The organism is Hymenobacter glaciei (assembly GCF_039539585.1).
GTDB lineage: Bacteria > Bacteroidota > Bacteroidia > Cytophagales > Hymenobacteraceae > Hymenobacter > Hymenobacter glaciei.
The window spans coordinates 172,333-229,035 of the sequence record NZ_BAABDK010000021.1 but is presented as its reverse complement, the minus strand read 5'-3'; the positions used below and the strand labels follow the sequence as shown (position 1 = coordinate 229,035).

The 56,703-nt window shown below is 56.7% G+C and carries 55 protein-coding genes (2 of these 55 cut by a window edge); 27 read left to right on the top strand and 28 right to left on the bottom strand.

The window, feature by feature from the left end; all coding sequences use genetic code 11:
• Window positions 1-540, bottom strand: partial view of an MFS transporter gene (locus ABD837_RS14025; RefSeq protein ID WP_345055624.1) — the 5' end (the start) only. It extends 750 nt beyond the left edge of the window; 540 of the gene's 1,290 nt are visible here — the first part of the coding sequence; it begins with the start codon at window positions 538-540; the stop codon falls past the left edge of the window.
• A 392-nt stretch (window positions 541-932) separates the two neighbouring features.
• Between ABD837_RS14025 and ABD837_RS14020 the strand changes: the two genes are divergently transcribed.
• The 3 genes from ABD837_RS14020 (at window position 933) to nth (ending at window position 2,638) form a co-directional block, all read left to right on the top strand.
• Entirely contained in the window at window positions 933-1,571 is a 639-nt protein-coding gene (locus tag ABD837_RS14020; RefSeq protein WP_345055622.1) for an RNA polymerase sigma factor, read from the top strand.
• A complete protein-coding gene (locus ABD837_RS14015; protein WP_345055620.1) occupies window positions 1,510-1,740 on the top strand; it encodes a hypothetical protein in 231 nt (76 codons plus the stop codon). Before ABD837_RS14020 ends, ABD837_RS14015 begins: the two co-directional genes overlap by 62 nt.
• A gap of 220 nt (window positions 1,741-1,960) precedes the next feature.
• Entirely contained in the window at window positions 1,961-2,638 is a 678-nt protein-coding gene (gene nth / locus ABD837_RS14010) for an endonuclease III (protein WP_345055618.1), read from the top strand.
• 87 nt (window positions 2,639-2,725) lie between these two features.
• On the opposite strand, the gene ABD837_RS14005 is transcribed toward nth, so the two are convergent.
• Entirely contained in the window at window positions 2,726-3,928 is a 1,203-nt protein-coding gene (locus ABD837_RS14005; protein WP_345055616.1) for a glycosyltransferase family 4 protein, read from the bottom strand.
• A gap of 63 nt (window positions 3,929-3,991) precedes the next feature.
• Entirely contained in the window at window positions 3,992-5,017 is a 1,026-nt protein-coding gene (locus ABD837_RS14000) for a gliding motility protein GldB-related protein (protein WP_345055614.1), read from the bottom strand.
• 81 nt (window positions 5,018-5,098) lie between these two features.
• On the opposite strand from ABD837_RS14000, the gene ABD837_RS13995 reads away from it, so the two are divergent.
• Entirely contained in the window at window positions 5,099-5,806 is a 708-nt protein-coding gene (locus ABD837_RS13995; RefSeq protein WP_345055612.1) for an outer membrane beta-barrel protein, read from the top strand.
• An 87-nt stretch (window positions 5,807-5,893) separates the two neighbouring features.
• Here the strand turns inward: ABD837_RS13995 and ABD837_RS13990 are convergent, their stop codons facing one another.
• The 3 genes from ABD837_RS13990 to ABD837_RS13980 form a co-directional block, all read right to left on the bottom strand.
• Complete coding sequence (locus ABD837_RS13990) at window positions 5,894-7,501, bottom strand: Rne/Rng family ribonuclease (RefSeq protein ID WP_345055610.1); 1,608 nt, start codon at window positions 7,499-7,501, stop codon at window positions 5,894-5,896.
• Between the two features lie 337 nt (window positions 7,502-7,838).
• On the bottom strand, window positions 7,839-8,762 hold the full coding sequence (locus tag ABD837_RS13985) for a tetratricopeptide repeat protein (RefSeq protein WP_345055608.1): 924 nt from the start codon (window positions 8,760-8,762) through the stop codon (window positions 7,839-7,841).
• Window positions 8,763-8,914: 152 nt separating this feature from the next.
• Window positions 8,915-9,259: an HU family DNA-binding protein gene (locus ABD837_RS13980; RefSeq protein WP_486326994.1), complete on the bottom strand. Its 345-nt coding sequence runs from the start codon at window positions 9,257-9,259 to the stop codon at window positions 8,915-8,917.
• 154 nt (window positions 9,260-9,413) lie between these two features.
• Here ABD837_RS13980 and mutY point away from each other — a divergent pair, with 154 nt between their 5' ends.
• From mutY to recG, 4 genes are all read left to right on the top strand, one after another.
• Window positions 9,414-10,496 (top strand): A/G-specific adenine glycosylase, encoded by a 1,083-nt coding sequence (mutY, locus tag ABD837_RS13975; protein ID WP_345055603.1) that lies wholly within the window; start codon window positions 9,414-9,416, stop codon window positions 10,494-10,496.
• Between the two features lie 141 nt (window positions 10,497-10,637).
• Window positions 10,638-11,066: a single-stranded DNA-binding protein gene (locus tag ABD837_RS13970; RefSeq protein WP_345055601.1), complete on the top strand. Its 429-nt coding sequence runs from the start codon at window positions 10,638-10,640 to the stop codon at window positions 11,064-11,066.
• A 244-nt stretch (window positions 11,067-11,310) separates the two neighbouring features.
• Window positions 11,311-11,904, top strand: coding sequence for a gliding motility lipoprotein GldD (gene gldD, locus ABD837_RS13965; RefSeq protein WP_486326993.1), 594 nt, complete (start codon window positions 11,311-11,313; stop codon window positions 11,902-11,904).
• Between the two features lie 94 nt (window positions 11,905-11,998).
• Window positions 11,999-14,098, top strand: a complete 2,100-nt coding sequence (gene recG, locus ABD837_RS13960) for an ATP-dependent DNA helicase RecG (protein ID WP_345055594.1) — start codon at window positions 11,999-12,001, stop codon at window positions 14,096-14,098.
• Between the two features lie 70 nt (window positions 14,099-14,168).
• On the opposite strand, the gene ABD837_RS13955 is transcribed toward recG, so the two are convergent.
• Complete coding sequence (locus ABD837_RS13955) at window positions 14,169-14,393, bottom strand: hypothetical protein (protein WP_345055590.1); 225 nt, start codon at window positions 14,391-14,393, stop codon at window positions 14,169-14,171.
• A 375-nt stretch (window positions 14,394-14,768) separates the two neighbouring features.
• Between ABD837_RS13955 and ABD837_RS13950 the strand changes: the two genes are divergently transcribed.
• A complete protein-coding gene (locus ABD837_RS13950) occupies window positions 14,769-16,199 on the top strand; it encodes a hypothetical protein (RefSeq protein WP_345055587.1) in 1,431 nt (476 codons plus the stop codon).
• Between the two features lie 178 nt (window positions 16,200-16,377).
• Here the strand turns inward: ABD837_RS13950 and ABD837_RS13945 are convergent, their stop codons facing one another.
• From ABD837_RS13945 to ABD837_RS13925, 5 genes are all read right to left on the bottom strand, one after another.
• Window positions 16,378-18,168 carry an acyl-CoA dehydrogenase family protein gene (locus tag ABD837_RS13945; RefSeq protein ID WP_345055583.1) on the bottom strand — a complete coding sequence of 597 codons (1,791 nt, stop codon included), beginning with the start codon at window positions 18,166-18,168 and terminating at the stop codon, window positions 16,378-16,380.
• 285 nt (window positions 18,169-18,453) lie between these two features.
• Window positions 18,454-19,638, bottom strand: a complete 1,185-nt coding sequence (locus ABD837_RS13940; RefSeq protein WP_345055580.1) for an acetyl-CoA C-acyltransferase — start codon at window positions 19,636-19,638, stop codon at window positions 18,454-18,456.
• Between the two features lie 122 nt (window positions 19,639-19,760).
• Complete coding sequence (locus ABD837_RS13935; protein ID WP_345055578.1) at window positions 19,761-22,169, bottom strand: 3-hydroxyacyl-CoA dehydrogenase/enoyl-CoA hydratase family protein; 2,409 nt, start codon at window positions 22,167-22,169, stop codon at window positions 19,761-19,763.
• Window positions 22,170-22,270: 101 nt separating this feature from the next.
• Complete coding sequence (locus tag ABD837_RS13930; protein WP_345055575.1) at window positions 22,271-22,753, bottom strand: MarR family winged helix-turn-helix transcriptional regulator; 483 nt, start codon at window positions 22,751-22,753, stop codon at window positions 22,271-22,273.
• A 135-nt stretch (window positions 22,754-22,888) separates the two neighbouring features.
• Complete coding sequence (locus ABD837_RS13925) at window positions 22,889-24,688, bottom strand: AMP-dependent synthetase/ligase (RefSeq protein ID WP_345055573.1); 1,800 nt, start codon at window positions 24,686-24,688, stop codon at window positions 22,889-22,891.
• A gap of 199 nt (window positions 24,689-24,887) precedes the next feature.
• On the opposite strand from ABD837_RS13925, the gene ABD837_RS13920 reads away from it, so the two are divergent.
• From ABD837_RS13920 to ABD837_RS13900, 5 genes are all read left to right on the top strand, one after another.
• On the top strand, window positions 24,888-26,045 hold the full coding sequence (locus ABD837_RS13920; RefSeq protein WP_345055571.1) for a formimidoylglutamase: 1,158 nt from the start codon (window positions 24,888-24,890) through the stop codon (window positions 26,043-26,045).
• An 8-nt stretch (window positions 26,046-26,053) separates the two neighbouring features.
• A complete protein-coding gene (locus ABD837_RS13915) occupies window positions 26,054-26,299 on the top strand; it encodes a cytochrome b5 domain-containing protein (protein ID WP_345055569.1) in 246 nt (81 codons plus the stop codon).
• A gap of 74 nt (window positions 26,300-26,373) precedes the next feature.
• Window positions 26,374-27,171, top strand: a complete 798-nt coding sequence (gene murQ / locus ABD837_RS13910; RefSeq protein ID WP_345055669.1) for an N-acetylmuramic acid 6-phosphate etherase — start codon at window positions 26,374-26,376, stop codon at window positions 27,169-27,171.
• A gap of 19 nt (window positions 27,172-27,190) precedes the next feature.
• On the top strand, window positions 27,191-27,475 hold the full coding sequence (locus ABD837_RS13905; protein ID WP_345055567.1) for a hypothetical protein: 285 nt from the start codon (window positions 27,191-27,193) through the stop codon (window positions 27,473-27,475).
• A gap of 80 nt (window positions 27,476-27,555) precedes the next feature.
• Window positions 27,556-28,155: a hypothetical protein gene (locus ABD837_RS13900; protein ID WP_345055565.1), complete on the top strand. Its 600-nt coding sequence runs from the start codon at window positions 27,556-27,558 to the stop codon at window positions 28,153-28,155.
• A gap of 55 nt (window positions 28,156-28,210) precedes the next feature.
• Here the strand turns inward: ABD837_RS13900 and ABD837_RS13895 are convergent, their stop codons facing one another.
• From ABD837_RS13895 to era, 3 genes are all read right to left on the bottom strand, one after another.
• Complete coding sequence (locus ABD837_RS13895) at window positions 28,211-28,462, bottom strand: hypothetical protein (RefSeq protein WP_345055563.1); 252 nt, start codon at window positions 28,460-28,462, stop codon at window positions 28,211-28,213.
• Between the two features lie 182 nt (window positions 28,463-28,644).
• Window positions 28,645-29,973 (bottom strand): ribosome biogenesis GTPase Der, encoded by a 1,329-nt coding sequence (gene der, locus ABD837_RS13890; RefSeq protein WP_345055560.1) that lies wholly within the window; start codon window positions 29,971-29,973, stop codon window positions 28,645-28,647.
• Window positions 29,974-30,134: 161 nt separating this feature from the next.
• A complete protein-coding gene (gene era / locus ABD837_RS13885) occupies window positions 30,135-31,031 on the bottom strand; it encodes a GTPase Era (protein ID WP_345055557.1) in 897 nt (298 codons plus the stop codon).
• A gap of 214 nt (window positions 31,032-31,245) precedes the next feature.
• On the opposite strand from era, the gene ABD837_RS13880 reads away from it, so the two are divergent.
• Window positions 31,246-31,950, top strand: a complete 705-nt coding sequence (locus ABD837_RS13880; protein ID WP_345055554.1) for a hypothetical protein — start codon at window positions 31,246-31,248, stop codon at window positions 31,948-31,950.
• Here the strand turns inward: ABD837_RS13880 and ABD837_RS13875 are convergent.
• A complete protein-coding gene (locus ABD837_RS13875) occupies window positions 31,907-32,926 on the bottom strand; it encodes an AraC family transcriptional regulator (RefSeq protein ID WP_345055550.1) in 1,020 nt (339 codons plus the stop codon). The genes ABD837_RS13880 and ABD837_RS13875 overlap by 44 nt on opposite strands.
• A gap of 93 nt (window positions 32,927-33,019) precedes the next feature.
• Between ABD837_RS13875 and ABD837_RS13870 the strand changes: the two genes are divergently transcribed.
• Both ABD837_RS13870 and hemH read left to right on the top strand, forming a co-directional pair.
• Entirely contained in the window at window positions 33,020-33,574 is a 555-nt protein-coding gene (locus ABD837_RS13870; RefSeq protein WP_345055547.1) for an NADPH-dependent FMN reductase, read from the top strand.
• 17 nt (window positions 33,575-33,591) lie between these two features.
• A complete protein-coding gene (hemH, locus tag ABD837_RS13865) occupies window positions 33,592-34,635 on the top strand; it encodes a ferrochelatase (protein WP_345055544.1) in 1,044 nt (347 codons plus the stop codon).
• Between the two features lie 87 nt (window positions 34,636-34,722).
• On the opposite strand, the gene ABD837_RS13860 is transcribed toward hemH, so the two are convergent.
• Window positions 34,723-35,169 (bottom strand): PRC-barrel domain-containing protein, encoded by a 447-nt coding sequence (locus ABD837_RS13860; RefSeq protein WP_345055541.1) that lies wholly within the window; start codon window positions 35,167-35,169, stop codon window positions 34,723-34,725.
• A 79-nt stretch (window positions 35,170-35,248) separates the two neighbouring features.
• Window positions 35,249-35,932 (bottom strand): hypothetical protein, encoded by a 684-nt coding sequence (locus ABD837_RS13855; protein WP_345055538.1) that lies wholly within the window; start codon window positions 35,930-35,932, stop codon window positions 35,249-35,251.
• 166 nt (window positions 35,933-36,098) lie between these two features.
• On the opposite strand from ABD837_RS13855, the gene ABD837_RS13850 reads away from it, so the two are divergent.
• Window positions 36,099-37,127 carry a DUF2157 domain-containing protein gene (locus tag ABD837_RS13850; protein WP_345055534.1) on the top strand — a complete coding sequence of 343 codons (1,029 nt, stop codon included), beginning with the start codon at window positions 36,099-36,101 and terminating at the stop codon, window positions 37,125-37,127.
• Entirely contained in the window at window positions 37,124-38,314 is a 1,191-nt protein-coding gene (locus tag ABD837_RS13845) for a hypothetical protein (protein ID WP_345055532.1), read from the top strand. The genes ABD837_RS13850 and ABD837_RS13845 overlap by 4 nt, the downstream gene beginning before the upstream one ends.
• A 77-nt stretch (window positions 38,315-38,391) precedes the next feature.
• On the opposite strand, the gene ABD837_RS13840 is transcribed toward ABD837_RS13845, so the two are convergent.
• Window positions 38,392-39,561 (bottom strand): cysteine desulfurase family protein, encoded by a 1,170-nt coding sequence (locus ABD837_RS13840; RefSeq protein ID WP_345055530.1) that lies wholly within the window; start codon window positions 39,559-39,561, stop codon window positions 38,392-38,394.
• Window positions 39,562-39,694: 133 nt separating this feature from the next.
• Window positions 39,695-41,092, bottom strand: coding sequence for a phosphoglucosamine mutase (glmM, locus tag ABD837_RS13835; protein ID WP_345055528.1), 1,398 nt, complete (start codon window positions 41,090-41,092; stop codon window positions 39,695-39,697).
• Between the two features lie 74 nt (window positions 41,093-41,166).
• Between glmM and mazG the strand changes: the two genes are divergently transcribed.
• From mazG to ABD837_RS13795, 8 genes are all read left to right on the top strand, one after another.
• A complete protein-coding gene (mazG, locus tag ABD837_RS13830) occupies window positions 41,167-42,024 on the top strand; it encodes a nucleoside triphosphate pyrophosphohydrolase (RefSeq protein ID WP_345055525.1) in 858 nt (285 codons plus the stop codon).
• 268 nt (window positions 42,025-42,292) lie between these two features.
• Window positions 42,293-43,180 (top strand): MotA/TolQ/ExbB proton channel family protein, encoded by an 888-nt coding sequence (locus tag ABD837_RS13825; RefSeq protein ID WP_425554346.1) that lies wholly within the window; start codon window positions 42,293-42,295, stop codon window positions 43,178-43,180.
• Window positions 43,181-43,265: 85 nt separating this feature from the next.
• Window positions 43,266-43,898: an ExbD/TolR family protein gene (locus ABD837_RS13820; protein WP_345055523.1), complete on the top strand. Its 633-nt coding sequence runs from the start codon at window positions 43,266-43,268 to the stop codon at window positions 43,896-43,898.
• A gap of 57 nt (window positions 43,899-43,955) precedes the next feature.
• The gene (locus ABD837_RS13815) at window positions 43,956-44,492 is read left to right on the top strand and encodes an ExbD/TolR family protein (protein ID WP_345055521.1); all 537 of its coding nucleotides are present in this window, start codon (window positions 43,956-43,958) and stop codon (window positions 44,490-44,492) included.
• Window positions 44,489-45,316 (top strand): energy transducer TonB, encoded by an 828-nt coding sequence (locus ABD837_RS13810; protein WP_345055519.1) that lies wholly within the window; start codon window positions 44,489-44,491, stop codon window positions 45,314-45,316. The genes ABD837_RS13815 and ABD837_RS13810 overlap by 4 nt, the downstream gene beginning before the upstream one ends.
• A 333-nt stretch (window positions 45,317-45,649) precedes the next feature.
• Complete coding sequence (locus tag ABD837_RS13805; protein ID WP_345055517.1) at window positions 45,650-45,922, top strand: hypothetical protein; 273 nt, start codon at window positions 45,650-45,652, stop codon at window positions 45,920-45,922.
• Entirely contained in the window at window positions 45,912-46,910 is a 999-nt protein-coding gene (locus ABD837_RS13800; protein ID WP_345055515.1) for a PstS family phosphate ABC transporter substrate-binding protein, read from the top strand. The genes ABD837_RS13805 and ABD837_RS13800 overlap by 11 nt, the downstream gene beginning before the upstream one ends.
• Before the next feature lie 55 nt (window positions 46,911-46,965).
• Window positions 46,966-48,600: a tetratricopeptide repeat protein gene (locus ABD837_RS13795; protein WP_345055513.1), complete on the top strand. Its 1,635-nt coding sequence runs from the start codon at window positions 46,966-46,968 to the stop codon at window positions 48,598-48,600.
• Between the two features lie 135 nt (window positions 48,601-48,735).
• Here ABD837_RS13795 and ABD837_RS13790 read toward each other — a convergent pair whose 3' ends face one another.
• The 8 genes from ABD837_RS13790 to ABD837_RS13755 all read right to left on the bottom strand — a co-directional run.
• A complete protein-coding gene (locus ABD837_RS13790; RefSeq protein WP_345055511.1) occupies window positions 48,736-49,791 on the bottom strand; it encodes an RluA family pseudouridine synthase in 1,056 nt (351 codons plus the stop codon).
• 75 nt (window positions 49,792-49,866) lie between these two features.
• Window positions 49,867-50,514 (bottom strand): OmpH/Skp family outer membrane protein, encoded by a 648-nt coding sequence (locus ABD837_RS13785; protein WP_425554345.1) that lies wholly within the window; start codon window positions 50,512-50,514, stop codon window positions 49,867-49,869.
• A gap of 41 nt (window positions 50,515-50,555) precedes the next feature.
• On the bottom strand, window positions 50,556-51,233 hold the full coding sequence (locus tag ABD837_RS13780; protein WP_345055506.1) for an OmpH/Skp family outer membrane protein: 678 nt from the start codon (window positions 51,231-51,233) through the stop codon (window positions 50,556-50,558).
• A 38-nt stretch (window positions 51,234-51,271) separates the two neighbouring features.
• Window positions 51,272-53,773, bottom strand: a complete 2,502-nt coding sequence (gene bamA / locus ABD837_RS13775; protein WP_345055504.1) for an outer membrane protein assembly factor BamA — start codon at window positions 53,771-53,773, stop codon at window positions 51,272-51,274.
• 18 nt (window positions 53,774-53,791) lie between these two features.
• Entirely contained in the window at window positions 53,792-54,538 is a 747-nt protein-coding gene (gene uppS / locus ABD837_RS13770; protein WP_345055502.1) for an undecaprenyl pyrophosphate synthase, read from the bottom strand.
• A 128-nt stretch (window positions 54,539-54,666) separates the two neighbouring features.
• A complete protein-coding gene (porG, locus tag ABD837_RS13765) occupies window positions 54,667-55,416 on the bottom strand; it encodes a type IX secretion system protein PorG (RefSeq protein WP_345055500.1) in 750 nt (249 codons plus the stop codon).
• A 52-nt stretch (window positions 55,417-55,468) separates the two neighbouring features.
• Entirely contained in the window at window positions 55,469-56,356 is an 888-nt protein-coding gene (locus tag ABD837_RS13760) for a DUF6089 family protein (RefSeq protein ID WP_345055497.1), read from the bottom strand.
• Window positions 56,357-56,495: 139 nt separating this feature from the next.
• A protein-coding gene (locus ABD837_RS13755) for an NAD kinase (RefSeq protein ID WP_345055494.1) crosses the window boundary here: on the bottom strand, window positions 56,496-56,703 show its end. 686 nt of this gene lie beyond the right edge of the window; the window shows 208 of its 894 coding nt (coding positions 687-894); its start codon lies beyond the right edge, outside the window; the stop codon is at window positions 56,496-56,498.

Sequence of the window (56,703 nt, the reverse complement as noted above, 5' to 3'; positions counted from 1 at the left end):
CGGCCCCAGCACCGCGGCCGCCTGCCAGCTGCTCGAATTCCACGTCACCGCGTTTGAAAGCAGGTTGCGGTCGGGCAACAATTGCGGCATAAACGAGAATACAGCCGGCCCCAGAAACCCGCGCGCAATTCCGCTCACAAACAGCACCACGTACAGCATGAACACATAGAGTGGGAACGAAGCAATCTGCTGGTTCGCGAACAATGCCATACCCGCCGGTCTGGTCAGCAAAAACAGGCTCAGCGAGCACCCAAACAGCAACACCATCATGGGCACGATAATGCGCTTGCGCGGCACCGAATCGGCTACGTGCCCGGCATAGAGCGACACCGTGATGCTGGGAATGGCTTCGGCCAGGCCAATCAGACCCAGCGCCAGTGGGTTGTTGGTCAGCTCGTAAATCTGCCAACCCACCACTACGCCCTGAATCTGGCTGGCCACAATGTAGAGCACCCGGGCTGATAACAGCCGGCGGAAATCGGGCACGCGCAGCGCCGCGTAAGGGTCGTGGGCCGGAGCGGAATCAGTAGAAGGCAGCATAGGGAGCAAAGCCCCCTGATACGGCGGCCAGCGGCAAAGGTAGGGGCGGCGTTAGTGCGTCGGGTTTGTTTTTTGACGAGGCTTCAGCACCCACCTGTTTGCAGTCAACCCGAATATTTATTGCCAACCGGAAACTTATTTTTATCATTTCACTTACGCCCAATCCCGCAAAAACGGCCTAGATGAAGTTTTGCGGGAGGTTGCTTGAAATAAGCAAAAAGATTTTGTCATTTTTAGACAAATGCTATTGCGAAAGTGCACGGCATTTATCTACATTTGAACAGATTCCAGCGGCCTTACAGTCAGGTCCCCCGCGGAGCCCTCCAAACAATTTACCGGTAACTGCATACTATGGCCTAAAGCTCTACGTTCCCCTCTCACCGTAGCCCTTTATGGACCTCTTGCAACCGAGCGACTCCGCGCTCATTTCGCTTTACCTGGCCGGCCAGGAATCTGCTTTCGGCCTCCTCTTGGAGCGTCATCGCAGCCGTGTGTTCACGACCATCCTGCTCATCGTGCGCGACGAGGAAGTGGCCGAGGACCTGTTGCAGGACACCTTCATCAAGGCCATTCACACCATGAAAAGTGGGCGCTACAACGAAGAGGGCAGGTTTGCCCCCTGGATTTGCCGCATCGCCCACAACTTGGCCATCGACTCCTTCCGACGTAACAAGCGCACGCCCCACATCAGCCTCACCGACAACAACCGGCTGGCCAACACCCTCACCATTGCCGACGACGGCCCGGACGATGTGCTGGCCCGCGAAGAAACCCACATCCGCCTGCGCGCGTTAATTCAGGAACTGCCTGCTGCCCAGAAGGAGGTATTGCTTATGCGCCATTACGGCGACATGAGCTTCCAGGAAATTGCCGACGCGACCGGCGTAAGCATTAACACGGCCTTGGGCCGGATGCGCTACGCGCTGATTAACCTGCGGAAGAAGATGACCGCAAATCCCCTGCACCACTATGATTCAAACTTTACCGTATTCGACCCTGCTCCAGTATGTATACAACGAATTGCCGGTTGAAAGGCAGCGCGAGGTAGAGGAGGCATTGCAGCACGACCCGGACTTGGCCGCCAGCTGCGCCGACCTCCTTTTGGCCCAGCGGGCGCTCGACAGAGTACGTCGAGAGCCCCGGCCCGAAACCTCCGAGGCCATTTTGCGCTACTCGCGCACTTTTTTGAGCAAGTCCTGAGCCCCTTCGATTTTTTGTGGCGGCCGCTGCACACCCCGCGTTGGCGGGCATAAGCCAGTAGCCGCCTGCCAGCTAACAAGAACGGTCATGCTGAGCGCAGCCGAAGCATCTCTCCCGCTGTAGTAATCCTGTCGATTGGGTTACTATTGCGGTAGAGATGCTTCGGCTGCGCTCAGCATGACCGTTTTATTTTTTGCTTGCCTTTTCGCTTCCCCATCGCATGACGCGCGCCGCCCGGTTCCAATACTTCCTCGACTACTTCACCACCAACTTCCCGGAGCCCAAAACCGAGCTGGCCTACGGCAACCCCTACGAGTTGATTGTGGCCGTCGTGCTCAGCGCGCAATGCACCGACAAGCGCGTGAACTTGGTGATGCCCGCGCTGCTGGCCGAATTCCCTACTGCTGCCCACCTTGGCGCAGCCACGGCCGATGACATTTTTCCCTTCATCCGTAGCGTCTCTTACCCCAACAACAAGGCCAAGCACCTGGCCGGCTTGGGCCGAATGCTTACCGACGATTTTGGCGGCGAAGTACCGAGTCAGATTGATGAATTGCAGCGACTGCCCGGCGTGGGACGCAAAACAGCCAACGTAGTGGCGTCCGTCATCTACAACCTACCCGCCATGGCCGTCGACACTCACGTGTTTCGGGTGTCGCACCGCATTGGTTTGGTCCCCAAGACAGCGACTACGCCGCTAGCCGTGGAGAAGGGGTTGGTGCGCTATATTCCCGAGGAGCTCATCAACAAAGCGCACCACTGGCTGATTCTGCATGGCCGCTACATTTGCGTAGCCCGCACACCCAAGTGTAATATCTGCCCGCTGGCTCCCAGCTGCGCTTATTTCGAAAAGCATTTTGGCAAGGCGGCCGCTTACATACCAATACCAGAAGTGTAACTGGCAGCCGCTACGGCCAGTTTTTTAGCACACAAAGTTCCATTTGAAGTCCTAGCGAGTACAAAGCAACTCGTACTTAGCACAAAATCACTTCAGCGTGAGTTTCAGAATGCGCTGTACCTGAGCAGCCAATTGCTGGCGGTCGAACTGCTCTACGGCCAAGGCCTTTCCATTAGCTCCAGCAAGATTTAGCACCGCTGGATTTATCAGCAACTCCCGAAGATGCGCTGCTAGCGCCAGCGCATCGCCAGCCGGTACATGCCAGCCGCAGGTGTGCTCTTCAACCAAAGCCTTTGTCCAGCCCGCGTTGGTGACGACTACCGGCGTACCCACGGCCAGCGAGTCGTAGAGCTTAGCCGGCGAGTTAGCATCAAGTACTGGAAGCCCCAGAAACGACACCACCGACACGGCCGCCAACGCAAACCACGCAAACACCTCGTGCCGCGCCTGCCCACCTACCAGTCGTATCCGCCCCGGCCAGCGCGCCGCTGCTGTCGCCACCAACGGCTCATAAAACCCGTGGCCCAGAAACAACCACACCGTGTCCGAATCATCAGCGGCCATTGCTTCGGCGGCCGCTACCAGTGTCGGGATGTCGTTGGCTCGCCCGAAAGTGCCGGCGTACAAAATCACCCGCTTGCCGACTAGTCCCTGAGTTTGACGGAGCATTCCCACGGCTTCGGGCGTGGCTCGGGCCGCTAATTCCAGGTCGGTACCGTTGAGTACGGTGGTGACTTTCCCGGCCGGAATGCCCAACTCCGTTACATAGCGCGCCATATCGGGCGAGAGCGGTAGGATATGGCTGGCGCTCTGGTACAGCCGCTTTTCCATGCGGTAGAGCTGCTGCCGGGCCAGCGCCGTGGGCACCGCCCCCATCGCAATCGGGAAAGCCGGCCATAAATCCTGTACCTCAAACACCCACGGCACCCGTCGCCAGCGTGCCACCTGCGCCGCCGCCCAAGCCGCAGTAAGCGGCGTGCTAATTCCCCAGATAACGTCGGGCTTCTCCATTCGCAGCCCCTCGCGCACGGCCCAACCGGCATACTGCGCAAAAGCCAGCGCCCGACGCGCCGGCCCCATCTTGTTTTCGTAAGGAATAGCCGCCTCCCGTATTTCCACTCCCTCCGGCACCCAGGCAAATTCTTGCGTTAGCCGCTGGCCTTTCCAGGCGGGCGTAGTCAGCAGTGTGACGCGGTGAGATTTCGCCAGATGCGCCAACAACGTATAATGCCGGCTGGTAGCCGGGCAGTCGGGGTTGGTGTGGTACTGGCTGAAAACGGCTACGTGCATGGCATCAAGGGCTGAATGGGCGAATAGATGAATGGTCGTGCATTCATCCATTCAACCATTGGCTCATGGCTTGTTTGGCCGGTAGTGCGAGTCGTTCAGCAGGCGTTGGGCGTTGGTTTCGGCCATCAGGCGGGCCAGCGGAACATTGGGGTGTTCGGCTACATACTTGCGAATGATTTGCAGGCCGACCCATTGGCCCACCCGACCGGGGCAGGTTTTGTCGATTTCGGGCACGTTAGGCCGCTCGCCCACGTACTTCTGCAGCAAAAACGGCGTGGTCGAATACAGCAAGTTTTTTTCGAGGAAGTGGCCCCACACGCGTGCTTCGTTGCCTTCCAGCCCCACCATTTCGTGGCCAGTGTAGCCCATCAGCACCGAATCGGGGGTGCAGGGCAGCATCTGGCTGGCGAAATAGAGCGTTTTGCCGGCGTGCACCATCGCATCGAGCATGGTATTAGCCGTGAGTTCGTGCTTGTTGTACTTGCTGGCTACGTCCTGCGCCAGCAGCGAAGGCAGGCCCGCCGGCGTGTACCGGCGCAGCATGTACTGCGGCAGGTCGGGCCGCTTGCTGGCCTTCGGGCCCACAAACCAGTCCAGGCTCAGCACCAGCAGGCTGTCGTTTACATAAATATCTTTGGCCAGAAAACCACTCACGTAGGTGTAGCTAGCCGGCACCCGGAAATCCGGAAAATAATGATGGACCCGGCGGAATACCTCGCTCACCTTGTGCTGGAGTGCTGCGCTGTCGGGGAAGGCAGCGGCTGCTTCGCGGCCCAACTGCTGGAGCGCCGGGTTGGTCGCCAACTGCACCAGGCCTTTCGCCAGCTCCTGCTCAGTAGCAGGCTGGCGCTGCAGGTAGTAGCGCGAAAAGGTGGAATGCGCATTCATAAACTGCTGCGCTTCAACGGGCGTTTTCAGCCGAAAAAACGTCGGTTCCAAATGCTGCAAACGCACAGGAACAGCCGCCGCATCAGCGGCCGCATCGGGGCGGCAGCCTTCAGCCGGGCCGCTTTTGCAGGCGTTCAGCCCCAAGCCGATGACCAGGAAAATGGGCAGCCAACGCCGCCAGGTAAAATTATTCGTATCCACGCGCGTTACTTTGGAGTAAAATTAGCCCAAAACCGACTGGTACTGCGCCGTTCTGTTCTGCAATCATCCTGTCCATCCCTCATGAAAAAAGTATTCCTAGCCTTACTGGCCCTCGTCGCCACCGCTGAAACCGCTTCGGCCCAGGTCGAAATCGGCCTGAAAATTTCGCCCGCCATCACCAGCCTGCGGGCTGACTCGCCTACTAGCACGGCCATCGGCGACAACTTCGCCAGTGATGGCAGCAAGCTAAGCTTTGGCGGAGGACTGGTTGTCGACTACTTCTTTGGTGAGAATTATGCATTTAGTACGGGCCTGCTGCTAACCGGCAAGGGGGGCACTATTGCATACAACGAAACCAAAAATACCACTGGGGGTGGTAACGGGCTAAACTTTACAAACTCGCTGAAAATTAGTACCCAATATTTGGAGCTCCCAGTTAGCGTGAAGTTGTTCACCAACGAAGTTGCCCCTGCTACCCGCATTTACTTCCAGGTCGGCGGTTCCCTCAATGTTCCCATCGGCACGCGCATCAACGGTGAAAAATTCTACACCGACCCCAGCAACAACACCAGTGTAAAGGCCGGCGACTACGTCAAGTTTATTGATGCCGATGCGTTGGCCGGTGCTGGCGCAGAATATGAACTGGGCTCAAGTACCAAGCTTTTCGCGGGAATCAGCTACCACCGCGGGTTGGTTGATATCGACAACTACTTCGAAAAGACCCGGGGCTTCAAAGATGTTACCATCAAGAACAGCGGTTTCGCGCTGGATTTAGGCATCAAGTTCTAGCCGTCACAAACCACCAACAAAAAGCCCCAGCTTCTCACGAGGCTGGGGCTTTTTCTTGATTCTGATAATCGTTGAACCAGCAATGCGCTAATCCACGATTTCTACCTCGCGGTCCTGCAAGCGGCTCATGGCGGCAGCCGACGAACGCATCTGGATTTCCTCACCCCGCTCGTCTTCGATGCGGTAGTCGGTCAGGCCCAGGCTGCTGTCGTTTACTACTTTCACCCACTTGTAGTACTTAAGGTACCACTTCATCTGGCGCGAAATCAGGCCTTTGGTGTAGTACGCGTACAGGAAGGGGTGCACCGACAGCGTGATGCCCGACTGGTTCTGGTTCACCAGCAGGTCATCAATGCTGTTGTCGATGTCGTCCGTCACCTGGATGGAGGCCGAAATCTTGCCCGTGCCGCCGCAGGTGGGGCACACCTCGCCGGTCACGATGTTCTCGGCCGGCCGTACCCGTTGCCGGGTAATCTGCAGCAAGCCAAACTTCGTGATGGGCAGCACAGTGTATTTCGCCTTGTCAACTTTCATGACATCGCGCACGGCATCTTCCACCTTCTTCCGGCTTTCGGCGGCACGCATGTCGATGAAGTCGACCACGATGATGCCGCCCATGTCGCGCAGGCGCAGCTGCCGGGCTACTTCTTTGGCCGCCAGCATGTTAATCATCAGCGCAGTAGCTTCCTGGTCGTTCTCCTGGTTGCTCTTGCTACCCGAGTTCACGTCGATAACGTGCAGGGCCTCGGTGTGCTCTATCACGAGGTAGCCGCCGCCGGGCACCGTCACCGTCTTGCCAAACAGCGTTTTCAGCTGCTTTTCAATGCCGGTGTGTTCGAAAATCTTGATTTTCGAGTTGTGGAGCTTGAGCAAGCCCAGCCGGTCGGGCGCGATTTTCTGCAGGTAGTCCCGCATCTCGTCGTACATCGCCGGAGCATCCACGGTAATGCTGTCGAACGACTCGTTCAGCATGTCGCGCACCATCGACGACGTGCGGCCCAGTTCGCCCAACACCTTGTCGTTGGGCTTGGCGGTGCGCAGCGTGCTGTACAGCTGCTCCCACTTCGCCACCATGTCCTGCATGTCCTTGTCGAGCTCGGCCACTTCGCGCCCTTCCGCCACGGTGCGGATGATGACTCCGAAATTTTCAGGCTTGATGCTGGCGATGAGCCGCTTGAGGCGGTCGCGCTCAGCCTTGCTCACAATTTTCTTGCTGACGCTGATGGTGTTCGAAAACGGCATCAGCACGAGGTAGCGCCCGGCCATCGAAATGTCGGTGCTTACGCGGGGGCCTTTAGTCGAAATCGGCTCCTTGATAATCTGGACAACGATTTGTTGTCCTTTCTTAAACACGCTTTCCGCCTTCCCCACTTTTTCGAGGACGGGCTCAAACGTGAATTTCTCCAGCCCGGCGCTGGGCGCCCGGCCGCTCTGTACCGTGCGGGCCCACTTCGTGAACGAAGGGAATTGCTCGCCAAGGTCGCCGTAGTGCAAAAACGCGTCTTTTTCGTAGCCAATGTCTACAAAAGCAGCGTTCAGGCCGGGCATCACCTTTTTCACGGTGCCCAGGAAGATGTCGCCAACCGAATAGTTGGTGTCGTTGCGGTCGAAATGGTATTCAATTAGCCGCTTGTCTTGCAGCAACGCAATCCGTTCGCCTTCCTGAGTAGAATTAATGACTAATTCATTACTCAAAGCCTTGATTTAGTTAAGGTAACCAACCACCAGAGCCGCTAACCGCCTACCCCGAAACCGGCAAAGGGAAGCCAGAACCGCATGGTTCTGGCTTCCCTCGCGAGCCACGGGAAAAGCACTTGCGCGGCCCCACTCGGGAGGCTACGTGAGAGATAGACGGCTGGCTCCCTTCCCGTTAGGAAAACTGCCGGCCGCCGCTACGCCCCGTGAGGCTTACTTCTTCTTGTGGCGGTTCTTGCGCAGGCGCTTCTTGCGCTTGTGAGTGGCAATCTTATGACGCTTTCTTTTTTTACCGCAGGGCATGATGCTTGGGGGTTAAGTTGTGTATGGATTGGTTCTATTTCAGCTTGGCAACTTCCTCGTCAACCGAAGCGGCCAGCGCGGGGTCGTTGCTGAGGCTTTTGGCGGTGAGAAAGGCTTTTTTGGCTTCTTCCTTGGCGCCAGTGCGGGCCAAAGTTACGCCGAGGTAAAACTGTCCGTTCACATTTTTCGGATTGACTTTCACCAAATCCTGGAAACGCGTCACGGCTTTGTCGTACTGGTTGCTTTGCACCGCGAGTATCCCCATGTTATACAGGGCTTTCTCGTTGCGGGGGTCGGCTTCCAACACTTCGCGCAGGTAGGTTACACCCTGCACGGGGTTATCGGAGGCCATGTAGGCCATGCCGAGGTTGGTTTTAGCGTCTAAGTTGCCGGGCTGCTCCTTCAACACCTTGGCATACAGCTCCCGCGCTTTGCCGCCGAGCAGTTTTACCCGCTCGTCGGTAGCCGCGAAGCTGAATGCCTGAAAATAGGCATCGGCTGCTTGCTGCCAGTTCTGGGCGCTGGGCTTGGCCTGGGCCACCTGCTCCAGGTAATAGCCGGCGCTGTCGAACCGCTCCACGCTGTTGTAGCGGCGGGCCAAGGTGGTAGCCACCGTGGCTTTGGCTGCTGCGTTAGGCGCCGCCTCAAACTCGGCCAGCAACCGCGTCAGCTCCTGCCGTTGGGCGGGCGAAGTCGTGGTATGCGGAGCCGCGGCGTTAGGGCCGTTGTTCTCGGTAGCAGTGGCCGGCACCGGCCCCGAGGAAGCCTCGGTTTTGGAGCCGTTGGTCGCCATGCCCCCGCCGTCGCGGTTAGCGGTTGCGGCTGCATCCTTGCTTAGCTCCGACTTGCTTTCCTTCGGCTTCATGATGCCCTTGGGCAACACAAACAAGCCGCCAGCCAGCACAAGGGCGGCGGCGACAAGGACCAATTGATGCGAAGCGGAGCTGGTAGTTGCCATAGGCTGAAAAAAACCGGCCGCCGGGCTTTTCCTAGCGGAAAAGACACCGGCGGCACGGCCGGCAATTTTTGAATGGCTAGTGGCTGGCGGTTCGTTATAAGGGGCTTGCTGCCCTAATCGCCAACCACTAATTCTTCATCACTGATAAAAAACTAGGCTTTGGCCGCAACGGCTTTCACCTTCTTGCTGTTCTTAATCTTGGCCACGAAGGTCTTCGACGGCTTGAAGCTCGGGATGTAGTGCTCCTCGATGATGAGCGACGTATTTTTCGAGATGTTGCGAGCGACTTTACGAGCGCGCTTCTTGTTTACGAACGAGCCGAAGCCGCGCACATAAATGTTGTTGCCCTCGGTCATCGAATCTTTCACGACTTTGAAGAAGGCTTCAACAGTCATCAATACATCAGCTTTCTCGATGCCGGTCTTCGTGGAGATTTCGGCGATTACCTCAGCTTTAGTCACGTTGGTATGGTACTTAGGTGGTTGAAAAAAATACAGTTGTAGGCAAAAAAAGTCCCTGATTCCAGCGTAAGCCTTTGCCTCGTAAGCGGTTCGCCCTTGAATTGGGGCCACAAAGGTAACCCCATTTTTTCGTTTTACCAATCAACCTTCCTAAACAAGGAGCTGACCCAAATTATTCGCTTTCAAAATTTTGGCAAAACAATCCCTGCAACCTTCCTTTCTGGCCGCCGCCCTGCTGGCCTGGTACCCCCGCCACCACCGAGACCTGCCCTGGCGCCACACCCGCGACCCGTACGCCATCTGGCTTTCTGAAGTCATCCTACAGCAAACCCGCGTGGCTCAGGGCCTCCCCTACTACTTAACCTTCCTGCGCGCCTACCCCACCGTTCAGCAACTCGCCGCCGCGCCCGAAGCTGAGGTGCTGCGCTACTGGCAGGGCTTGGGCTATTACTCCCGGGCCCGTAATATGCACCGCACCGCCCAACAGGTAGTGGCTGAATTCGGTGGCCTCTTCCCTGATAACTACGCTGGCCTCCTGAAGCTACGTGGCATTGGCCCTTACACAGCGGCGGCCATTGCCTCGTTTGCGTTCGATGAAGCTGTGGCCGTGCTCGACGGCAACGTGTACCGCGTACTGGCCCGTCTGTTTGGGCTGCACTCCGATATTGCTGCGCCCAGCTCGCGCAAGGAGTTTCAGGCCGTGGCCGACCAGCACATTCCAGCCAGCGCGCCGGCCGATTTCAACCAGGCCATTATGGAGTTTGGGGCCATTCAGTGCACACCGGCCAAGCCCGACTGTCTGTTCTGCCCCTTGCAGCCCAGCTGCTGGGCATTTCAGCACGGGCAGGTGGCGCTACTGCCAGTGAAGAGCAAGGCTAAGAAAGCGCGGACCCGCTATTTCCATTACTTCGTACTGCGCCAGGGCGACCGCATTTACCTGCGCGAACGGCGCGAAAAGGATATTTGGCAAGGTCTATATGACTTCACGCTTGTCGAAACGGATGTAGCCGAATTGCCAGCTGACGAATTAGTCCGCCACCTCGACGCGCTGGGTGCTGCTATCGACACTAGCGTTGCCGCGGAGCCTAGCGCTGCCTACCGCCACGTGCTGAGCCATCAGAAGCTGGAAGCCCGCTTTCATGAGTTGCCGCTCACTAAAGCACTACCAGATGCTACCCTGCGCGATTTGGGGCTGCGAGCGTACTCAGCGGCTGAGATTGAAGCCTTGCCAAAACCCAAGCTAATTGCTAATTACATTGAGCAAAATGGGTGATTTATTATTTCCCAATATTTTTAGATTTTTCAGCAAAAATTATTAGTAAAATTGTTTGCTTTCTCGATTTAAGTTATTACCTTTGAAGCAAGAACAAGCCGGGTGGTTTGTTCGATTCTGTATTTCCTAACGTGCAATAATATGGCCGGTGTGAACAAGGTGATTTTGGTAGGCAACCTGGGGAAAGACCCCGAAGTGCGCCATTTGGAAGGCGGTGTGAGCGTGGCTCATTTTACCCTCGCCACCAACGACTACTACAAGGACAAGCAAGGCAACCGCGTCGAGCGTACCGAGTGGCACAACATCTCGGCTTGGCGCGGCTTAGCCGACATGGCTGATAAATTCCTCAAAAAGGGCCAGCAGGTGTACATCGAAGGCAAACTGCGCACCCGCCAGTACCAAGACAAAGACCAGCAGACGCGCTATATCACCGAAATTATCGCCGATGAGATTTCGATGTTGGGTGGCCGTCCGCAGGGCCTGGGCAACGCTCCCGAGGCGGTTGGTGCTGTGGCCGAGCCGCAGCAAACCTTTCGCCAGGAGCCCGAACTCGACCAGCTCCCTTTCTGACTGCCGGCGGCCCAGCCCGTGGCCTTTTGGCTGCAGCTGGCCAAATCGGTTATCGCAACAAAGCCCTGGCACTGCGCCGGGGCTTTTTTCGTTGTGTCGCCAGTTACCTTTGAGTTAATATAACGGCTTGATAGAACAGTCATGCAGCGCGCAGCGCAGCATCTTGCTGGCCGCCATCAATCCTGCCGTATGAATTACCACTGCACGCGAGATGCAGCGCTACGCGCTGCATCTCGCGTGCCAGATGATTCCCATGAAATATTTTTTCCTGCTGCCGTCGCTCTCGGGTTTGGTGCTGCTGGCGAGCTGCTCGTCGGCCCCCGACTTCACGCCCAAACCCAAGGGCTACAACCGCATTAACTTACCGCCACACCTTTTCCAGGAGTTGCCAGCCGGGCGGCCGTACTCGTTTGAGTACTCCAAGGAAGCCGTGATTAAACGCGATTCCTCCTACCTGGCCCAGCCCAACTGGATTAACATCTATTACCCCAAGCTGCACGCCAACGTGCAGATTACCTACATGGACGCGCAGCGCGACCGTCGCCTCTACAACAAGATGATGGAGGATGCGCGCAAGCTCACTGGCAAGCACCAAATCAAGGCAACGGCCATTGATGAGCGCATCTTGAATACACCTAGTGGCATGCGCGCCTCGGTGTTCGAACTCTCGGGCGAGGTACCCAGCCAGTTCCAGTTTTATACCACGGACAGCACGCGGCACTTTTTCCGCGGGGCGCTCTACTTCCGCACAGCCACCGACAACGACTCGCTGGCCCCCGTGATTGAGTACGTGAAAACCGACATGGTTCACCTGCTGAACACGCTCAAGTATAAATGAACAATTATCAATGAGCAATGAGCAATGAATTGGTGGTATGGCCGGTGTGCCAAGCCTCTTTTCATTGCTTATTGCTCATTGCTCATTGACTTAAATGAGTAACTTCTTCAATACCCGGCTCGAACACCTACGCTCGGTAGGCAGCACCCAGCGGGCCCAACTGCTGGGCAAAGAACTGGGGCTGTTTACTTACGGCGACCTGATTCAGCGCTACCCGTTTCGCTACCTCGACCGGACGCAGATATACAGCGTGGCCGACCTCAACGACGACTTACCTTACGTGCAGGTGAAGGGCATGCTACGCGGTAAGGAATTGATAGGCGAAGGCCCGAAGCAGCGCCTCACGGCTAAGGTGGGCGACGGCACCGGCGAGCTGGAGCTGGTGTGGTTCAAGGGCGTGAAGTGGGTGCAGCAGTATACCCGCAACAACCAGGAATACATCGTTTTCGGCAAGCCCACGATGTTCAACGGGCGGCCGCAGATGGCGCACCCGGAGCTGGAGGAAGTGAACGAGAACAAGCTCGGCCAAAGCTTTTTGCAGCCGGTATACAACACCTCGGAGAAGCTTAAGAACTACCACCGCGTCGATAGCAAGGCCATCATGCGCATGGTGGGCGAGTTGCTGAAGCTGGCCATACCGCACATCACCGAGTCGCTGTCGCCGGCCCTGATTGAGCAGTACGCGCTGATGTCGAAGGCGCAGGCCATGCAGCAGATTCACTTTCCGCAGAGCAACGAACTACTGGCCGCCGCCAGGTTTCGGCTGAAGTTTGAAGAGCTGTTTTATGTGCAGCTGAAGCTGCTACGCCAGCGCGACCAGCGCAAGGTATCGCTGGCTGGGCAGATTTTCAACCAAGTACCAACACTGGTTGACTTCTACAAAAACCACCTTCCGTTCGACCTCACCGGGGCGCAAAAACGTGTGATTCATGATATTTACAAGGATTTTTGCGCCGGCAAGCAAATGAACCGGCTGTTGCAGGGCGATGTGGGGTCAGGTAAAACCATTGTAGCCTTCATCGCCATGCTGATGGCGGCCGACAATGGCGCGCAAAGCTGCATCATGGCCCCGACTGAGATTCTGGCCGACCAGCACTACGTGGGCCTGAAAACTTACGCCGATGCGCTGGGCATTCAGATTGGCAAGCTCACGGGCAGCACCCGTACCAAAGACCGCCGCGTGTTGCACGAGGCCCTGCGCGATGGCTCACTTCACATGCTGGTGGGCACTCATGCGCTGCTGGAAGACGTGGTGCAGTTCCGCAACCTAGGGCTGACGATTATGGACGAGCAGCACCGCTTCGGCGTGGCGCAACGCTCAAAACTGTGGCAGAAAAACCCGCACATCATCCCGCACGTGCTCGTAATGACGGCCACGCCTATTCCGCGCACGCTGGCTATGACGCTGTACGGCGACCTCGATGTGAGCGTGATTGACGAGCTCCCAGCCGGCCGCAAACCCATCGTGACGGTGCACCGATTTGATGCCAACCGCCTGAAAGTGTTTGAGTTTATTCGGGACCAGGTGAAAATTGGTCGGCAGGTATACATCGTTTATCCGCTAATTGAGGAGTCGGAAACCATGGACTACAAGGACCTGACCGACGGCTATGAGAGCGTGAGCCGGGCGTTTCCCGAGATGCAAATCAGCATCGTGCACGGGCGCATGAAGGCCGAGGAGAAGGACTACGAGATGCAGCGCTTCATTAAAAAAGAAACCCAGATAATGGTGGCCACCACGGTGATTGAGGTAGGCGTGAACGTGCCCAACGCTTCGGTGATGGTGATTGAGAGCGCCGAGCGGTTTGGCCTTTCGCAGTTGCACCAGCTGCGCGGCCGCGTGGGCCGCGGGGCCGACCAGAGCTACTGCATCCTGATGACGGGCTTTAAGCTGAGTAAAGATGCCCGCACCCGCCTCGAAACGATGGTGCGCACCAACAACGGCTTCGAAATTGCCGACATCGACCTGAAGCTGCGCGGCCCCGGCGACCTGATGGGTACCCAGCAAAGCGGCGTGCTCGATTTATTGATTGCCGATTTGGCCAAAGACGGCCGCATCCTGAGCGAAAGCCGGGCCGCAGCTCAAACTATTTTGGCCGAGGACCCCAACCTGGCCAACCCGACCAATGCGGCCATTCGCCATCATATTGAAAGCCTGCCAGCCACGGCCGTAAACTGGAGCCGGATTAGTTAAAAGAACCACCGCAAACGTTTTAGGCTGGGTAAAAAAAAACGACCTTTAAAAAAGTCGTTTTTCAAGCTGGCTAAAACAACTCGGCGATGAGGCCGTTACCGCTGTTCTGCGGCTGGTTCTGCTCTTTAGCCGGTGGCACGGGCTCCGAAGTGAGCACCTGATGCACTAGCACGACTGAACCATTGTCAGCTTGTGAAGGCATGGCTTGGGCCATGCTGGCAGGAGCAGGTTGCTTTGCCAAACGGCCACCAACAATGAGTGCGGATAAAAGAGCAAACTTAAACAGTGATTTCATAATAATAGAAGATATAGCGGCGACAAAGGTACGACGCAACCTAAGTAAGTTTAATAAAACAGTTCAAAAGCCTGATTGGCTCGGTCAACGTTACCTATTAAAAGGCTAGTGTCCTGAGCTTTTTGCTTGTGTACCGGGTGGCCCCGATTGGGCTCACTATTCGGCTACAAACTAAACGGGCTCCCTTTACGGATGCGGCCAACGAAGTGTTATGTTTAAAATAGGTTTTTGTTAGCTGCCCCGACCCGCCTAGCCATAATCCGGCCAAACTTCCATTACAGAAGGCTGCATTAGGTACTTTTGACTAGCTTATCGCTCCTTACTTTTCTTTTTATGTTGAATCAACGCCAAAATTTTATACCTCGTTTTACACTAGTGTTGAGCTTGTTGGGTAGCTTGGCTTGCCCGGAGTACTCCCAGGCACAGAAAGTAAAATCGGCTCCGTTCAGCTACCTGCCCGAGCAGGGTACGGACCGCTACGACATGCGCGTGCCGCGTAAGACCCTGCCACTCGCCGACGGCTCGGGCTTCGTGATTCTGGCCCACCAAAGCTCGGGCAGCTACTCGGTGGAGCGCTACGATGCTGACTTGAAAAAGCAGTGGAGCACTACTATACCTATTGCTCCCGGCGAAACGCTGGAAGCTTTCGGGGGCGGTGCGCAACAGGCGCTGGTAGTGCTGCACCACAAAGACGACAATGGCCAGAACCTCACGCTAGTGCCCGTGAACTTGCAGGGCGGCCAGAAAGCTGCTCCTAAGGTGCTGATGGCTGTGGCCCCGCGCGACCGCCGCCCAGGTGTGAGCATCTCGCCCGACGGCTCGCGGGTGCTGGCCTTCCGCTACTTCACCCGCGAGCAGCAGGTGAAGAGCATGGCCGCTACCCTTTTCGACCAGAATGGCGCCAAGTTGGAAGAGAAAAACTACGACTTTCGCGCACTAGGCGACTTTTTCTCGCCGGCTGTTCACGTAGCAAACGACGGTACGCAGTACGTCACGCTCATCAGCGAAGGCATGAAGAAACTTACCGTGCGCCGGTATCCGGCTGGGGCCTCTACCGAAATCAAGGTATTGGGCGTGCCGGTTGGCGGCGTGTTTGGCGGCAAGAGCGTGACGGTGCGCGACGCTAAATTCACAGTGCTGGGCGACGGCAGCCTTTATGCTGCCGCGCTATGCGCCGACTATGCCACTGGCGAATACTACAGCCTGAAAGTGGTGAAGTTTGATTTCGCTGGCAACGGCGACATGAAGTTCTCGCCGGAGTTTCGCTTCACGCCCGAGTACCTGGCCGAAGTAGCCAAAGCCGGCGGAACCGTCGCCAAACGCCTTGACGATGTATACCTTGCCGACCTGCTGCTGACTGCAGATAAGCAGTTGGTTGTTATCGGCGAGAAGCACTTTGAGGAAGGCGGCAGCGAAGCCCCGGTACACGCCCGCGAGTTGCACCTGTTCGGCTATAATGAGTTTGGCGCACCCACCTGGCACAGCATTTTGGCCAAAGACCAGATTGCGCCAGCCGTGGATTCCTACACCGGCATCGGTTTCCGGGCAACAGTGTTTGGGAGTACGGTACAGCTGCTCACACTTGAAAACATTAACAAGAAGTCGGACGTCTACCTACGCCACGTAAATGCCCAAACCGGCGTCATCGGTGCCCCCGAGCGACTGAAGCTGAACGTAGCCGACGACCAACAATTGGCTTATGTGAAAGACTTTACGGTTTGGCTGAATGAAAAAACCATCATCGGCATAAGTCGGCCCAGCAAGAAATCAGCGGCATTGCAGCTGAATAAGATAGTGGTGAAGTAGTGCCGAGAAGCCCCGACATTTCATTTTACCACGGGCACACGTTTTCAAAGCGCACTCAATGCCGTTACTCCATTGCTATGATGGTGGAATGACACTTTGCTGCCACTGGCCCAACAACGCAAAAGGCCGCCTCCAAAATCGGAAGCGGCCTTTTGCGTTGCAGAAAACAGGCTTAGAATTAGAACACGTACTCGTTGGCCTCAATCAGCTTGGCAGCGATGCGGCGACGCGACTCTTTCACGTTGATGAGCTCCGTTTTGGTGAAGCGCTTGAGGCCCATGAGCAGCAGGCGCTGCTCGTCGCCCTCAGCCATGCTGCCGATGGCATCTTTGGCGGCTTTCTCTACCAAGTCAACAGCATCAGCCAAGTATACGCGGGCGATGTCGGCTTCTACCGACAGAGCCTCTGCGCCTTTGGCGGAGGCTTCCTTCTCCACGCGGAGAATGGTGCTTTCGGCGATGTAAGTTTTGATGCTCATATCGGCGATGTTCATCAGCAGCTCCTGCTCTTTGGCGAGGGTAGCGGTGAACTTCTGCACGGCCGAGCCGGCTACCATCAGAATGGCCTTTTTCAGGTTGGCGATGGTTTTCAACTCCTTGCTAAACAGGCCGGTTTCCTCGTCCTGGCTCATGCTCGGGATGCTCATCAGCTCCTGCTGCACGGCCTGGGCAGGGCCCATCAGGTCGATTTCGCCTTTCAGGCCCTTCTTCAAAATCATGTCGACGGCCAGCAGGCGGTTGATTTCGTTGGTGCCTTCGAAGATGCGATTGATGCGGGCATCCCGGTAAGCGCGGTCCATCGGGTAGTCGGCCGAAAAGCCGTAGCCACCGTAAATCTGCACGCCTTCATCTACTACGTAATCAAGCACTTCCGAGCCTTCTACTTTCAAAATAGCGCACTCCACAGCAAACTCGCGGGCGGCACCCAGCAAGGCTTCGTTGGCACCTTTGCCTTCGGCCATGAGCTGCTGCTCCATGCGGTAGATGTCGGAACCAGCGCGGTAGATGGCCGACTCGACCGCGTAGATGCGGATAGCCTGCTGGGCCAGCTTGTAACGAATGGCACCGAACTTCGAGATAGGCATTTTGAACTGCACCCGCTCGTTGGCGTAGCGCACGCTCTGGGTAGCACCCATTTTAGTAGCGCCCAAGCAGGCAGCAGCCAGCTTAATACGGCCAATGTTTAGCACGTTGAAGGCAATGAGGTGGCCTTTGCCAATCTCGCCCAGCACGTTCTCCTTGGGTACCTGCGCATCGGATAGGAACACCTGACGGGTCGAAGAACCCTTGATGCCCATCTTGTGCTCCTCGTTGCCAAGGCTCAGGCCGGGCGTCGATTTCTCCACAATGAAGCCGGTGAACTTGTCGCCGTCAATCTGGGCAAATACGATGAACACGTCGGCGAAACCGGCGTTGGTAATCCACATTTTCTGGCCGTTCAGCACGTAGTGCGTGCCTTCGGCGTTGAGAACGGCTTTGGTTTTGGCACCCAGCGCGTCAGAGCCCGAGCCGGGCTCGGTGAGGCAGTAGGCGCCCATCAGCGAGCCGTCGGTGAGGCCGGGCAGGTACTTGGCCTTCTGCTCATCGTTGCCGAAATACAGGATGGGCAGCAGAGCAATACCAGTGTGGGCCGCGAAAGCTACTGGGAACGAGTGGCCGCCACCCACGCCTTCGGTTACACGCAGGGCGGTGGGGAAGTCCATGTCGAGGCCGCCAAACTGCTCGGGCACGCTCACGCCGAACAAGCCAAGCTGGCCAGCTTTCTCCATAAGGCTACGCATCAGGCCTTCCTCGTGATTGTCGAGGCGGTCGAGCAGAGGCGAAACCTCCGTTTGCACGAAGTCGACGCACGTTTGGTGCATCATGTTCTGCTCCTCGGTAAAGTCGGCCGGAGTGAAGACGCTCTGGGCATCGGTCGGCTTAATAATGAATTCGCCGCCCTTCAGGCTGGCTTGCTGCGTTACTTCCATGACGGTTGGGGTGGGGTATAGAGTTAAAAGTGTTAGGCTAGCCTACTACTTGGAGAAACAGTGAGCCGGCGAATTAGAGTTGCAAGTTACAAAAAATATGTTAGGCACGCCTACTACTTTGCAAAAAGAAAACCCCGTTCATTCGGGGTTTTCTTTTCATTTCGAACGTCATGCTGAGCTTGTCGAAGCATCTTTACCGCACAACGCAATCCATTTAATTAGTTTACTGCTGCGGTAGAGATGCTTCGACAAGTTCAGCATGACGTTCGCCATTTTCAGAAGCTGCTACTTCAGCAGCTCGTAGATGCCGGCAACGCCCTGGCCGCCGCCTACGCAGGCGGTAACCATGCCGTACTTCTTGCCGCGCTCGCGCAGCTCGTCGAAGAGCTGGATGCTAAGCTTTGCGCCGGAGCAGCCCAGCGGGTGGCCTAGGGCAATTGCGCCGCCGTTCACGTTCAGCTTCTCGGGGTCGATGCCCAGCTCGCGCACCACGGCGATGGACTGCGAGGCAAAGGCTTCGTTGAGCTCGAACAGGTCGATGTCGTCGAGTTTCAGGCCGGCTTGCTTGAGGACTTTGGGCACAGCTTTGATGGGGCCCATGCCCATGATGCGCGGGTCGACGCCTTCGGAGGCGTAGTTCACCATGCGGGCAATGGGCTCGAGGTTCAGCTCTTTTACCATGCGCTCCGACATTACGAGCACGAAGGCCGCGCCGTCGGAGGTTTGGGAGGAATTACCGGCGGTTACGCTGCCGTTGGCGGCGAACACGGGGCGCAGGCGGCCCAGCGCTTCTACCGAAGTGTCGGCGCGCGGGCCTTCATCGGTATCGACCACGTAGGTGCGGTTTTTCTTCTTGCCAGTGGCCTGGTCCACGTAGGTTTCCTCTACCGTGACAGGCACAATGCTCTTGGCAAATTTGCCTGCCTGAATGGCTTTAATAGCCTTCTGGTGCGAGTTATAGGAGAATTCGTCCTGGTCCTGGCGGCTTACCTTGTAGTCCACGGCCACGGCTTCGGCGGTGAGGCCCATGCCCATGTAGTAGTCGGGGTGCTTCATGGCCAGGTTGTAGTTGGGCACGGTTTTCCAGCCTACGGTGGGCACCATGCTCATGCTCTCGGTACCGCCCGCGATGATGCAGTCAGCCATGCCAGAGGAAATTTTACCCACGGCCATGGCAATGGTCTCGACGCCGGAGCCGCAGTAGCGGTTCACGATGAGGCCGGGCACGTTGATGGGTAGGGCCAGCAGCGAAATCAGGCGGCCCATTTGCAGGCCCTGCTCCGCCTCGGGCACGGCGTTGCCGACGATAACGTCGTCAATCCGCGTGGGGTCGAGGGCGGGCACTTCGGCCACGAGGTGTTTGATAACGGCGGCGGCGAGGTCGTCGGGCCGGGTAAAGCGGAAACCGCCGCGAGGGGCTTTGCCCACGGCCGTACGGTAGCCGGCTACGATGTATGCGGTGTTAGACATATTAGTTTGATTGTCATCCTGAGCGCAGCGAAGGACCTTATCACGCCGGCGCTGCTGAGGTTTAAGACGCTAATGAAGGCAGCCGTGATAAGATGCTTCCTTCGTCAGCATGACAAATTGGGTTAGTTGCGCAGCGGCTTGCCGGTGGTCAGAATGCTCTGAATGCGCTCCAGCGTTTTGCGTTCGCCGCACAGCGACAGGAACGCCTCTCGCTCGAGGTCCAGCAGGTACTGCTCGCTTACCTCGGTCGGGGCCGAGAGGTCGCCGCCGCACATCACATAGGCCAGTTTATCAGCAATGAGTTGGTCGTGGGTCGAGATGTAGTTGCCTTGCTGCATGGCGTACACACCGGTTTTGAACATGGCTATCGCGCCTTTGCCATGCACCTTCACATTGGTTTTCGGCATGGGCTGGGTGTAGCCGGCATCAGCCATATCGAGCGCGGCAGCTTTGGCCTGGGCAATAACGCGGTTGGAGTTCACCACGATTTCGTCGCCCCGGCGCAGGAAGCCCAGGTCGAAGGCTTCGGCGGCCGAAGTCGAAACTTTGGCGGTGCTGATGGTCATATAGGTGTTGCGCAGCATGTTGAATTCGGGCTCGCCCTCCTCATACTTGGCTGCAGTGCGCAAGGTCATTTCTTTGGTGCCGCCGCCGCCAGGAATCAAGCCCACGCCGAATTCCACGAGGCCCATGTAGGTTTCGGCAGCCGCTACTACGCGGTCGCAGTGCAGGTTTAGCTCGCAGCCGCCGCCCAGTGTGAGGCCGTGCGGAGTGCCTACCACCGGGATGCTGCTGTAGCGCATCCGCATCATGGCCTGCTGGAACTGCTGAATCATCATGTTCAACTCGTCGAACTCCTGCTCCAGGGCCTGCATGTACACGAGGCCCAGGTTGGCGCCGGCCGAGAAGTTTGGCGCGTCGTTGCCCACCACGAGGCCACGGTAGCCGGCTTCGGCCATCTCCACGCCTTTCAGCAGGCCCAGAATCACGTCCTGGCCCAGCGAGTTCATCTTCGAGTGGAACTCCACGTTCAGAATGCCGTCGCCGAGGTCGAGCACCGAAGCGCCCGCGTTTTTCCAGAGCACCTTGCCGGTACTGCGCAGGTTGTCGAGAATAATGAAGTTCTCGACACCGCGAACAGGCTGGTAGCTCTTTGTCTCGGCGTTGTAGAATTCCTTCGCGCCCTTGTCGTTCACCTTATAGAAGGTGGTGTGGCCGGCAGCCACCATCTCGGTTACCCAGGCGGCGGGCTGCTTGCCCTCGGCCGTCATCAGCTCAATGCCCTTCTGCACGCCCACCGCGTCCCAGGTTTCGAACGGGCCCATTTCCCAGCCGAAGCCGGCGCGCAGCGCGTCGTCAATCTTATACAGTGCGTCCGTGATTTCGGGCACGCGGTTGCTCACGTAGGCGAACAGGCTACCGAAGCTTTTGCGGTAGAAATCACCGGCCTTATCCTTGCCCGTGATGAGCACGGCGAAGCGGGGAGCCAGCGTTTCGATGGCCTTTGTGAGCTCCAGCGTAGCGAATTTCACTTTGCTGCCGGGCTTGTATTCGAGGGTGCTCAAATCCAGCGCCTGAATCTCCGACTTGCCGCCTTCGCCTTTTACTTTTTTGTAGAAGCCCTGACCGGTTTTATCGCCCAGCCACTTGTTCTCGCCCATCTTCTTGAGGAACTCGGGCAGCGCGAATACCGCTTTGGCCTCGTCGTTGGGCAGGCCCTGAGCCAGACCGTTGGCCACGTTCATCAGGGTATCGAGGCCCACCACATCCGAAGTACGGAAGGTAGCCGACTTGGCGTGCCCGATTACCGGGCCAGTCAGCTTGTCTACTTCCTCCACCGTCAGACCGAGCTCCTGCATGATGCGCAGCACGTCCATGATGGCAAATACGCCCACGCGGTTGGCAATGAAGGCCGGGGTATCCTTGGCCAGCACGGTGGTTTTGCCCAGGTACAGGTCGCCATAATGCAGCAGATAATCCACGATGGCCGGGTCAGTATCCGGCGTTGGGATAATTTCGAGCAGCTTCAGGTAACGGGGCGGGTTGAAGAAGTGGGTGCCGCAGAAGTGCTTCTTGAAATCCTCCGAACGGCCCTCCGTCATCAGATGAATCGGAATCCCGCTAGTGTTGCTCGTGATGAGCGTGCCCTTCTTGCGGAACTGCTCCACGCGCTCGAACAGGCTCATTTTAATGTCGAGACGCTCTACAACCACCTCAATCGTCCAGTCGCAGGTAGCAATGTCCTTCAGATTGTCGTCGAAGTTGCCGGTTTTGATGCGGCTCACGTCGGCCTTGCGGTAGAGCGGCGAGGGGTTGGCCGCGACGGTGGCCTGCAAAGCAGCGTTCACGATGCGGTTTTTCACCGCCGGCGCGTCGAGTTTGAGGCCTTTTTTCTCTTCGTCGGGCAACAGCTCTTTGGGGGCGATGTCGAGCAGCAGCACCTGCACGCCAATGTTGGCGAAGTGGCAGGCAATGCGCGAGCCCATAACGCCGGAGCCGAGCACGGCAACTTTCTTGATGGTTCGATTCATCCTCTTGGTGGGGGTGATGAGTGGGTGGTAAAGTTATTAGCTAGGAAATCTGCACGTTACGCATCACTGCGTCCCGCTCCGTTCCGTATGACGTTTAGTTATCAGGAAGCTGCCGATGCTTCGGCAGCCAGCGGTTTCAGCACGAACTCTTCGAAGAGAGTTTTGCCTTCAATCATGCTCGTAATCTGAGCCGACACTTTGAAGAACACGTCCAACTGGCTCTGCGGGATTTTTTCGCGGATTTTCAGGTTGAAGTGGCGCACGGTCTGGCGCGACACCTCCTTTTTTTCCAGACCCAGCGGAGTAAGAAAGATGCGGACCGAACGTTTATCCACCGAATCGGCCTGTTTATAAATCAGGCCTTTTTCCTCCATGCTCCGCAGGATGCGGGTGAGGCTGCGGGTTTCGAGGCCTAGCAGCGGGGCAATTTTGGTGGCCGGCGTGCCGCGCTCCTGGTCGATGTTGAGCAGCACAAAGCCAATGCTCGTGGTGATATCGTTCTGCGCGGCCTGGGTGTTGTACATCCGCGAAATCGCATGCCAGGCCACTTTAATGTTGTAATCGACGGTTTCTTCGGGTTTCATGGGCAGGCTGATAGTGCGGTAAACTTACGAAAAATATATTAGGCTTGCATAACAGTTGACAAAAAAGAAGCGCGGACTTTTCTTTGGTAGGTGAGCTAACTCACCCGCCAACGAAAAGTCCGCGCTCGTGCTTGCTTAATGGGCCTTCCGTTCGCGAGGCTCCTTGTCGGCCCGCTCGTACATATCGGTTATCAGGTCCTTGTTTTTCTCCGTAATCACCTTGCGCTTTACCTTCATGGTGGGCGTCATCTCGCCGCTTTCCACGGTCCAGAGCTCCGGCAATAGGGTGATTTTTTTCACCTGCTCCCACTGGGCAAAGCTCTGGTTATACTTCTTCACCAACCCCTCGTACAGGTCAACGATTTTTGGGTTTTTCACCAGTTCTTCGTTCGAAGCATCGGGCACGCCATTGCGCTTGCACCAGCCTTTAAGGTCGGCGAAAGATGGAATAACCAGTGCGGAGGCGAATTTCTGGTCGGCGCCTACTACCATGGCCTGCTCGATGAGCGGGTCCTCTTTCAACTTGCCTTCGATAACCTGGGGGGCGATGTATTTGCCGCCGGAGGTCTTGAACATCTCCTTCTTGCGGTCGGTGATTTTCAGAAACTTACCGTTTACCAGTTCGCCAATGTCGCCGGTGTGGAACCAGCCTTCCTCGTCGAACTCCTTGGCTGTGAGCTCAGGCTGGTTGTAGTAGCCCTTCATCACGGAGGCCGACTTGGTTAGAATCTCGCCGTCGGCGGCAATTTTCACTTCCATGTTGTCGATGAGCGGGCCGACGGTACCAATCATGTTATTCTCGGGCTCGTAGCCCCCCACTGCAATTACCGGCGAGGTTTCGGTGAGGCCGTAGCCCTCCATTACGCGAATGCCCGCGGACCAGAACACGCGGGCCAAGCGTGGCTGCAAAGCGCCGCCGCCGCTCACGATGCAACGGAGGTTGCCGCCCAGCGCCTCACGCCACTTGTTGAAAATGAGTTTATTGGCCAGCGCTAACTGAGTATTGTAGAAGAAGCCCTGGTCTTTTTGGGTGTCGTACTTCAGGCCCAAGTCCAGCGCCCAGAAGAACAGGCCCTTTTTCACGCCATCGAGTTCATGCCCCTTAGATACAATCTTATCATATACCTTCTCCAGCAAGCGGGGCACGGTGGTGAAGATTTCGGGCTTTACCTCGCGCAGGTTGTCGGCGATAACGTCCATGTTCTCGGCGTAGTAGATGCTCACGCCATTTATCATGTACAGGTAAGTTACCATGCGCTCGAAAATGTGGCAAAGCGGCAGGAAGCTTAGGGCTTTATCGTTCTGCGTGACGGGCACGAAGCGCTGCGAATTGCGGCAGTTGCTCAGAATATTGTCGTGCGTAAGCATCACGCCTTTGGGCTGCCCGGTGGTGCCGCTGGTGTAGATGAGCGTGAGCAAATCGTCGGGCTCAACCGCCGCTTTCAGTGGTTCCAGGTCGGCAGTTTTGCCTTTTTTGCCCAGCTCCAGCAACTCACTGAAGTGGCGGGCTCCCTCAATCTTATCGAAGGTGAAGATGTTTTCGGCGGGAATATCGAGGCCTTCGGTGGCTTCGTGTACCTTGTCGAACAGCTTTTTATCGGACACAAACACGGCGCGCACGCCGGCATCAGTGAAAATATATTTGTAGTCTTCGACGGTGATGCTCGGGTACATCGGCACGCTGGTGGCGCCGATTTGCGAGATGCCGAAATCGGCCAGCATCCACTCGGGGCGGTTCATGCTGATGATGGCGACTTTATCGCCGTGCTTGAGGCCGAGCGACACGAGGCCAAGCGAGACCAGGTTGGCCTGGTCCTGGATTTGCTGGCTGCTGATGGGCACCCATTTACCATCGATTTTGGAGGCCAGGGCGTCGGATTTGGGCGACTCGGCAATTTGGTGAGCAAGGATATCAAAGGCGCGACGAACGTCCATGGGTGGGGTCGAGTAAGGCGGATGGCGTGAAATTCAGCTTAAATAAAGCGCTTTTTTCGGAGCTGCGCTACCTCGGAGTAAACCCATCCGTGGTGTTGCTACCATTGCTAAAAACCAAACCAACCACCGAAACGCTCAAATAGCCCCAAAATCCAGCTTTTTTCGGTGTAATTTTGAGGCCCTTGCATTCCCGCTCCCAATGAATCTGGCTCTGTTTTTTGACCCGCTGCCGGAAACGCTGACCGAGGCCTCGCCTGCGCCTACCACGCTGGCTGCCTACGCTACCCGCTTCACCGAGACCTTCCCCGACTGGCGCACCGCCGACCTGGCCCTCATCGGGCTGGACGAGTGGCGTGGCAGCGCAGCCGGCCCGCCCAACGCCCGCCGCCACGGCCCTAATGAAGTGCGCCAACGCTTTTACCAGCTGCAAAAAGGCAGCGGCTTGCTGCGCTTGGTCGACCTTGGCAACCTGCGCCCCGGCCTCACACTGGAAGACACCTATCAGCGCCTGCGCGAAATTATTGGGGCGCTACTGGAGGAAAACACGGTGCCCATTCTGCTGGGCGGCAGCCACGACTTGGACTACGGGCAGTTTTTGGCCTACGAGGTGCAGAATCGCACCATCAATGTGACCGTGGTGGACTCGCGGCCCGACATGGCCGAGCCCGGCCCCGGCACCCCACCCGAGGAAAGCCACCTGCGCCGCCTGCTGGTGCACGAGCCCAACATCGTGTTCAGCCTGGCCCACCTCGGCCACCAGCAATACCTCACGCCGCCCGAGGTGATGGTGGCCCTCGAAAAGCTGCATTTCGACACGATGAGCGTGGGCGAGGTACGTGGCGACCGCCGACTGGCCGAGCCACTGGTGCGCCAGGCCGACTTTATGAGCGTGGACATTGCTGCCATTCGCTGGCAGGATTCGCCGGGCTACTACCCCGCCAACCCTTTCGGTCTGGGCAATGAAGAAGCCACCCAGCTATGCTGGTACGCTGGCCACAACGAGCAGCTCAGCTCCTTTGGCCTCTACGGCTACCGCGCCGACGTGGACCCCAACGGTCTGGCAGCAGCCACCATCGCCACCATGCTCTGGTACTTCGTGGAAGGCTTTTACCATCGCAAGCCCGAAACCGGCTTCGGCACTTTCCGCTTCCTCACCTACACCGTAGTGCTGCCCGGCAACCCCGACAAGCTGGTGTTCTACAAGTCGCGCCGCGCCGAAAAGTGGTGGATGGAAGTGGAACGGCTCGGCGACAACGCTACCAAGCGCGTGGTCCCTTGTACGTACGAGGACTACCTGAACGCCTCACAAGGCGACCTGCCGCAACGCTGGATTCGGTTGCAGGCGCTGCTGAGCTAGTTTTTGTAATGGAAACGTTGCCCATTCCCTTTTACACGATTCGCCAGCTGGCGTTGCGCAACGGCCAAGACCGCGACGAAATCTGGGTGGCTTATCAGGGAAAGATTTATGACGTGAGCCGCTCGCGACTGTGGCGGCGCGGCAACCACTACGAACACTGGGCTGGCCAGGACCTGACTGCCGAGTTGGATAAAGACGCGCCACACACAGCCAACGTATTCGACAATTTCCCCGTTGTGGGGCAACTCCTGTAGAACATGCGTTAGCTTGTTCACCGTTTGAACTTCCCTTTTTCCTCAACAAGCTAACGCATGTTCTACACCCGATGATGACCACCGAAGCTCCCTCCGAATTCAGCAACCTCGAAACGCTCTCTACCACCGAGCTACTGGCTGGCCTCAGCCGCCTCGACCACACCGTTCCCCAAACGGTGGCGAAGTCGCTGCTACAAATTGAGCGGCTGGTAGAAGTTACGGTGGCCCGGCTGCGTGATGGCGGACGCTTATTTTACATAGGAGCTGGCACTAGCGGACGGCTGGGCGTGGTCGATGCCTCGGAGTGCCCGCCCACGTTTGGTGTGCCAGCCGAGATGGTGGTGGGCATTATGGCCGGTGGCGACGGGGCCATTCGGGTGGCAGTGGAAGGTGCCGAAGACGACGCCGAACAGGCCTGGAAGGACCTGCAAACCCACAACATCAACGCCAAAGACGTGCTCGTGGGCATTGCCGCTTCGGGCCGCACGCCCTACGTTATTGGCGGGCTGGAGCAGGCGCGGGCAGCGGGCCTGGCCACTGGCTGCGTGGTCTGCAACGCGGGTTCGGCTGTGGCAGCGGCGGCCGAGTTTCCGGTGGAAGTGGTGACCGGGCCGGAGTTTATCACGGGCAGCACACGCCTCAAAGCCGGCTCGGCCCAGAAAATGGTGCTGAACATGCTCACTACTGCCACTTTTATTCGCCTGGGCTATGTGCGCGGCAACAAGATGGTCGACATGAAGCTCTCCAACGTGAAGCTGGTGGACCGGGGCGAACGCATGCTGATGGATGAACTCGGCATCGAACAAGCCGAGGCAGCCCAACTTCTGAAGCAGTACGGCAGTGTGCGAGCGGCCCTGGATGCGCGCAAGTAGTACTTCCACTTTTGCCCCTATGGCCCGCCTCAGAATTGGGATTGGATTCCTGTGTGTGCTTCAGAGCCTGCTACTGCTGTGCCTGTACCAGCCGTTGCCCGATGCGCTGGACAAACCCTGGTTCGATACGATTTATAACACTGGCTTTGCCGTCTGCAGTATCGGGTTGGTGGTGCTGGGTTTTCGGGCTTTCAGCCAGCGCCGGGTGCGGCTGGGACTGCTGGCGGCGGCACTGGCTTTTCCGGGGCTAATGTTCTGGGCTACCGTTTTGGCCAGCCTGCTGGCGAACCGTGGGGCGGAATAACGGGTTAGCAGAAGACACCTTTTGCTTCTAAAGCGGCAGCCGTTTCGGAAACGGGCACGGCTGCCCTTCCCTCCCAACCCATGCACACCATCGAGCCGCACTACAACTGGATTGAGCAATACTCGGCCGCCGACGACCCGCGCTCTCCCCTTTTCGGAGCTGAAAACAGCCTAGAGGCTTACACCAACACCATCTACGGCTACTACATCCATCCGCAGTGGGACAGTCTGGGGTCGGACACGCTGTTCTTCAAAATTTTGTTTGCCGACTACGAAGACGGCATTGCCGTGCTTGAATTCATCGGCGAGTGGAACGATGCCATCGAAAACGACATTATGGAGCTCAAGCGGAATATCATCGATATTCTGACGCACGAGGGCATCCGCAAATTCATCCTCATCGGCGAAAACGTCTTCAACTTTCACGGTTCCGACGACGACTACTACGAGGAGTGGTACGAAGACGCAGAAGATGGCTGGATTGCCGGTGTGAACTTCCAGGAGCATGTGCGGCGCGAAATGAAGCAATACAACGTTGATAACTACATTAACTTTGGCGGCCAGCTCGATGACCTGCCCTGGCGCATCTACGAGCCGCGCCGCTTATTTGAGGTGGTTGATGGCCTGCTGAACCGCCGGTTGGGCCTGCCCGAAACCGAGCTTCAAACACCAACCGAGTAAACGCAAAAAAGCCCTTCCGTTGCCGGAAGGGCTTTTTTATTGACTAAGGCAAGAATTACTTCTTAACTTCTGCAGCAGGAGTCTCGGTAGCAGGAGCCATCTTGTCAGCGGCGTTCTCCATAGCATCCGACTTGGCATCAGCCGAGTCACGAACCATGTCAGCCTTGTCTTCCATAGCGTCAGCTTTGGCTTCGCCAGCTGCCTCTACGTTTTCAGCCTGCTGCTCAACAGCCTCTTCTTTCTTGCTTTCGCAAGCGGTGAACGAGAACGAAGCAGCAGCCAGAGCGAGGAACAATACTTTTTTCATCTTGGGGGTTGTTTTAAATGTGGTTGATTTTCAAGCTACATCCGAAGGTTTTTGCCGAGGCTTTCCTTCAAATTCGGGGCTTTATACACGAGCTAAAAAAAGGTAACCCGAACAATCTAAAAATTTCACAAAGTATTTACGCGCCCATCACTCGTGAGCCCACTGCTCGTCCCAACTTCGCCTTATTTCTTGCGGAACAGGATACCAATAGGCACACCGGTGAAGTCGAAATGCTCGCGCATCCGGTTTTCGAGGTAGCGCACGTAGTTGGTCTGCACGTACTGCGGCAGGTTGGCGAAGAAGGCGAACACCGGGTTGTGCGTAGGCAGTTGCGTCACGTATTTGATGCGAATCATCTTGCCTTTGAGCGCGGGCGGGCCGTATTTCTCAATCTCCTTCAGCATGATGTCGTTCAGCTGCGAGGTTGGGATTTTGCGGCGCTTGTTGTGGTACACTTCAATGGCCGTTTCGATGGCCTTGTGCACACGCTGCTTGTTCAACACCGAAATGAACACCACGGGGATGTAGGCAATGGGCGCAATCTTTTCGAGGATTTTCGCCTCGAATTCCTTGGACGTGTTGGTTTCCTTGTTCTCCACCAAGTCCCACTTATTCACTAGGATGACAATTCCCTTGCGGTTTTTGTCGGCCAGAGTGATGATGTTCACATCCTGGGCCTCAATGCCCCGGCTGGCGTCGAGCATCACGATGCACACGTCGCACTCTTCCAGGGCACGCAGACTGCGCATGTTGGCGTAGAATTCCACGTCCTCGCTCACCTTGGCTTTGCGGCGCAAACCGGCCGTATCGACTAGGATAAATTCCTTGCCGAAAGCGTTATAGCGAGCCGAAATCGAGTCGCGGGTGGTGCCGGCAATTTCGGTTACGATGCTGCGGTCTTCGCCGAGCAGCAGGTTTACGAGGCTGGATTTGCCCACGTTGGGGCGGCCCACCACCGCAATGCGCGGAATTTCCGACTCCGGCTCTTCAATGCCTGGGTCGTCGAAGTTTGCTACTACAGCATCCAGCAATTCGCCGGTGCCGTGGCCGTTGGCGCTGCTGATGGCGTAGATTTCGCCGTCGCCGAGGCCCAGCGAGTAGAACTCGCCCACGCCGTTGGCGCGCAGGTTGGTATCAGCCTTGTTGGCCACCATGTAGATGGGCTTTTTGCTGATGTAGCGGCGCAGGACGTGCGCAAACTCTTCATCGAGGCCGTGCACGCCGGCTTCGGCATCTACCATAAAGAGGATGACGTCGGCCTCTTCGATGGCCAGCTTCACCTGCTTGTTGATTTCGCCCTCGAAAATGTCTTCTGAATTGTGCACATAACCGCCCGTGTCAATCACGGTGAAGTTCTTGCCAATCCAGTCGCCGTAGCCGTAGTGACGGTCGCGGGTTACGCCGCTCTCGTTGTCCATGATGGCCTTGCGCTGGCCCACGAGGCGGTTGAAAAGCGTGGATTTGCCCACGTTGGGCCGCCCTACAATGGCGACCGTGTTTTGCTTTGACATGTGGTGTTGGCCCCAGCCGCCGACCCGACCTAGATTCGGCAGTGCCCGGGGTGTGTTAGTTATGGATGGTCGGAATATGTAGGACGCAGCCTTCGCTGCGTCAGGGATTGGCTTATAATGGTTCTTTGGGCACGAACGTGCGACGCAGCAAAGGCTGCGTCCTACTGGTACCCAAACCGGCTCAGCGCTTTCGCGTCGGTGCGCCAGTTCTCGTTCACTTTCACATACATTTCCAGAAACACTTTCTTCTGAAAAAATTTCTCCATTTCCTCGCGCGCCCAGGTGCCTACTTTCTTCAGTGCCTCGCCGCCCTGGCCGATGACGATGCCTTTCTGCGAGTTGCGCTCGACGTAAATAATGCCGCGAATCCGGATGATGTCTTCCTCTTCCTTAAACTCTTCGATAACCACTTCGCAGCTGTAGGGAATCTCTTTTTTATAGAGTTTGAATATTTTCTCACGCACCATTTCGGCGGCGAAAAACCGCTCGGGCTTGTCGGTTAGTTCATCCTTGGGGTAATACGGTGGGTGCACTGGTAGGCGCTCCATTACCAGTTGCAGCACGCCGTCGGTGCCGAACTGTTTGAGGGCCGAAATGGGCAAAACTTCAGCAGCATTGGGCAGCTGCTCTTTCCAGTAGGCCAGTTTGGCTGCTACCTCTTCCTGGTTGGCCTGGTCGATTTTATTGACGAGCAGGATGATGGGCGTGTCCACCATTTTGCGCAGGCGTTCCACTACGGGCTCCTCGTCGTGCTTCTCGTATATATCGGTCACGAACAGCACCACGTCGGCATCTTCGAGCGAGGAATACACGAAGCTCATCATGGCGTTGTGCAGCTCGTATTTGGGCTGAATAATGCCGGGCGTGTCGGAATAAATCAGCTGGAAATCATCGCCGTTGAGGATACCCAGAATGCGGTGGCGCGTGGTTTGGGCCTTGCTCGTGACGATGCTGAGCCGCTCGCCCACCAGCGCATTCATGAGCGTAGACTTGCCCACGTTGGGCTTGCCAATGATGCTCACGAAGCCGGCGCGGTGGGGTTTAGTTTCGGGGTTCACGATGGATGGGTTTGATAATCAGGGGCGCAAAGGTACGGCTTTCGGCGCGAAAAAGCTACGGCAGTAATAAACGTGCCGGGTGCTGAAGTGCGGAAACAGGGCGCAAAATTTCGCTTTTGGTCAATTCGATTTGCGGAAAACATCAGCAATGCCGCTTAAGTGGGACCGGACCTTTGACTTGTTCAACGGACCTCTCACTTAACACGTCAAAACCATGTTTATCGGGCATTTTGGATTAGGATTTGGTGCCAAGGCGGCGCAACCGCGCGTGTCGCTGGGCACCCTGTTTCTGGCGGCGCAATTCGCCGACATATTGTGGCCGAACCTGTTGCTGCTCGGCGTCGAGCAAGTGCGCATGGTGCCGGGGCTGATGGTGGTTTCGTCATTCGACTTTGTATACTATCCCTTCTCGCATAGCCTGGCCATGGATGTGGTTTGGGGCTTGCTGCTGGGGCTGAGCTACTGGCTGCTGCGCCGCAACGCGGGCGGGGCGCTGTTGGTAGGCCTGCTGGTGCCCAGCCACTGGCTGCTCGATTTGGTAGTACACCGTCCCGATTTACCGCTGTTTCTGGGGAGCTCACCGCTGCTGGGCCTGGGCCTGTGGAACTCAATGGCCGGCACGCAGGCTGTGGAAGCCCTGTTTTTCTTCGTGGGGCTGTATGGGTATTTGCGCACCACCCGGGCCCGCAACCGCCAGGGCTGCTACGGCGTGTGGGGCCTGGCCGCGTTCATTCTACTAGTGCATATCAGCAGCCTACTGAGCCAGGAGCCTATGACGACTGCCGTTATTGGGTGGGGCGGGCAGCTGCTGTGGCTGCCGGTACTGCTGGCGTATTGGGTCGACCGTAACCGGGAGGTGCGAGCCGGCACGCCGGCTACCGCCGAAACGCACCCGGCGTCTGCCCCGTCCACTTTTTAAAGGAGCGCACAAACACGCTCGTCTCGGAATATCCCAGCAGAAAGGCAATGTCGGTGATGCTGAGGGCGGGCTCGTGCAAGTGGCGCTGGGCGAGGTCGCTTCGCACCGCATCGAGCAGCTGCTGGTAGGTGTGGCCGGTTTCCTTCAGCTTGAGTTGCAGCGTACGTACGCCCAAGTGGAGGCAGTCGGCCACGGCAGCCAGCGTAGGCGCTTCGCCCTTGAGCAAGCGCACGATTTCGCCGCGCACCTGTTCGGCCAGCGTGGGCAGCTGACTGGTAGGCAACCGGGCCAGCAAGGCGACGGCGTGCTGCTCAAACAACGGAAACAGCGCTGCGTTGGCATAGGGAATGGGCAACGCCAACGTAGCTTCATCGAGCGCAATCTGCGTCAATGGCGCATCAAATTCCAGCTTAGTGGTACCGAGGGTTTGCTCGTGCTCGCGCGTTTCGGCGGGGCGAGGGTAGGCCAGGCGCACGGCTTTCGGTATTATTGGCTGGGCGGTGAGCGTGGCGAAAGCCGCCAGATAAATTGACAGCTCCGAATTCAGCACGTACTGCGGGTGCACGATGGCAGAACTGGTCAGCTCCAGGTTCAGCCAGGTGCCACCGGGCCACTCGGGCGCTGGCGTCTGGTAGGTGCGCACGCCCTGGCAGGCCACGTCCTGGTAGCGGCACAGCAGCGTAATGGCTGCCCCCAGCGTGGGCGCGTGCATCAATACATACGCCAAGGTGCCCGCAGTGGCGAAATTGATGGAACCGCCAAGGTGCAGGTCGAAGTGTGGGTCGTGCGTGGCCTCCATCACCAGCGGCCACAAGCGCTGAATGGTGGCAATGGGCACGCGGGCATCGGGGCCCGCCGCAGTGGCAGGGTCGAACTCAATTGCCCGACACAGAGCCGGCACATCGGCACCATGCTGGCCAGCCACCCACAGCAGCAGATTGAGGGAGGAAGCAGCAAGGGTATCGGGCGGCGTCATGAACACGGAGAATAGAATCCGGCTGCAAGTACGGGCGACCGGTCAAACCATCCTCCCAACCTGGCGGTTTGAAAAGCCCAACTGACATCTTCGATGACCATTCTCGCTTTTTCGGGTAGCCCCCGCTCTGCTTCTGCCATTGGCCATCTGCTACGGGCAGCAGTAGCCGTGGCGCCGGCCGGAATTAACTGCACTTTTTACGAAGACGTTCTCGCCTTGCCCCTATTCAGTCCGGATTTGGATGCTCCCAGCTCGTCCGTTGCGCCGGCTGTAGCCGCATTGCGCGAGCAGCTGCGCGCTGCCGATGCCGTACTGATTGCCACACCAGAATACGCCTACGGCATGCCCGGCAGCTTGAAAAATGCGCTCGACTGGCTGGTTTCGGCGGGCAGTTTCTATGGCAAGCCAACCGGCGTGCTGAGTGCGTCTCCATCCGAGGTGGGCGGCGACCGTGCCCGGGCCGGCCTACTTCTCACCCTGGAAGCGCTGGGCGCCGCAATAGTGCCAGCCGCCTCGTTTCCGATACCGCTGGTGCGCACCAGGCTTGGTGCGGCGGGTGAAGTGACCGATACGGGACTTGCCACTAAACTGACGGCCGCCATGACCGCACTCGTTGCCGCTGTACCCGTACCTGATTTAGCTGATTGATTCTGAACTTTGCCCCAATGAATTCCACTACGTCCCCTAACGCCCGCATCGGCGTGCTACTTGTTAACCTCGGCACGCCCGACTCGCCCAACACGCCCGACGTGCGGCGTTACCTCAACGAATTCCTCACCGACGGCCGCGTGGTGGATATGCCGGCTGCTATTCGCTACCCGCTGTTTCAGGGACTGGTGGTGCCGTTGCGGGCCCCCAAGTCGGCCAAAATCTACAAGGAACTCTGGACGGAGCGGGGTTCGCCGCTGCTCTTTCACGGGCTCGATTTGCAGGCGAGAGTGCAGGAGGCACTAGGCGAGCATTACCTCGTTGCCTTCGGCATGCGCTACCAGAAGCCCAGCATCGAGAAGGCGCTGGAGGAGCTACGTGCGGCGGCGGTGGAGCGCATCATTGTGCTGCCTCTTTTCCCGCAGTATGCATCGGCCAGCACGGGCTCGGTGCAGGAGAAAGTGATGGACTTGGTGAAAGATTGGTGGGTGGTGCCCAGCATCAGCTTCATCAGTCAGTTTGCCACCGACCCGGGCTTTATTGCCACCATTGTGGCGCGCGGCCGGGCCGAGATGGACAAGCAGCACTACGACCACGTGGTATTAAGCTACCACGGCATTCCGGAGCGCCACGTGAAAAAGGGTGACCCCACCAACTACTGCCGCTTCGGAAGCTGCTGCGATACGCTCACCCCACAAAATCAGTATTGCTACCGGGCCCAGTGCTTTGCCACGTCGCGCCTGATAGCGGCGGGCCTGGGCCTACAGCCCGAGCAGTACACCGTGGCCTTCCAAAGCCGCCTGCAAAGCCGCCTGCGCGACCCCTGGCTGCAGCCCTACACCGATGAGGCGCTGAAGGAGTTCCCCGCCAAAGGCATTAAAAACGTCCTGGCCTTCTCCCCCGCTTTCGTGGCCGACTGCCTCGAAACGACCATCGAAGTGGGCGAGGAATTCAAAGAACTGTTTGAGAGCGCCGGTGGCCAGCACTGGCAATTGGTGCCTTCGCTGAACTCGGAGCCCCAGTGGGTAGAGGCCGTGGCCGCCATGGTGCGGCGGAATTAAGTTATAACAGGTTAACCAGTTAGCAAAAGGAAGCGCTGCTGAGCTTAGCTCAGCAGCGCTTCCTTTTATTCCTTGACGATGATTAGCTCAGGAGGCCCGGCGGCTATAAAAGCTGCCTGCGTCGAAAGAGTCCTGCTCATAGAAGCGTGGGTTGGCGGTTGGCTCTTTGCCCAGGGCACGCAAAATGGCCTCTTCATACGTGCGAGTAATCTGGATTTCAACGTACGGCGGGTAGTTCAGCACCGACTCAGCATTGAGCGCGGGCACAAATACGTTGTCGCCGTCCTCATCCAGCGAAGCTGCTCCGATGGGCAGCAGAATGTGGTTTTCGTGCTCATTAATATGGAAGCGGCTATCCAGCTCCACATCGAGGTAGCGCACTTTCAGGGCCTCCACATCCACAATCAACTCGTGCACGATGCCCAGAGCCTGGCCATCGTTGCCGCGCACGGTCCAGCCACGTACGTCGGGATTATCGTCGGCTACTTCGAATTCAGTAAGGTCGCGCAAGCGGCGCAGAATAGGCGTTTCCATGGGCAAGGTGTCAGTTAATAGCTATTGGTCGTCAGCTGGTGGCAGGTTCTTTCAACCACCAACAACCTAAAACTAAAAATCAATTCTTAGGCTCGCCGAGCACTCGCACTGCGGCAGCGGCCTGCGTCAGAAACTGCTGGTTCTGGCGTTGTTCAGCAGCCGTGGCGCTACGCCCCGATAATTGCCCGGCCAGGCTTGCCAAGTCGTTGGCTTGCGATTCCAGTTCGGGGTAAGCCTTTTGCTGCATGACCCGCACGAGCCCGGCTGCCGCTACAAAACCGGGGCGTAGGCTGGTATTAGGTTCATCTAGGCGGGCAATGGCGCTGGTGAGATTGTCGCGCTGCTCGGCAATAGCAGGTTCACGAAAATCGTCGCGGTCGGTGAGAGAAACCAGCACCCCGGCCAGCTTTTGCAGTCCATGCAGGGCATAGTCGGGAGCAGCGGGGTTGCTGGCGGCTTGGGTGGCCAGCGAGGCAGCCGTTTCGGAACTGCTGTTGGCAGCATCTTGGGTACTGTCGCCCTGTGGAATGGCATCAATAGCTGCCCGGCGGGTGGCCTGGTCTATGGCAGCAGCGGCAGCCAGGGTATCCGGGGCCGTAGCGGGCGACGCCGCCTCCGTGGTCGCGGCGAGTGGGGCAGGCTCATCGGCGGGGCCGGGTCGCAGGAAAAAGTAAGCAGCCACGGCTAGCACCACGGCGGCTAGTAACACCAGCAGCCACGGGCTGGGAGAGGTTTTTTTGCGTTGAATATTGATGTCAGCCATTGTGGGGGAATAAGCAGAGAAGTCGGCTTACGATAGAAGGCGAAAAATAGTCATTCCTTCGCAAGCATACACGCTTATCCTATATATAGATTACATAGTCGTAGTATTGCCTAGCCAATAGCCCGCTTGCGACCGAGCCGGTTTCTACGACCATTTAGTACACATCATGTCATCTCCGCTGCCTTACCTAGCCGACCTGGAGGCGCGCGAATTGCTACCCGCCGAACAGGTGGCTGCCATTGCCGCCGCCGAGCGCATCCAACCCTTTTCCTTGCATTACGAGCTGCGGACATTGCTCTACCTGGGTATCACAATGCTGGCGGGAGGGTTGGGGGTACTCATTTATCAGCACATCGACAGCATTGGCCACGGGTTAATCATTGCTGTTATTGCTGCGCTCACCGCTGCCTGCTTCACCTTCGCAGTACGGCATCGCGCCCCGTTTACCTGGGGCATTGCTCCGCGTACGTCGGTAGGAGCCGACTACCTGTTGCTGCTGGGTTGCCTGCTTTTTGTGGTGCTGGAAGGCTATGCGCAGTACCAGTACGGCGTATTCGGGCAGCGCTACGGGTTGGTAACAGTGTTGCCGGCACTGTTTTTTTTGCCGCTGGCTTATTGGTTCGACCATCGCGGGGTGCTGGCCATGGGTCTCACGGCGCTGGCTTCGTGGGTGGGCCTCACGGTAGCGCCGCTGGCCGTGCTCACCCAGAACGAGTTTTGGAACGATGACATTCGTGGGGCCGCTATCGGCTTAGGCCTACTGTTGATGTGCACCGGCTTTTATTCCGAATTTCGGGGGCGCAAGGCGCATTTTGCCTTTACCTATCTGCTGTTGGGCAGCAACCTGGCACTGGCCGCGCTGGCAACGTCGTTGCTCGATGCGCCCTATTACCGGGACTCGCTAGTGAGTGCCGGCATTACGCTGCTTATTGTGGGGCTGTGCGCCGGCTTGTTCTGGTATGCCCGCCGCACGCAGTCGTACTGGTTTCTGATACTGGCGGCGGGCTACGCCTACTTTGCTGCCTGCTATGTACTGGTGCATTTGCTGATGCTGGTTCCCGAGCTGGCAATTGTCGGGGCTTTTGTGTTCTTCCCGCTTGGGGCACTGGTGGTAGTACTCTTTTTTGTGAACCTGAAAAAAATCATGCACGGGCCCGCGGGCCCGGCGGCTCCGACCCCTTCACCTCAACCATGAACTGGCAAGCATACAACCCCGATTGGGCCTTCCATACGGTACTGCGGGCCCGTGCGGCGCGCTGGCAGCGCCGCGGGCAGCTTAGCCCTGAGCAGTTAGCAGCTATCGAGGCAGGTTACCCACTACCCTATTACCAGCCGGTGTGGCCCTTGCGCGTAGGCCTTTTCATCTTCACCTGGATTGGGCTTACTATGATGGGCGTTGTGCTGGCACTGATTACCAAAGGGGACGCACCATTTGCCACCGGGCTGGTTTGCTGCTTGGCCTGCTTCGGAGTTCTGGAACTGGTGATTCGGGAGCGCCGCTTTTACCATGCCGGCGCCGACAATGCCCTGCTATATGCAGGTCTGGGAATCGCGGCAGCGTTAATTGCCTATGTCTTTTTCGAAGCGGACAATTGGAACTTCTCTGCTGTCGGCCTTACTAGTGGTTTTTTGCCGCTCACGTTAGGGCTGATAGTAATGCTGGCCGCCGTGGTGCGCTACGCCGATGTGCTGGCTACTTTCGTTGCCTTTATAACTGTGCTGGTTCTGGTGCTGCTGGCGGTTCTATCCATTCCGCCCGCCTTACTACTGCTGCCTTTTGTATTCATGGCCACGGCCGGTGCGACACTGCTGGGTTACCGCGCCATTGGCCGTCGCCTTGCCGGAACTGCTTTGGCCGACTACTACGCCAACTGCCTGCTGATTGTGAAGCTGCTGGCCCTTACGCTGTTTTACCTGGGCGGCAATTACCTGGTGGTACGCGAGGGCTACGCCGACCTGAACCATGAGTTTGCGTCAACACAGATTCCGTTGGCGCCGCTGTTCTATGCCTTCACAGCCGGCATCCCGCTGCTCTACATTGTGCTGGGCCTACGCCGGGCCGACCGCCCAACCTTGCTGCTAGGCTTGCTGACCCTGGCGTTTTCGTTCTTCACCCTTCGGTACTACCGCTCGTTGATGCCTCCCGAAATCACCGCCGTAGCCGGTGGCCTCGTGCTTACGGTAGCCGCCGGAGCCCTGCTTCGCTACCTGCGGCCCGCTCGCTTCGGCCTCACCTCCCTGCCCGACGACGAGCCGCGCCACTTCAACCTCGAAAACCTGATTCAAGCCCAAACAGCCCACGCACCTGGTGCACCAGCCGCCGATGGGTTTGACTTCGGAGGCGGGCAATCGGGCGGCGGCGGCGCGACGGGCAACTTTTAAAAGTCGAATGCGGCACGAAAACAATGGGTTTCGTGCCGCATTCGGCTTTATTCCACGTGCAGCAATCGAAGCTGCCACTACACTGCCACCGGCCGGTACAGCTTAGCCAGCGCCGCCACGGCATAATCTACTTCAGCTTCGGTGTTCATCTTGCTCATCGAGAAGCGCACTGTTGCCCGCTCAGGGTCACAACCCAACGCCTCGAGCACGTGCGAGCCGGTTTGCGCCCCGCTGGTGCAGGCCGAACCGCCCGAAGCCGCGACCTTGCTGATATCCAGGTTGAACAACAGCATCTCGCTGAAGGCCGACGGCGGCAGGCTCACGCTCAGCACCGTGTACAGGCTATGCTCGGCTAACTCCGACACACCGTTGAATTGCACATCGGCAATGTCGGCCCGCAGTTTGGTGATAAACCGGTCCTTCAACCCCTGCACGTGCGCCTGGTGGCTAGCCAAATCACGCACTGCGATTTCCAGCGCCTTAGCCAGCCCTACAATGCCAGCCACATTCTCGGTACCCGAGCGCACGTTGCGCTCCTGCGAGCCCCCATGAATAAGCGGGCTGACCTGCAAACCGCTACGGGTATAGATAAACCCCACGCCCTTCGGCCCGTGAAATTTGTGCGCTGAGCCCACCAGAAACTGGTTTTTCAGCCTTTGTACGTCGTGCCGGTAGTGGCCCATCGTCTGCACCGTATCGGTATGGAACACCGCTTCATGCCGGGCGCAAATGTCTCCGATAGCAGCAATGTCGTTCAGGTTGCCAATTTCGTTGTTGGCCTGCATCAGGCTCACAAAGGTGCGCGACTGCCCCGCGAGTAATTCCTCCAAGTGCTTTAAATCGAGTTGGCCCTGCGTGTCGTGCTTCACATAGTGCAGCTCAATCTCGCCGCTTTTAGCCAGCGCCTGCAAGGGGTGCAGCACCGCGTGGTGTTCCAGCGGCGAAGTAATGGCATGCTTCAGCCCCAGCGTGCGCACACTACCAAAGGCAGCGTAGTTGTCGGCTTCAGTGCCACCGCTGGTAAAAGTGATTTCGGCCGGGGCGGCGTTCAGCAGGTGAGCTACTGTTTTGCGGGCGTTTTCGATGGCGGCTCTCACTTGCCGCCCCGGACCGTGCAGGCTACTGGGGTTGCCGTAGTGCTGCTGCAAAAATGGCAGCATGGCCTCCAGCACCTCGGGGTCGAGGGGCGTAGTGGCAGCGTTATCAAAATAAGCGTAGGCGGGGGCGGAGAGGGAAGTTGAATTCATAGACACGTCATTTCAGCAGAAAAAAGCCAGAAGCCGGGCGTGGGTGCACCCGGCTTCTTCGGAATTAACACGACACAAACTTCGCACCTGCGGCCTAAACTAACCGCCTTTCAGCGCGTAAGCTGCTGCACCGTTAAGCCTTCACCGATATAATCTCCTTGATATCCCCAATGATTTTTTGGGCCAGGTAATCAGCCGTCGCATTGGAATCGGATTCGGCGTAGATGCGAATGATGGGCTCGGTGTTGGACTTGCGCAAATGCACCCACTCCTTGTCGAACTCAATCTTCACACCGTCTATCGTATTCACGGGCTGCTTGGCGTAGCGCTGCTCCATCTTGGCTAGCACATCGTCGGTGTTGATTTCCGGCGTCAGCTCAATCTTATTCTTTGAGATGAAGTAGCTCGGGTACGAGTTGCGCAGGCGGCTCACCGTGAGACCAGTTTTGGCGAGGTGCGTCAGGAATAGGGCAATGCCCACCAAGGCGTCGCGGCCGTAGTGCAGTTCGGGGTAGATGATGCCACCGTTGCCTTCTCCACCAATCACGGCGTTGGTTTCCTTCATCTTGGTCACCACGTTCACCTCGCCCACAGCAGCGGCGGCGTACTGGCCGCCGGCCTTTTCGGTTACGTCGCGCAGAGCACGGGTGCTGCTCAGGTTGCTTACTGTATTGCCGCCGCCCAGCGATTTCAGCACATAATCGGCCACTGCCACCAGCGTGTACTCTTCGCCGAACATCTCGCCGTTTTCGCTCACTAGCGCTAAGCGGTCCACGTCGGGGTCCACCACAATGCCGAGGTCGAAACCGCCTTTCTCCAGCACCTTGGCAATGTCGCGCAGGTGCTCTGGCAGGGGCTCGGGGTTGTGGGCAAAGTCACCGGTGGGCTCGCAATGCAGCTTCTCAATCGTTATTACGCCCAACGCCTCCAGCAGCTGCGGCACGGCAAAGCCGCCCGACGAGTTCACGGCATCTACCACCACCCGGAAATTGCGGGCTTTAATAGCCTCCACATCCACCAACGGCAGCGCCAAAATGGCCCTGATGTGCTTCTTCAGGAACGTGGTATCGGTCGTATAGTGACCCAGTTTAGTTACAGGCGCAAAATCGAAGTCCTCGCTTTCAGCCGATGCCAGCACCTGCTGCCCGTCAGCTTCCGAGATAAATTCACCGGTGGCGTTCAGCAGCTTGAGTGCATTCCATTGCTTGGGGTTGTGCGAAGCCGTGAGAATGATGCCCCCAGCCGCCTTCTTGGCGGGTACCGCCATTTCTACGGTAGGTGTGGTGCTCAGGCCGAGGTCGCATACATCGAGGCCGAGGCCTTGCAAAGTGGCAGCCACCAGGCGGCTCACCATGTCGCCCGAAAGGCGGGCGTCGCGCCCAATCACAATCAGCTTGCTGTCGGTGTTTTGAGTTTTTACCCACGTACCGTAAGCGGCGGCGTATTTCACCACGTCGAGGGGCGTAAGGCCTTGGCCGACGGGGCCGCCAATGGTACCACGAATGCCGGAGATAGATTTTATTAGAGTCACGGAGGTCTGTTTTTGAAAGGCCAAAATTAGGCATTCCCTAGCGGTTGGCGACGCACCGTTTTATCTTTGGAACAATGGAAAAATCAGAATCTACTTCTACGGCTCTGCTTAGCGGCGACCGCCGCCCTACGCAGCTCGAAGCATTCGGCCGTCTGCTCGACGTGCTCAATCGCCTCCGGGCCGAATGCCCCTGGGATAAAAAGCAGACTTTGCAAACGCTGAGGCACCTTACTATCGAGGAAACCTATGAAATCAGCGATGCCATTCTGCGCGACGACCTGCCCGACCTAAAGAAGGAGCTTGGCGACGTGATGCTCCACCTTATTTTCTATGCCCGCATCGCTGCCGAAAAAGGCGCGTTCGACATTGCTGATGTGCTCAATACCCAGTGCGAAAAGCTTATCTACCGCCATCCACATATTTATGGCGACGTGCAGGCTGACGACGAAGACACCGTAAAACGCAACTGGGAGCAGCTCAAGCTCGCGGAAAAAGGCAATACTACTGGGGTGCTTGGCGGCGTGCCCACCTCGTTGCCAGCCCTCGTCAAAGCCATGCGCATTCAGGAAAAAGCCCGGGGTGCGGGCTTTGATTGGGAGCAGCCCGAGCAGGTTTGGCAGAAAGTGCAGGAAGAATTATCTGAATTCGCTGACGAGTATAGCCACGGCGACCCGGCCCGCATGAACGCCGAAAAAGCCGCCGACGAGTACGGTGATTTACTCTTTTCCTTGGTCAATTTTGCGCGCTTCGCAGGCATCAATCCTGAAGAAGCACTAGAACGCACCAACCGCAAGTTTATCAGTCGGTTTCAGTATCTTGAATCGGCCGCTGCTGCTGCCAATCTGCGGCTAGCCGACCTGTCGCTGGCCCAGATGGATATGTATTGGGCAGAAGCCAAACGCAACCTAGCCCAACCCAACGCGGCTTTTTAGCGTTGGTCTATCTTCATCGGGCATTCATGGGCTTTTGCCGGCCGCGGGCAAGTTTTCTTTGGTCAGCCCGCGGTTTTTGGTTAGGTTTGCCAAGCTAAGATGGCCTGGTGAATAGTTTGGACTTCGGTAAGTGCCATTTTAATCCTCTTACTACGGGATTATCGATTGTTATTTTGCCGCGCTTCGCGCTTCTAACCGACCTTTTTGCTTTTTCTTTACCCACTCAATTCAACTACTTCACACAATAACCCCCAAACACTCCGGAACAATGGAACAGAAAAATGCCATGAACACGAGCCCACGGCCCGCCGCTACGGCCGCCAAAGCCGAAGCCCAAAGCAGCGGTGGCGCCTCGCTGTTCTCCGTGATAGTTATCATTCTGGCTTTTATCGTCAGTGTTATCGTTTATAAATTTGTTTTAGGTGACGGCAGCCACTTCCAAGGCGGCGACAATAAAAACAACCCCCTAGCCGGTGACTATCTCGGAATTGTATACAAAGGCGGTGTAATTGTGCCCGTACTGATGACGATGTTGCTGTGCGTGATTACATTCTCTATCGAACGCATGCTCACCATTGGCAAGGCCAAGGGTAGCAAGAGCATCGAATCTTTTGTGCGAATCGTCCGCCAGAAACTGAATGCCAACGACATTAACGGCGCTCTGGCTGCCTGCGACGCGCAGAAAGGCTCGGTTGCCAACGTGGTAAAAGCAGGCTTGCTGAAGTACAACGAAATGTCGCGTGAAACCAGCATGGGCACGGACCAGCGGGTACTCGCTATCCAGAAGGAAATCGAAGAGAGCACTGCTCTTGAACTGCCCATGCTGGAGAAGAACCTGGTTATCATCTCGACGTTGGCATCTATCGCCACGCTGACGGGTCTGCTCGGCACTGTATTCGGCATGATTAACGCCTTCGCCGCTCTGGCACAGGCTGGTAGCCCTGATGCAGTGGCACTGGCAAACGGTATTTCGGAAGCCCTGATTAATACGGCTCTCGGTATTGGTACTTCGGCTCTTGCCATTGTAGCCTACAACTATTTCACCAGCAAAATTGACGAGTTGACTTACAGCATCGACGAAGCTGGTTTCAGCATTATCCAGACCTTCGCCGGTCAGCATGGCAACAACGCAGGCCAGTCAGCTCGGACGGTTTAGTTCAGTTTTTCACTGATGCACTAAAATGCGGGGCTATTCGTTTAGGGAAACTGAACGAATAGCCCCCTTTTAACCCCACCTCGCAATGCCTAAAGTAAAACCGCACCGTACCTCGCCGTCGCTTGATATGACGCCGATGGTGGACCTGGCCTTCTTGCTGGTGACGTTCTTCATGCTCACCACCAAGTTTGCCCCCGAAGAGACGGTCGTAGTGGACACGCCATCGTCTACCTCGGAGTTTAAGCTACCCGAGAGCAACGTCATTACGCTCACTATCGACAACAAAAAGCGCGTGTTTTTTGGGGTTGATGACACCAAAACCAAGATTCAGGCCTTGCAGAAGGTGGCTGCTAAGTACGGCATCAACTTCACCGCGGCACAGGCCAAGGAGTTCGGCAACCTGCCCAACTTCGGCCTGCCCATCAATCAGCTTGGCTCTTACCTCAACGTAGAGAAAGAAGAACGCAAGCAGCTCAATGCGCAGCAGCCTGGCGTTCCTATCGATTCGCTCAACAATCAGCTGATTGACTGGGTACTGGAAGCCCGCAAGGCAAACCAGGCCCTTTTCAAGAAGCCTACTTACATCGCTATCAAAGGCGATGGCAATGCCGACGTACCAACCGTGCAAGCGGTTATCAAGCTATTGCAGGAACGCGATATCAACCGTTTCAACCTCATCACGGACTTGGAGAATAAGCCTGTTGCCGCCGCTCGCTAAATCCTAGCCGGCTGCGCAAGCAGGTTATTTCTTCGTCCATTCACATCAATAAATCCCATGGCAGAAATTCAAGGAAAAGCCGACTCCGGTGGGAAAGGTGGGAAGAAGCGGGCCAAAAAAATGTCGACTAAAATCGACATGACACCGATGGTGGACTTGGCCTTTCTACTGCTTACCTTCTTTATGCTGACCACCACCTTCGCCAAGCCCAACGTGATGCAGCTCACGATGCCGGTAAAGAAAACTGACGACGTAGAGGACACCAAAATCAAAAACTCGCAGGCCATGACCATCCTGCTGGGCAAGGACAACAAGGCGTATTATTACTACGGCATGAACACGCCGGCCGACAAAACGGTACCGAAGCCGGAATTGAAGGTGACGAATTATTCGGCCAGTGGCATTCGTCAGGTTATCATGACCCGTCAGCGCCAGCAGCCGGAACCCATTATCCTTATCAAAGCAACTGAAGGCGCCAAGTATAAAAACATGGTGGACATTCTGGACGAGATGAACATCACGAACCAGAAGAAGTATGCGTTGGTGAAGATTCCGCAAGTAGACATGGACCTTATTAAAGAATCCGCCTTATGATGGATAACTCGCAAATCGCCAAGGCCAGCTTAAACGACATCGTTTTTGAAGGCCGCAACAAGGCCTACGGAGCCTACGTGCTGCGTCGTTTGTACCAGCGGCACGTCACGCGGGCTTTGATTATTGCCACGGCGGTGTTCTTGCTACTGATTGCGTTTCCGCTCATTTCGCAGTTTCTGAAAGACCGGCTGCCGAAAGAGCCGAAGAAGAATCTGCAGGAAAACGTGCTGATGGATGCTCCGCCCTTGGACGATACCAAGCCCCCGCCCCCCCCGCCGCCCCCCGAGGCTCCACCACCCCCACCCCCCAAACTAACCACCATTAAGTTCACCCCTCCGGTGGTGAAAAAAGATGAGGAAGTGAAGAAGGAAGAGGTTCCGGACCAGGAGGAGTTGAAAGACAAGACCGTGGCTACCGTGACGGTGAAGGGCAACACTGACGCTCCTGACTTGACGGAACTCGCTGGCACCGGCGATAAGGTGGTCGAAGAAGTTGTTGAAAACAAGGTTTACACCTATGTTGAGCAAATGCCTGAATTGCCGAACGGCGGTGGCCAAGGTGCCATTGTAGCAGCCATTCAGAAGGCGGTGCGCTATCCTCCAATGGCGTTGCGCAACCAGGTTGAAGGCCGTATTTTCGCCAGTTTCACCGTGAACCCCCAGGGTGATGTAACGGACGTGAAAGTGGTAAAAGGCCTGGGTTCAGGCTTGGATGAGGAAACCATCCGCGCCATCAAAACACTCCCCAAATTTCGCCCTGGCAAGCAGAATGGTCGGGCAGTAAGCGTTTCGTTTACGGTGCCGATTACCTACAAAATCCAGTAATTGGCGTTGGCCTTGGCCAACTCTGCTCCACCCCGAATTGGGCTCCGCAGCCTGGTTCGGGGTGTTTTGCTTAGCCCTAGTCGACATTCCTCAAATTTTGGCAAAATGTGGCAAGGCCTCTGTGCTCCAACCTGTACTATATGCAGTAATTAGTGCGTTAGGCAATAACTTTTACCGTGATGAGACAAAGAGGTCGAAAATAGGCTTTTCATATACTATGAAACTCGCTCTTTTTTCCGCTCTTTTGCGCTCCCGTTGAGTAGCTGCTTTTAATCGAACATTTCAAAAGCATTTGCAGGTTTATGCCATCTTCCAATCAGCTTTTTTGCGTGTATGCTTAACCTTCCGACAACTGAAGAACGGCTTGGAAAGTCGCCTCAGCGTTTGGTGCGTTACTTTGTGTTGGTGATGGCCCTAGTGTATCTGGGAATCGGGGTGTGGCTGTTTTGGTCGGCGGGCAAGCCAATGAGTGGCGGCCTGCAGCAGTTGGGCACTACTGGCCGGCGGGTACTAGGAGGCGTATTTTTCCTGTATGGGTTGGTGCGGTTCGTCCGTGGCCACAAGGCAAACTTTCGCAAAAAAACCAATCTCAACGATGATGAATAAGCACTTCTCTGTTCTAGCAACGGGTTTGGCCGCACTGGTAGCCGGCACGCTGGGGGTAACATCCTGCGACGGCCCGGGCTCTCCGGGGGCGCAGGACACCCCTACTAGCGGTACGGTAGCCATAAGCGTTGATGAAACGTTCGCGCCCATCATGCAAGCCCAGGTGGATACTTTCGCCAAGCTGTATTCGAACGCGCATGTGCAGATGAGCTTCCAGCCGGAAGAGAATGTAATGCTTGACCTTATCAATGATAAGGTTAAAGTAGCAGTCGTATCGCGGGAGCTTAGTATAGCAGAGCAAGCCGAATTCGTCAAGCAAACTATTGTGCCCCGCACGACGCGCATTGGCATCGATGGCTTGGCCATCGTGCTCAACCGCGCCAATCCTGATTCGCTGCTAACGGTGGCGCAGCTGGCCGAGATTTTCACGGGCCGGACGGCAAACTGGTCGCAGGTGAGTGGCAAGAAGGGTCTGGCGGCCATCAATGTTGTTTTTGATGCCAACCGCAGCAGCACCACGCGCTTTGTGCTCGATTCTGTGACGCGTGGTACTGCACTAACAAAACGGGCATTCGCGGCTTCGTCGAATCCAGCGCTGCTCGACTATGTGGCCACGCACCCCAATGCCATTGGCGTAGTTGGCGTGAACTGGATTTCGGACCGCGACGACCCCACAGCCATGAAGTTTTTGAACAAGGTGCGGGTGGCTGGCATCACTTCCCGGCCCAACCCGACCACCAACGACTATATTCAGCCTTACCAAGCTTACTTGGCCGAAAAAACGCCCGAGCAACTGGCAGAGCACACTGAGTTGCAGAACTACCCGTTACGCCGCAGCCTGTACATCATCAGCCGGGAGGCCCGGGCGGGGTTAGGCACGGGGTTTGCATCCTTCGTGGCAGGCAAGAGTGGGCAGCTTATTTTTCAAAAATCAGGCTTGCTGCCCGCCCAAATACAGGCCCGCATCATCACTACGCCTAAACTGTAAGTGCGCTTGTCGCGTACCTTCTTTTCTTAGTTATTTTTCATTCTTCTCTTTTCCTATGAGTTTCAAGCCCTGGAAACAGCCGTTGCTCGCCGCCCTCGCCCTGATGGCCGGCACCACGGCGGCCACCGCCCAAAACATTCAAACGGCCCAACGCGACATTGAACTGGGCCGTTACAACGCTGCCCGCGCTGCTTTACGTCCCGGGGCCAGCCCCGAAACTGCTTTCGAGTTAGGCCGCTTGTATCAGATGCGCGATATGCCGGATTCGGCCGCGTTCTATTTCAACAAGGCTGCCGGAGCGTCGCCCTTTGGCCAAGTAGCGGCTGGCCGTGCGTTGCTGGCCAAAGGCCAGACCACAGCCGCGGAAGCCCAATTCGACGCGGCTACTAAAGCCACGAAGAATAAGGATGCCAAGGTGCTGACCATGATTGCGCAGGCCTATGGCGAAGCGGACAGCAAGGACATGGGCAAAGCCCAAACTTATATTGCCGCCGCCCAGACGGCCAATAAGAAGGACGAGCCTGCACTCATGGTTGCTCAGGGCGACATTTACCTGCACTCGGACAAGGGCGGTGGAGATGCAATGAGCAGCTTCGACCGTGCTATCACGGCTAACCCCAGCTACGCGCAGGCTTATTACAAAAAAGGCGTTTTGAACGTGCGCTCGCGCAACTTCAACGCGGCCCGCGAGTCGCTGACAAAAGCGGTTGACCTGGACCCCAGCTACGCTCCTGCTTACCGCGAGTTGGCCGATATGTATTACCTGGCTGGGCAGTACGATTTGGCTTTGAAAAGCATTCAGCAATACATGGGGCTGGCTGAGAAGTCGCCGGCTACTGATGCGCAGTATGCGGCTTTTCTCTACAAAAGCAAAAAGTATCCCGAAGCGCTGACGGAGGTAAATAAAGTGTTGGCAATTGAGCCCAACAATTTGACGATGAATCGCCTGCGTCCTTACTTGTTGTATGAGACCGGCGAGTTCAATGCTGCTGCGACGGCCATGGACCAGTACATGAAAATTGCGCCGGCTGACAAAATCATTCCCGAAGACTATTCGTACCAGGGCAAGATTCTAGTGCGTGCCGGCCGTTCTGAAGAAGGGCTCAACATTATTCAGAAGGCCATCAAAGCGCAGACTGACCCCGAGAAGGTGAAGGAGCTGCAACGTGACCTCGCGACGGCTTACGCGGCGAAGAAAGACTACACCAACGCTTCGCGCATCTACGCTCAACTGGCGAAAAACGGTGACCTCACCGACCAGTTCCGCTTGGCTACGGTGTACAGTGCCGGTAAGCAGTACACTCGTGCTGATAGTGTGTACAACATCATCAACATTGCCAAGCCTACTTACGCCCCGGCCTATTTGTCGCGTGGCAAGGCCAACTCGGGCCTCGACCCAGAAGCAAAGCAAGGATTGGCCAAGCCTTCGTACGAGAAATACATTGAATTATCGAAAGCGGAAGGTGCTGACCCAACCAAGTTCCGGGAGGGCCTGGTAGAGGCTTATGGTTACCTGGGCGTGTACAACTTCCAGAAAGGCGACAAAGCGGCTGCCAAGGCCAATTTTGAGCAAGTGTTGGCATTAGACCCAACTAACCAAGGTGCAAAGAATAACATCGACATTCTGAGCGCAAAGCCTAAGGTTGCTACGAAAAAAACGACCACGACAACCGTCAAGAAAAAGAAGTAGGGCTGTAGTGCGAATGCAAAGGCCCCGGCGCAATAGCGCCGGGGCCTTTTTTGTGGTAAGCTATTTGAGTGGCGAAATATTGGGTTATACCAATGCTTGCCTTCTGGCACACTGGCTGCAGTATGACATTGAAGCCTAATGGCTGGCCGCCCAAGTACGCCACAAGTCCAGTGCGGCCGCGAAGTCGATTGGCAATTCGGCTTCAAAGTATACACTCTCGCCCGATACTGGATGCACGAAGCCCAAGGAGCGGGCGTGTAAGGCTTGACGCGGCAGGAGTTGAAAAGCATGCTCGACTAGGTCGCGGTACGCCCCTGTATTCTGGCCGACACGGATGCGGTCGCCGCCATACGTAGCATCGGAGAAGAGTGGGTGGCCCAGGTACTGCATATGGGCCCGAATCTGGTGCGTACGGCCGGTTTCGAGTACGCAACGTACCAGCGTGACCGGACCAAAACTCTCTAATACTTCGTAGTGCGTCACGGCGTGCTTGCCTTGCTCGCCGTTGGGGTACACAGCCTGCACCTTCCGGTCGCGCAGGCTACGCCCAAGGTTGCCCCGAATGGTTCCGGAAGGGCCGGGAGGCGTGCCCCACACCAAGGCCAAATAACTGCGCTGAATGGTGTGGTGGAAAAACTGGTTGGACAGGTGCGTCATCGCGAACTCCGTTTTACCAATGACCAGCAAGCCCGAAGTATCCTTATCGATGCGATGCACGAGACCAGGCCGAACTTCACCATTGCGGCCCGTGGGCAAGTTAGCCAAGTGATGGGCCAATCCATTCACGAGCGTGCCTTGCCAGTGGCCGTAGGCCGGATGCACAACCAAACCAGCCGGTTTGTTCACAATGAGGAGCTCGGCATCTTCGTAACGGATGTCGAGGGGCATTTCCTCGGGCACCACTTTGCCTTCGCGCGGCGGCTCGGGCAGCGTAATAGTGATAGTGTCCTGGGGCTTGATGCGGTAGTTAGGCTTCACGGCTGCGCCGTTTACCTCCACCGCCGAGGCCCGAATGGCTTCCTGAATCTTGTTGCGCGAGGTGTTGCGCAGGCGGTGTTGCAGAAATTTATCGATGCGCAACAGTTCCTGCCCGCGGTCGACGACGATGCGGTGGTGCTCGTAAAGCTCGTCACCGCTGTCTTCATTATCAGGGTCAAGGAGGTCGTTATCATCCAGCGCGGAATCAAGCATAGGGAATTGGGTATGGGCACGAAAAAAAGCCGAAGCAGCTGCTCCGGCTTTTCGGTAATCGGGCAGCGGGGCTGCTTATTTCTTGGTTTTTACTTTGGTCTTGTTTACACCGGGAGCAGTCGGAGCCGAGGCGGGCGCGCTGGACGAAGCCGGACCCGACTTTACGGGAACAGCAGCACCAGGCGTAATGCCCATTTTCTTCAGCACGAGGTCCGAAATGTCACCTTCCTTCGGCGCGTGCAGCAACAGCGGGCTACCGCCACCGTCGGAGTTGAACACATAGGTGAAACCGTTCTCGGTGGCTACTAAGTCAATGTTCTTTTGCAGCTTATCGAGAGCTGGCTTCAGCAGGGTTTGCTGCTTCTGCTGCAGCGACTGCTGGGCGCTCTGCTGGAACTCTTGGATGGACTGCTGCAGGCCCTGAAGCTCCTTTTCCTTATCGGCTTTCACCACATCGGTCATGGTGCCAGCCGCCTTCTGGTAGGCTTCGCCTTTGCTTTGGTACTCAGCATACTTGCTTTTCAGCTGGGCCTCAAGCTGCGAGTTGTAGGTTTTCAGCTCCGATTCAATCTGCTTGCTTTCGGGCATCTGGGCCAGTACGTACTGGACATCGGTGTAGCCAATTTTCAGGGGGGCCTGGGCCTGCGCGGAAGTAGCGGCCAAGGTTCCGGCGGTCAGCAGAACGGCGGCGAGCGTCAGACGAAAAATTTTCACGAGATTCATCAAAAAGAAAAAGGGTCAGAAAAATGTTGGGGCAAAGGTAATTACTTCTTGCGGGCCGGGCGCGTTGGCTTGGCTGCTTTGGTTTTAGCCGCCGGCTCGGGTGTACCCGAGTCCGATTCAAAGTTGGGGTCAACCGGCGTTTTGGGAGGCGCTACGGTTTTTACTGCGCCTTTGGGACCGGGCTGGTTGCGGTCTTCGGCGCCCAAGCCCAACTCTTCGAGCACAAACTCGGTGTAGTCGTGCGCGGGATTGGTATAGAGCATGGTGAGGTCGCCGGACTTATCAAAAATAACAGCCAGTGACTTCTTTTTGGCTATTTTTTCCACCGCTTCGAACACCTTGTCCTGCACCGGCTTGTTTAACTCTTGGCGCTTCTTGAACAACTGGCCTTCGTAACCGAACTGCTTGTTGCGGTAGGCTTTCAACTCCTGCTCCTTCAGCAGAATTTCGTCCTGCCGCTTTTTCTTCATGGCTTCCGTCAGCACAATTTCCTCGTTCTGATAGTTCCGATGGAGCTTGTCGAGGTCCTTTTGTTGCACCTCAATTTCTTTCTGCCAGGTGTCCGACAGCAGCGCAAGCTCCTGCTGGGCTTTGGCGTACTCGGGCATTTTGGCCATGATGAATTCCGAATCAACCCATCCAAATTTCTGCGCCTGGGCCACGCCGGACCCGCTCAGCAGCAATGCGACGGCCAGTAGCAGGCCACGAAAGTTCTTCATACGAGGCAAAACGTGAAATCCGGGCGCATAGTGTCCGGCTAGCGAATTTGCTGGCCGATGATGAAGTGGAAGTGGTTCGGGTCCTGGTTCGCAGTGGTACCCGAAATAGGCACCACCGAATCGAAACCATGGCCATAATCGAAGCCCAGCAAGCCAAAGGCTGACATAAAGACCCGGGCTCCTACCCCAGCCGAGCGGTAGAGTTTGTAAGGATTGTAGTTCTGGTACGAGTCGAAGGCATTGCCGGCTTCGGCAAAGGCCAGCACGTACACCGTCGCGGCCGGGTTCAGGCTCACAGGATAGCGCATTTCCAGCACGTACTTGTTGAAAGCAATACCACCGGCCTGTTGGCCTTGCGCCGTCGGAATGGCGTAGGCCTGGCCCGGGTCGTCGTAGCCGCGCAGGCCCACGTAGTCGGTGCCTACTAAGTAGTTGCCGCCACCGTTGTAGCCCAGACCAGCCCCGCCCATTTTAAAGCGTTCGAACGGCCCAATCTGACGGTTAGAATTGTAGGTGCCCAAGAAACCAAAGTGTGCACGGGTGTTCAACACCAGCTTGCCCACAATGGGCGTAAACCACGAAGCATCGAACATCCATTTGTGGAATTCAATCCACTGGTTGTTGCTAGGGTGTTCAGGGTTGAGGAGCGAATACGGAGGCGTCAGGCTCAAGCTAAGGCTCAGCGACGAACCCCGGCGCGTGTAGGTTGGGTTGTCGATGCTGTTGCGGGCCAGGGTCGTATTCAAGGTAATGTTATTGAATGTACCTGACTGAGCACCCGGAATTACCGGGTAGTTCTGCGTTTGATACTGGCTATATGATAACGAGTTACTTAGCGTGAAGTAGTCATCCGGTACGCGCAACTGACGGCCCAAACCTACGGTGGCGCTGTTTACCTTGATGAATTGGTCTGAAGCGGCATCGAGGGCGGCGCCCGTACGCTGCACGCTGTGGTTGAGGCTGAACGAGAACGAATTTGGCCGGCGGCCGCCCAGCCACGGCTCAGTGAAGGAGAGCGAATAAGCCTGGTATTGCACGCCGTTGGCTTGCACGTTGAGCGACAGGCGCTGGCCGTCGCCCGCGGGCACCGGCGTCCAGTTGCGGAGGGAGCCGGCCTTGCGCAGCGAGAAGTTGTTGAACACGAGGCCCACCGTACCAATAAAGCCAGCGTAGCCACCCCAGCCACCCGACAGGGTTACTTGGTCAGAAGGCTTTTCTACTACCGTATAGTTGATGTCCACGGTACCATCGGCTTGGTTGGGCACCGGATTGATACCGATTTTTTCGGGGTCGAAGTAGCCCAGCGTGGCAATTTCGCGTTGCGAGCGAATCAACAGTTCGCGGTTGAACTTGTCGCCGGGCAGCGTGCGCAGGGTGCGGCGCAGCACGTGGTCGCTGGTCTTGGTATTGCCCGCAATGTTGATGTCTTTGATGTGGGCCTGCACACCCTCGCTCAGACGCATCTCAATGTCGATGGAATCGCCCTCTACCTTGGTTTCAACCGGGTCGATGGTGAAGAACAGGTAACCGTCGTTCAGGTACAGCGACGAAATATCCTGGCCCGTCGGGTTGTAGTTCAGGCGCTTATCCAGTATTTCCTTGCTGTAGGCGCTGCCAGGCTTGATGCCAAGTACGTTAGCCAGCGTTTTGTCATCGTAGAGGTAGTTACCGCTCCAGGTAATATGGCGGAAGTAATATTTAGGGCCTTCGTCTACTTTAATGTTTAATGCCAACCCTTTCTCGTCCCGAATGAGGGTATCGCTCACAATGGTGGCATCACGGTAGCCTTCGGCATTGTAGAATTCCAGCAGCTTCTTCTTGTCCTCCTCGTATTCGCTACGCTGGAACTTACCCGCCGTCAGGAATTTGTAGGGCTTGCGCTCCTTGGTTTTCTTGAACTTTCCGCGCAGCTTGCTGTCTTTGAAAGCTTTATTGCCCTCAAATGCAATGTCGTGTATACGCACCTTTGAGCCTTTATCCACGTCAATCCGCAGTGCGACGCTGTTCGACAACGACGAATCGGCTACTTGCACCACGTTCACTTTGGCATCGAGGTAGCCTTTGTTCACGAAGAACTTGCGAACCTGCGTGCGGGTGTTGTTCAGCAAGGCATCCGTTACCACCTTACCCCGAATGAGGGTAATTTTTTTGGTAATGTCTTCTTTCTGACCATTGCGCATGCCGGTGAAAGTAAACTTCGACAAGCGCGGCCGCTCCTTCAGGTTGTAATCAAGGAAAATCTTATTGCCTTCGATGCGGGCAATGGTTACGCTTACGTCGCCCAGAATTCCCTGAGCCCACAGCTTGCGAATGGATTTACCAATCTCCTCGCCCGGCACATTAATGGCATCGCCTACGCGCAGGCCGGTTAGGCCAATAAGCGTATTGGGGTCCAGATAGCGGGCACCGCTGACGGTGATGCCGCCGAGTTCGTACTTCTTGGGTTCGTCGCCACCTGTCTGCTGGGCTCGGGCCGCCGGAGCCAGCCACATTCCCAACATCATGAGCCCAAACACCCACTTTACAACTAAATTACGCACAATCAACATTACAAGAATTTAAGACACTGTGAGTTGCTCACTCGTTTTTCCAAAGCGGCGCTCCCGGCGCTGGTACGCCCGAATAGCTTCCTGGAAATGCTGACGGCGGAAATCCGGCCACAGCAAATCCGTAATATATAGTTCGGTGTAGGCCAGCTGCCACAACAAAAAGTTACTGATGCGCTGCTCACCGCTGGTGCGAATAAGTAGCTCGGGGTCGGGTATCCCCGCCGTGGCGAGGTAGCCCGAAAGAGATGCTTCATTCACCTCGGTTGGTTGCAAGCGACCGGCGGCTACATCAGTAGCCAGCCGCTGGGCAGCTTGCGTCAGGTCCCAGCGTCCACTGTAGCTCAGGGCTAGCACCAACGTCATGCGTGTGCCGTCCTTGGTAAGTTCCTTGGCTTCGGCCAACTCCCGCTGGCAGCTTGCCGGCAGGGTACTGATATCGCCAATGGATTGCAGCTTAATGCTGTTTTTGAGCAGCGTAGGCGTTTCCTGCCGGATAGTGTGCACCAGCAACTGCATCAGGGCCATTACCTCGAGGGCAGGGCGGTTCCAATTCTCGGTTGAGAAGGCGTAAAGCGTGAGGTATTTCACCCCCAATTCGGCGGCCTCCTCTACTGTTTCGCGCACAGACGTGATGGCGCTCTGGTGCCCGAATACCCGTAGGCCGCCCCGTTGCTTGGCCCACCGACCGTTGCCATCCATGATGACGGCTACGTGAGCCGGAATATTGCGCGTGTTGATTTCGGCCTTGCCGGTCATTTTTGCGGTTTCGCTAAAAGAGCCCGCAAGTTACGGAAATGGTTGCATACGGCCGGGCCTTCGCCCGTCGTGACCGCCAACGAGCGAGCGAAAGTCAATACATATCCGTTGTAATGTCCTACTGGCTGCTACTTGAGCAGTTCTTTATTTTTCTTGTAGGAATCCGGGCAATGGATTTTGTAGAAGGTATACGACAAGCTCAGCCCGTTGTAGTAGTACCAATCCTGGTCGTGCGGGTTCACTAAAAGCGGCGATTGGTCGCCGAGATGGTCCAGTTGGTCGGTGAGCGCCTTACGCGCCCCTATCTCTAAGCCCAAATTCCAGTGCTCAGAAAGAGCTAGCTTAGCTCCTACTCCTACCGGAATGGCAAAGCCAATCACCCCACCCTGGCGGTTCAATTCCCCCAAGCCGGCATTGCTGACAGTCTTCGTGTTAGCATAGAAAATAGCGAGTCCACCAAACAGATAAGGCGTAAAATGCACCTTATCGGTACGCCGATGGAAGTCGAGGAAGTTATACTCTACTATGGCGGAGGCTTCTGCCAGCCAACCCTTGGTATTGGCCTGGCGGTAGGCCTGCAGGGGGGGCACGGCACCATTCACGCCACTCACGTTGCCGTCGTCGGCCCGAAGCAGGCCCGCCGTGAGCCCGCCACGCAGGGTAATGGGCACTGAAACATCCTTGCGGTAAAAGGCTGTGAGAGCCGGACGGTTGTTTTGGAACTGGTAGCGGGGCGACAGTTCACCCCGGTAGTTAGTGGCGCCTAACCCTACACCAACCTCACTGGTGTTCTGGGCCTGAGCAGGGGCTATAAAAAGCACACTCCCCGCCTGCACGAAGCAAGCGAGGAGCGTCTTTTGAAAAGTCGAGTTCGTCATTTAGACTAATTGCTGACTGAATAAGTAAACCGAACCAGCCAGGTTCCGCCGCTTAGCGGAATTTGGGGTTCTTGATGCGGGGCGTCAAGATGTAGTTCAACGTTACACCCGTAACGATGTACCAGTCATCGCGGTTGGTGGTACCACGCTTGCTACCGGGAGAATTGAAGCCCGGAAACTTGTTACCTGGGTCGGCCAAGGTAATGCCACGACCGAAGTATTTAGCGTAGTCACCAACTAACGAAGCGTCAGGAGCATAATTGGTCGATACATCGTCCAAGTAGTCGGTGAACGTTTTGCGCCATCCGATTTCCAGGCTGGCATCGAAGTTCCGGTTGATGCGGTAACGAATACCACCACCGAAAGGAATCGAGAACTGGGTTTTGCTGTAAGCAGTGGCTTGTCCTTCAGTTTTCAGGTCCTGCAGGTCGACGTAGGTATCGTCTTTGTACAGGCCCTGTGGATTGTGGTGGAAGCCGGCAACACCACCAAACACGTAAGGCACAAAGTCCGGGCGCTTGAGGTAGTTGTTGCGGTTTTCAATCAGGTCGACTACGGCAACAGCCGAGGCCTCAAAAATATCGTTGCGGAACGTCATGTTGCGCTGACGGCGGAACAGAGCATCGGGGCTGCTTACACCCTGAGTTGCCAGTGCGTCGCTGCCCGTGATACGGCCATAAGCAAGAGCAAAACGGCCCGACAGGCGCGGATAGAAGCGGCGTGTAATGGAAACGCCAGCACCTAGGCGGGTGGCACCAAAACGGAAGCTGCTGAAGTTAGTAACGGGGACAACGTCACCGAAATAGTTCATTGCATTCAGGCTGAAGCCAACCGAGTTGTACTGCTTCCGCTTGCTGAATTGCTGCGCGTCTGCTTCGGTAGAGGCCACCAGAGCCAAGCCGAGAACAAACGCGGTGGAATAAGTGAAAATATTTTTCATAAGGCAACGAAAGTGATGATACAGACTAGGTGGTATGAGGCTTGGGCAGTGAATGCGCAGTTTCAGACGGTCACAAAAGTAGGCTATGTGAGGAACTTAAAAAACTTTCCACGGTTTTTTCAAGAAAAATCTTTGCAGGCTACACTTGAGTACCGGCCGGATTGCGCCGGTCGAGGCCCCAATTGAGTTTGCTGCGCAAGGTGCTCAAGAAGTTAACGTGATTCAGTTTTACTAGACGGGCATTGAAGTTTTCACGACGAACAGCTATCTGAACGGAGGCCTCGACGGGCAGAGAGCGAGAGTCGAGTGCCAGCATATAGCTAGTACTACGGCCTTCAATTTCGAAG

Bases quoted from the DNA above. Each gene is read 5' to 3' on its own strand.
- ABD837_RS14020 (WP_345055622.1), top strand. From the start codon at position 933: ATGGACCTCTTGCAACCGAGCGACTCCGCGCTCATTTCGCTTTACCTG.
- ABD837_RS14015 (WP_345055620.1), top strand. From the start codon at position 1,510: ATGATTCAAACTTTACCGTATTCGACCCTGCTCCAGTATGTATACAAC.
- nth (WP_345055618.1), top strand. From the start codon at position 1,961: ATGACGCGCGCCGCCCGGTTCCAATACTTCCTCGACTACTTCACCACC.
- ABD837_RS14005 (WP_345055616.1), bottom strand. From the start codon at position 3,928: ATGCACGTAGCCGTTTTCAGCCAGTACCACACCAACCCCGACTGCCCG.
- ABD837_RS13995 (WP_345055612.1), top strand. From the start codon at position 5,099: ATGAAAAAAGTATTCCTAGCCTTACTGGCCCTCGTCGCCACCGCTGAA.
- ABD837_RS13985 (WP_345055608.1), bottom strand. From the start codon at position 8,762: ATGGCAACTACCAGCTCCGCTTCGCATCAATTGGTCCTTGTCGCCGCC.
- ABD837_RS13970 (WP_345055601.1), top strand. From the start codon at position 10,638: ATGGCCGGTGTGAACAAGGTGATTTTGGTAGGCAACCTGGGGAAAGAC.
- gldD (WP_486326993.1), top strand. From the start codon at position 11,311: ATGATTCCCATGAAATATTTTTTCCTGCTGCCGTCGCTCTCGGGTTTG.
- recG (WP_345055594.1), top strand. From the start codon at position 11,999: ATGAGTAACTTCTTCAATACCCGGCTCGAACACCTACGCTCGGTAGGC.
- ABD837_RS13955 (WP_345055590.1), bottom strand. From the start codon at position 14,393: ATGAAATCACTGTTTAAGTTTGCTCTTTTATCCGCACTCATTGTTGGT.
- ABD837_RS13945 (WP_345055583.1), bottom strand. From the start codon at position 18,168: ATGGAAGTAACGCAGCAAGCCAGCCTGAAGGGCGGCGAATTCATTATT.
- ABD837_RS13940 (WP_345055580.1), bottom strand. From the start codon at position 19,638: ATGTCTAACACCGCATACATCGTAGCCGGCTACCGTACGGCCGTGGGC.
- ABD837_RS13935 (WP_345055578.1), bottom strand. From the start codon at position 22,169: ATGAATCGAACCATCAAGAAAGTTGCCGTGCTCGGCTCCGGCGTTATG.
- ABD837_RS13930 (WP_345055575.1), bottom strand. From the start codon at position 22,753: ATGAAACCCGAAGAAACCGTCGATTACAACATTAAAGTGGCCTGGCAT.
- ABD837_RS13925 (WP_345055573.1), bottom strand. From the start codon at position 24,688: ATGGACGTTCGTCGCGCCTTTGATATCCTTGCTCACCAAATTGCCGAG.
- ABD837_RS13920 (WP_345055571.1), top strand. From the start codon at position 24,888: ATGAATCTGGCTCTGTTTTTTGACCCGCTGCCGGAAACGCTGACCGAG.
- ABD837_RS13915 (WP_345055569.1), top strand. From the start codon at position 26,054: ATGGAAACGTTGCCCATTCCCTTTTACACGATTCGCCAGCTGGCGTTG.
- murQ (WP_345055669.1), top strand. From the start codon at position 26,374: ATGACCACCGAAGCTCCCTCCGAATTCAGCAACCTCGAAACGCTCTCT.
- ABD837_RS13905 (WP_345055567.1), top strand. From the start codon at position 27,191: ATGGCCCGCCTCAGAATTGGGATTGGATTCCTGTGTGTGCTTCAGAGC.
- ABD837_RS13900 (WP_345055565.1), top strand. From the start codon at position 27,556: ATGCACACCATCGAGCCGCACTACAACTGGATTGAGCAATACTCGGCC.
- ABD837_RS13895 (WP_345055563.1), bottom strand. From the start codon at position 28,462: ATGAAAAAAGTATTGTTCCTCGCTCTGGCTGCTGCTTCGTTCTCGTTC.
- der (WP_345055560.1), bottom strand. From the start codon at position 29,973: ATGTCAAAGCAAAACACGGTCGCCATTGTAGGGCGGCCCAACGTGGGC.
- ABD837_RS13880 (WP_345055554.1), top strand. From the start codon at position 31,246: ATGTTTATCGGGCATTTTGGATTAGGATTTGGTGCCAAGGCGGCGCAA.
- ABD837_RS13875 (WP_345055550.1), bottom strand. From the start codon at position 32,926: ATGACGCCGCCCGATACCCTTGCTGCTTCCTCCCTCAATCTGCTGCTG.
- ABD837_RS13870 (WP_345055547.1), top strand. From the start codon at position 33,020: ATGACCATTCTCGCTTTTTCGGGTAGCCCCCGCTCTGCTTCTGCCATT.
- hemH (WP_345055544.1), top strand. From the start codon at position 33,592: ATGAATTCCACTACGTCCCCTAACGCCCGCATCGGCGTGCTACTTGTT.
- ABD837_RS13860 (WP_345055541.1), bottom strand. From the start codon at position 35,169: ATGGAAACGCCTATTCTGCGCCGCTTGCGCGACCTTACTGAATTCGAA.
- ABD837_RS13855 (WP_345055538.1), bottom strand. From the start codon at position 35,932: ATGGCTGACATCAATATTCAACGCAAAAAAACCTCTCCCAGCCCGTGG.
- ABD837_RS13850 (WP_345055534.1), top strand. From the start codon at position 36,099: ATGTCATCTCCGCTGCCTTACCTAGCCGACCTGGAGGCGCGCGAATTG.
- ABD837_RS13845 (WP_345055532.1), top strand. From the start codon at position 37,124: ATGAACTGGCAAGCATACAACCCCGATTGGGCCTTCCATACGGTACTG.
- ABD837_RS13840 (WP_345055530.1), bottom strand. From the start codon at position 39,561: ATGAATTCAACTTCCCTCTCCGCCCCCGCCTACGCTTATTTTGATAAC.
- mazG (WP_345055525.1), top strand. From the start codon at position 41,167: ATGGAAAAATCAGAATCTACTTCTACGGCTCTGCTTAGCGGCGACCGC.
- ABD837_RS13825 (WP_425554346.1), top strand. From the start codon at position 42,293: ATGGAACAGAAAAATGCCATGAACACGAGCCCACGGCCCGCCGCTACG.
- ABD837_RS13820 (WP_345055523.1), top strand. From the start codon at position 43,266: ATGCCTAAAGTAAAACCGCACCGTACCTCGCCGTCGCTTGATATGACG.
- ABD837_RS13815 (WP_345055521.1), top strand. From the start codon at position 43,956: ATGGCAGAAATTCAAGGAAAAGCCGACTCCGGTGGGAAAGGTGGGAAG.
- ABD837_RS13810 (WP_345055519.1), top strand. From the start codon at position 44,489: ATGATGGATAACTCGCAAATCGCCAAGGCCAGCTTAAACGACATCGTT.
- ABD837_RS13805 (WP_345055517.1), top strand. From the start codon at position 45,650: ATGCTTAACCTTCCGACAACTGAAGAACGGCTTGGAAAGTCGCCTCAG.
- ABD837_RS13800 (WP_345055515.1), top strand. From the start codon at position 45,912: ATGATGAATAAGCACTTCTCTGTTCTAGCAACGGGTTTGGCCGCACTG.
- ABD837_RS13795 (WP_345055513.1), top strand. From the start codon at position 46,966: ATGAGTTTCAAGCCCTGGAAACAGCCGTTGCTCGCCGCCCTCGCCCTG.
- ABD837_RS13790 (WP_345055511.1), bottom strand. From the start codon at position 49,791: ATGCTTGATTCCGCGCTGGATGATAACGACCTCCTTGACCCTGATAAT.
- ABD837_RS13785 (WP_425554345.1), bottom strand. From the start codon at position 50,514: ATGAATCTCGTGAAAATTTTTCGTCTGACGCTCGCCGCCGTTCTGCTG.
- ABD837_RS13780 (WP_345055506.1), bottom strand. From the start codon at position 51,233: ATGAAGAACTTTCGTGGCCTGCTACTGGCCGTCGCATTGCTGCTGAGC.
- uppS (WP_345055502.1), bottom strand. From the start codon at position 54,538: ATGACCGGCAAGGCCGAAATCAACACGCGCAATATTCCGGCTCACGTA.
- porG (WP_345055500.1), bottom strand. From the start codon at position 55,416: ATGACGAACTCGACTTTTCAAAAGACGCTCCTCGCTTGCTTCGTGCAG.
- ABD837_RS13760 (WP_345055497.1), bottom strand. From the start codon at position 56,356: ATGAAAAATATTTTCACTTATTCCACCGCGTTTGTTCTCGGCTTGGCT.